This window comes from Runella sp. R0.1_18 (genome assembly GCF_057652155.1).
In genome coordinates this window covers 459666-517336 of record NZ_JBYFCK010000001.1, presented here as the reverse complement: position 1 = coordinate 517336, position 57671 = coordinate 459666, and the positions used below count along the sequence as shown (strand labels likewise).

General features: G+C 46.3%; 53 protein-coding genes (2 of these 53 cut by a window edge). 26 read left to right on the top strand and 27 right to left on the bottom strand.

All coding sequences use genetic code 11. The annotated features are described in order from the left end of the window. From eboC to AC23P2_RS02240, 3 genes are all read right to left on the bottom strand, one after another. On the bottom strand, positions 1-574 hold the 5' portion of the coding sequence (gene eboC, locus AC23P2_RS02250) for a UbiA-like protein EboC (RefSeq protein ID WP_487771682.1). The gene continues 302 nt to the left of window position 1, outside the view; only the first 574 of its 876 coding nucleotides appear in the window; its start codon is at positions 572-574; the stop codon falls past the left edge of the window. 121 nt (positions 575-695) lie between these two features. Further along, on the bottom strand, positions 696-1718 hold the full coding sequence (locus AC23P2_RS02245; protein WP_487771681.1) for a TatD family hydrolase: 1023 nt from the start codon (positions 1716-1718) through the stop codon (positions 696-698). Continuing rightward, the gene (locus tag AC23P2_RS02240) at positions 1702-2580 is read right to left on the bottom strand and encodes an EboA domain-containing protein (protein WP_487771680.1); all 879 of its coding nucleotides are present in this window, start codon (positions 2578-2580) and stop codon (positions 1702-1704) included. The genes AC23P2_RS02245 and AC23P2_RS02240 overlap by 17 nt, the downstream gene beginning before the upstream one ends. Positions 2581-2838: 258 nt before the next feature. Here AC23P2_RS02240 and moaC point away from each other — a divergent pair, with 258 nt between their 5' ends. Genes moaC through AC23P2_RS02225 form a run of 3 tightly spaced genes read left to right on the top strand, consistent with a single transcriptional unit; the run spans position 2839 to position 3927 of the window. Further along, entirely contained in the window at positions 2839-3309 is a 471-nt protein-coding gene (gene moaC, locus AC23P2_RS02235) for a cyclic pyranopterin monophosphate synthase MoaC (RefSeq protein WP_487771679.1), read from the top strand. Positions 3310-3353: 44 nt separating this feature from the next. Then, the gene (locus tag AC23P2_RS02230; RefSeq protein WP_487771678.1) at positions 3354-3590 is read left to right on the top strand and encodes a DUF433 domain-containing protein; all 237 of its coding nucleotides are present in this window, start codon (positions 3354-3356) and stop codon (positions 3588-3590) included. Beyond that, positions 3559-3927, top strand: a complete 369-nt coding sequence (locus tag AC23P2_RS02225) for a DUF5615 family PIN-like protein (protein WP_487771677.1) — start codon at positions 3559-3561, stop codon at positions 3925-3927. The genes AC23P2_RS02230 and AC23P2_RS02225 overlap by 32 nt, the downstream gene beginning before the upstream one ends. A 43-nt stretch (positions 3928-3970) precedes the next feature. Here the strand turns inward: AC23P2_RS02225 and AC23P2_RS02220 are convergent, their stop codons facing one another. The 7 genes from AC23P2_RS02220 to AC23P2_RS02190 form a co-directional block, all read right to left on the bottom strand. After that, the gene (locus AC23P2_RS02220; protein ID WP_487771676.1) at positions 3971-5170 is read right to left on the bottom strand and encodes a redoxin domain-containing protein; all 1200 of its coding nucleotides are present in this window, start codon (positions 5168-5170) and stop codon (positions 3971-3973) included. Between the two features lie 85 nt (positions 5171-5255). Next, positions 5256-6269, bottom strand: a complete 1014-nt coding sequence (locus AC23P2_RS02215) for a hypothetical protein (protein WP_487771675.1) — start codon at positions 6267-6269, stop codon at positions 5256-5258. 54 nt (positions 6270-6323) lie between these two features. Continuing rightward, complete coding sequence (locus AC23P2_RS02210) at positions 6324-7226, bottom strand: hypothetical protein (RefSeq protein WP_487771674.1); 903 nt, start codon at positions 7224-7226, stop codon at positions 6324-6326. Between the two features lie 137 nt (positions 7227-7363). Next, complete coding sequence (locus AC23P2_RS02205; protein WP_028523966.1) at positions 7364-7882, bottom strand: RNA polymerase sigma factor; 519 nt, start codon at positions 7880-7882, stop codon at positions 7364-7366. Between the two features lie 158 nt (positions 7883-8040). Next, positions 8041-8988 carry an N-acetylornithine carbamoyltransferase gene (locus tag AC23P2_RS02200; RefSeq protein WP_487771673.1) on the bottom strand — a complete coding sequence of 316 codons (948 nt, stop codon included), beginning with the start codon at positions 8986-8988 and terminating at the stop codon, positions 8041-8043. 333 nt (positions 8989-9321) lie between these two features. Continuing rightward, positions 9322-9903 (bottom strand): glutathione peroxidase, encoded by a 582-nt coding sequence (locus AC23P2_RS02195; RefSeq protein ID WP_487771672.1) that lies wholly within the window; start codon positions 9901-9903, stop codon positions 9322-9324. 110 nt (positions 9904-10013) lie between these two features. Next, complete coding sequence (locus tag AC23P2_RS02190; RefSeq protein WP_487771671.1) at positions 10014-10916, bottom strand: hypothetical protein; 903 nt, start codon at positions 10914-10916, stop codon at positions 10014-10016. A 115-nt stretch (positions 10917-11031) separates the two neighbouring features. On the opposite strand from AC23P2_RS02190, the gene AC23P2_RS02185 reads away from it, so the two are divergent. After that, positions 11032-12303, top strand: a complete 1272-nt coding sequence (locus AC23P2_RS02185) for a M16 family metallopeptidase (RefSeq protein WP_487771670.1) — start codon at positions 11032-11034, stop codon at positions 12301-12303. Positions 12304-12339: 36 nt separating this feature from the next. Continuing rightward, positions 12340-13194 carry an FKBP-type peptidyl-prolyl cis-trans isomerase gene (locus AC23P2_RS02180; RefSeq protein WP_487771669.1) on the top strand — a complete coding sequence of 285 codons (855 nt, stop codon included), beginning with the start codon at positions 12340-12342 and terminating at the stop codon, positions 13192-13194. A 44-nt stretch (positions 13195-13238) separates the two neighbouring features. On the opposite strand, the gene lhgO is transcribed toward AC23P2_RS02180, so the two are convergent. After that, entirely contained in the window at positions 13239-14435 is a 1197-nt protein-coding gene (lhgO, locus tag AC23P2_RS02175; protein ID WP_487771788.1) for an L-2-hydroxyglutarate oxidase, read from the bottom strand. A gap of 64 nt (positions 14436-14499) precedes the next feature. Here lhgO and AC23P2_RS02170 point away from each other — a divergent pair, with 64 nt between their 5' ends. Further along, positions 14500-15054, top strand: coding sequence for an acyltransferase (locus tag AC23P2_RS02170; protein ID WP_487771668.1), 555 nt, complete (start codon positions 14500-14502; stop codon positions 15052-15054). Between the two features lie 123 nt (positions 15055-15177). Further along, a complete protein-coding gene (locus tag AC23P2_RS02165; RefSeq protein WP_487771667.1) occupies positions 15178-17520 on the top strand; it encodes a glycosyl hydrolase family 28 protein in 2343 nt (780 codons plus the stop codon). A 108-nt stretch (positions 17521-17628) separates the two neighbouring features. Here the strand turns inward: AC23P2_RS02165 and AC23P2_RS02160 are convergent, their stop codons facing one another. The 4 genes from AC23P2_RS02160 to AC23P2_RS02145 all read right to left on the bottom strand — a co-directional run bounded on the left by AC23P2_RS02160 (position 17629) and on the right by AC23P2_RS02145 (position 23137). Further along, positions 17629-19155, bottom strand: a complete 1527-nt coding sequence (locus tag AC23P2_RS02160; RefSeq protein WP_487771666.1) for a M20/M25/M40 family metallo-hydrolase — start codon at positions 19153-19155, stop codon at positions 17629-17631. 47 nt (positions 19156-19202) lie between these two features. Beyond that, positions 19203-21176: a S9 family peptidase gene (locus AC23P2_RS02155; RefSeq protein WP_487771665.1), complete on the bottom strand. Its 1974-nt coding sequence runs from the start codon at positions 21174-21176 to the stop codon at positions 19203-19205. Positions 21177-21280: 104 nt separating this feature from the next. Continuing rightward, the gene (locus AC23P2_RS02150; RefSeq protein ID WP_487771664.1) at positions 21281-22510 is read right to left on the bottom strand and encodes a carboxypeptidase-like regulatory domain-containing protein; all 1230 of its coding nucleotides are present in this window, start codon (positions 22508-22510) and stop codon (positions 21281-21283) included. Positions 22511-22549: 39 nt separating this feature from the next. Further along, positions 22550-23137 (bottom strand): thymidine kinase, encoded by a 588-nt coding sequence (locus AC23P2_RS02145; protein ID WP_487771663.1) that lies wholly within the window; start codon positions 23135-23137, stop codon positions 22550-22552. A 93-nt stretch (positions 23138-23230) separates the two neighbouring features. On the opposite strand from AC23P2_RS02145, the gene AC23P2_RS02140 reads away from it, so the two are divergent. Both AC23P2_RS02140 and AC23P2_RS02135 read left to right on the top strand, forming a co-directional pair. Continuing rightward, positions 23231-24421 (top strand): hypothetical protein, encoded by a 1191-nt coding sequence (locus tag AC23P2_RS02140; protein ID WP_487771662.1) that lies wholly within the window; start codon positions 23231-23233, stop codon positions 24419-24421. A 64-nt stretch (positions 24422-24485) separates the two neighbouring features. Further along, positions 24486-25112, top strand: a complete 627-nt coding sequence (locus tag AC23P2_RS02135; protein ID WP_487771661.1) for an ABC transporter ATP-binding protein — start codon at positions 24486-24488, stop codon at positions 25110-25112. Between the two features lie 296 nt (positions 25113-25408). Here the strand turns inward: AC23P2_RS02135 and AC23P2_RS02130 are convergent, their stop codons facing one another. Beyond that, the gene (locus tag AC23P2_RS02130; RefSeq protein ID WP_487771660.1) at positions 25409-26446 is read right to left on the bottom strand and encodes a PorP/SprF family type IX secretion system membrane protein; all 1038 of its coding nucleotides are present in this window, start codon (positions 26444-26446) and stop codon (positions 25409-25411) included. A gap of 191 nt (positions 26447-26637) precedes the next feature. On the opposite strand from AC23P2_RS02130, the gene AC23P2_RS02125 reads away from it, so the two are divergent. From AC23P2_RS02125 to AC23P2_RS02100, 6 genes are all read left to right on the top strand, one after another. Beyond that, complete coding sequence (locus tag AC23P2_RS02125) at positions 26638-28740, top strand: outer membrane protein assembly factor BamB family protein (RefSeq protein ID WP_487771659.1); 2103 nt, start codon at positions 26638-26640, stop codon at positions 28738-28740. A gap of 34 nt (positions 28741-28774) precedes the next feature. Then, entirely contained in the window at positions 28775-30202 is a 1428-nt protein-coding gene (gene rpoN / locus AC23P2_RS02120; protein ID WP_487771658.1) for an RNA polymerase factor sigma-54, read from the top strand. A gap of 69 nt (positions 30203-30271) precedes the next feature. Next, on the top strand, positions 30272-30574 hold the full coding sequence (locus tag AC23P2_RS02115; RefSeq protein ID WP_487771657.1) for a Dabb family protein: 303 nt from the start codon (positions 30272-30274) through the stop codon (positions 30572-30574). Beyond that, a complete protein-coding gene (locus AC23P2_RS02110) occupies positions 30555-31445 on the top strand; it encodes an AraC family transcriptional regulator (RefSeq protein WP_487771656.1) in 891 nt (296 codons plus the stop codon). Before AC23P2_RS02115 ends, AC23P2_RS02110 begins: the two co-directional genes overlap by 20 nt. A gap of 113 nt (positions 31446-31558) precedes the next feature. Next, positions 31559-32518, top strand: coding sequence for a VOC family protein (locus AC23P2_RS02105; protein ID WP_487771655.1), 960 nt, complete (start codon positions 31559-31561; stop codon positions 32516-32518). Between the two features lie 161 nt (positions 32519-32679). Beyond that, positions 32680-33540 (top strand): inositol oxygenase family protein, encoded by an 861-nt coding sequence (locus AC23P2_RS02100; RefSeq protein WP_487771654.1) that lies wholly within the window; start codon positions 32680-32682, stop codon positions 33538-33540. Between the two features lie 49 nt (positions 33541-33589). On the opposite strand, the gene AC23P2_RS02095 is transcribed toward AC23P2_RS02100, so the two are convergent. Both AC23P2_RS02095 and AC23P2_RS02090 read right to left on the bottom strand, forming a co-directional pair. Next, the gene (locus AC23P2_RS02095) at positions 33590-35338 is read right to left on the bottom strand and encodes a hypothetical protein (protein ID WP_487771653.1); all 1749 of its coding nucleotides are present in this window, start codon (positions 35336-35338) and stop codon (positions 33590-33592) included. A gap of 57 nt (positions 35339-35395) precedes the next feature. After that, positions 35396-36352, bottom strand: coding sequence for a bifunctional helix-turn-helix transcriptional regulator/GNAT family N-acetyltransferase (locus AC23P2_RS02090; RefSeq protein ID WP_487771652.1), 957 nt, complete (start codon positions 36350-36352; stop codon positions 35396-35398). A gap of 210 nt (positions 36353-36562) precedes the next feature. Between AC23P2_RS02090 and AC23P2_RS02085 the strand changes: the two genes are divergently transcribed. The 3 genes from AC23P2_RS02085 to AC23P2_RS02075 all read left to right on the top strand — a co-directional run bounded on the left by AC23P2_RS02085 (position 36563) and on the right by AC23P2_RS02075 (position 39168). Continuing rightward, a complete protein-coding gene (locus AC23P2_RS02085; protein ID WP_487771651.1) occupies positions 36563-37540 on the top strand; it encodes a ring-cleaving dioxygenase in 978 nt (325 codons plus the stop codon). A 126-nt stretch (positions 37541-37666) separates the two neighbouring features. Continuing rightward, positions 37667-38293 carry an alpha/beta hydrolase gene (locus AC23P2_RS02080; protein ID WP_487771650.1) on the top strand — a complete coding sequence of 209 codons (627 nt, stop codon included), beginning with the start codon at positions 37667-37669 and terminating at the stop codon, positions 38291-38293. Next, complete coding sequence (locus AC23P2_RS02075) at positions 38290-39168, top strand: pirin family protein (protein ID WP_487771649.1); 879 nt, start codon at positions 38290-38292, stop codon at positions 39166-39168. The genes AC23P2_RS02080 and AC23P2_RS02075 overlap by 4 nt, the downstream gene beginning before the upstream one ends. A gap of 79 nt (positions 39169-39247) precedes the next feature. Here AC23P2_RS02075 and AC23P2_RS02070 read toward each other — a convergent pair whose 3' ends face one another. After that, positions 39248-40495, bottom strand: coding sequence for an RNA polymerase sigma factor (locus AC23P2_RS02070; RefSeq protein ID WP_487771648.1), 1248 nt, complete (start codon positions 40493-40495; stop codon positions 39248-39250). A gap of 7 nt (positions 40496-40502) precedes the next feature. Then, entirely contained in the window at positions 40503-40856 is a 354-nt protein-coding gene (locus AC23P2_RS02065; protein ID WP_487771647.1) for a YciI family protein, read from the bottom strand. A 292-nt stretch (positions 40857-41148) separates the two neighbouring features. On the opposite strand from AC23P2_RS02065, the gene AC23P2_RS02060 reads away from it, so the two are divergent. From AC23P2_RS02060 to AC23P2_RS02040, 5 genes are all read left to right on the top strand, one after another. Then, entirely contained in the window at positions 41149-41667 is a 519-nt protein-coding gene (locus tag AC23P2_RS02060) for a DUF1905 domain-containing protein (protein WP_487771646.1), read from the top strand. A gap of 75 nt (positions 41668-41742) precedes the next feature. Further along, complete coding sequence (locus tag AC23P2_RS02055; RefSeq protein WP_487771645.1) at positions 41743-42084, top strand: MmcQ/YjbR family DNA-binding protein; 342 nt, start codon at positions 41743-41745, stop codon at positions 42082-42084. 21 nt (positions 42085-42105) lie between these two features. Beyond that, positions 42106-42630, top strand: a complete 525-nt coding sequence (locus tag AC23P2_RS02050; RefSeq protein WP_487771644.1) for a dihydrofolate reductase family protein — start codon at positions 42106-42108, stop codon at positions 42628-42630. Between the two features lie 65 nt (positions 42631-42695). Continuing rightward, on the top strand, positions 42696-43886 hold the full coding sequence (locus tag AC23P2_RS02045; RefSeq protein ID WP_487771643.1) for a cytochrome-c peroxidase: 1191 nt from the start codon (positions 42696-42698) through the stop codon (positions 43884-43886). Positions 43887-43929: 43 nt separating this feature from the next. Then, on the top strand, positions 43930-45021 hold the full coding sequence (locus tag AC23P2_RS02040) for an acyltransferase family protein (RefSeq protein ID WP_487771642.1): 1092 nt from the start codon (positions 43930-43932) through the stop codon (positions 45019-45021). Positions 45022-45088: 67 nt separating this feature from the next. On the opposite strand, the gene AC23P2_RS02035 is transcribed toward AC23P2_RS02040, so the two are convergent. The 3 genes from AC23P2_RS02035 to AC23P2_RS02025 all read right to left on the bottom strand — a co-directional run bounded on the left by AC23P2_RS02035 (position 45089) and on the right by AC23P2_RS02025 (position 51227). After that, complete coding sequence (locus AC23P2_RS02035; protein ID WP_487771641.1) at positions 45089-48847, bottom strand: PVC-type heme-binding CxxCH protein; 3759 nt, start codon at positions 48845-48847, stop codon at positions 45089-45091. A 371-nt stretch (positions 48848-49218) separates the two neighbouring features. Continuing rightward, positions 49219-50340 carry a Gfo/Idh/MocA family protein gene (locus tag AC23P2_RS02030; protein WP_487771640.1) on the bottom strand — a complete coding sequence of 374 codons (1122 nt, stop codon included), beginning with the start codon at positions 50338-50340 and terminating at the stop codon, positions 49219-49221. A gap of 56 nt (positions 50341-50396) precedes the next feature. Further along, positions 50397-51227 carry a sugar phosphate isomerase/epimerase family protein gene (locus AC23P2_RS02025; RefSeq protein ID WP_487771639.1) on the bottom strand — a complete coding sequence of 277 codons (831 nt, stop codon included), beginning with the start codon at positions 51225-51227 and terminating at the stop codon, positions 50397-50399. A 187-nt stretch (positions 51228-51414) separates the two neighbouring features. On the opposite strand from AC23P2_RS02025, the gene AC23P2_RS02020 reads away from it, so the two are divergent. The 3 genes from AC23P2_RS02020 (at position 51415) to AC23P2_RS02010 (ending at position 54649) form a co-directional block, all read left to right on the top strand. Next, positions 51415-53325, top strand: coding sequence for an AAA domain-containing protein (locus AC23P2_RS02020; protein ID WP_487771638.1), 1911 nt, complete (start codon positions 51415-51417; stop codon positions 53323-53325). An 83-nt stretch (positions 53326-53408) separates the two neighbouring features. Next, the gene (locus tag AC23P2_RS02015; protein ID WP_487771637.1) at positions 53409-54284 is read left to right on the top strand and encodes an AraC family transcriptional regulator; all 876 of its coding nucleotides are present in this window, start codon (positions 53409-53411) and stop codon (positions 54282-54284) included. Between the two features lie 11 nt (positions 54285-54295). Next, a complete protein-coding gene (locus AC23P2_RS02010) occupies positions 54296-54649 on the top strand; it encodes a YraN family protein (RefSeq protein ID WP_487771636.1) in 354 nt (117 codons plus the stop codon). Here the strand turns inward: AC23P2_RS02010 and AC23P2_RS02005 are convergent. The 4 genes in view from AC23P2_RS02005 to AC23P2_RS01990 are tightly spaced (at most 56 nt apart) and all read right to left on the bottom strand, a layout consistent with a single transcriptional unit that may run on beyond the window. Continuing rightward, complete coding sequence (locus tag AC23P2_RS02005; protein ID WP_487771635.1) at positions 54643-55065, bottom strand: barstar family protein; 423 nt, start codon at positions 55063-55065, stop codon at positions 54643-54645. The genes AC23P2_RS02010 and AC23P2_RS02005 overlap by 7 nt on opposite strands. Positions 55066-55067: 2 nt before the next feature. Beyond that, positions 55068-55979 (bottom strand): hypothetical protein, encoded by a 912-nt coding sequence (locus tag AC23P2_RS02000; protein WP_487771634.1) that lies wholly within the window; start codon positions 55977-55979, stop codon positions 55068-55070. A 55-nt stretch (positions 55980-56034) separates the two neighbouring features. Then, on the bottom strand, positions 56035-57252 hold the full coding sequence (locus AC23P2_RS01995) for an NADP-dependent isocitrate dehydrogenase (RefSeq protein WP_487771633.1): 1218 nt from the start codon (positions 57250-57252) through the stop codon (positions 56035-56037). Positions 57253-57308: 56 nt separating this feature from the next. Continuing rightward, positions 57309-57671 carry the 3' portion of a hypothetical protein gene (locus AC23P2_RS01990; RefSeq protein ID WP_487771632.1) on the bottom strand. It continues 1026 nt past the right edge of the window, so only the last 363 of its 1389 coding nucleotides appear in the window; its start codon lies beyond the right edge, outside the window; it ends in the stop codon at positions 57309-57311.

The window sequence follows — 57671 nt, the reverse complement described above, 5'->3', positions numbered from 1 at the left end:
CGATGTACAACGACCGCCGTTTCCCCCCGTGAACTTCGTCTTGACTGATAAGTGTAATAGCGCCAATGTAAGCAATAGGTACCAACGCCACCCAGCCCCATTCCCACAAAGAGTTTTCGATGGCACTCATACCGAGCAGCAGATTTCCCCCGCGACAAATCCCCATGGTGAGCGGACCCCAAAAAGCGCTATGTTTGGCAAAACGGTCGTAAATAACGGCCAAAATGGCTACTGTAAAGGCAATTTCGGCGCTTAAAATGCTAAACTGTGCAGCTGCCAACACGCCTAAAAGGAGTAAACTAACCCCCAAAATGGCAGCGGCTTGCACTGATACTTTTCCGCTAGGGATGGGGCGTTCTGGCCGTTCGATGGCGTCGAGTTTGGCGTCAAAGACGTCATTCATGACTACCCCGCCTCCGTACAAGCCTATCGTGGCAGGAATGAGCCAGTAGGCACCGTTGGGAGCAGGTTCAAAAACGAACTGGACAATGGTCATCCCTGCCAAAATATCGGCGATTGCTGTTACAATGTTGGCAGGACGAGCGAGTTGAAAATAGGGTTTGAGTTTACTCACGTTAGGGCTATTTCAAAATGAGAAAGACAGACCTTCCAAGTTTTCAAAACTTAGAAGGTCTCTTAATTCGGCTTTCCAAGTTTGATTTTCTACGTATTCAAACTTGGAAAGTTTTCTGTGCTTACTTGATTAAAAGCGTATTTGTTTTTTTTGCGCCAGGTTCTTGGCCGCCGCGCAAAATGGTATTGCCATTAAATTTTTGACTTTGGTCGATGGTCAGGCCATTTTCAAAATCACTGACGTCGATTTGGCCACTTTTGGCAAAAGCGTCGATGGCGTTTTGGTATGTAACTAACCGAATGGCTTCGTCAGAAATACCGTTTAGCTTCATCAAAACGGCGGTTTTCGGAATCGCCAATGGGTCCGAAATCCCCCAGTCTGCCGCCGAGTTGACCATGATGCGTTCGGGACCGTACTGTTCCACGATTTTCACCATGCGCTCGTTGCTCATTTTGGTGAAAGGGTAAATCGTAAATGCCGCCCAAAAGCCTTGGTCGAGCACACTTTTGACGGTTTCTTCGTTGTTGTGGTCCACAATCACCCACGAGGGGTCGATGCCATGCTCCAATGCGATGGCCATGCTGCGCTCGGTTCCGCGTTTTTTATCGCGGTGCGGAGTGTGAATTTGGACGGGAAGTTTGGCTTTTTTTGCCAACTCCAACTGTAAACGGTAGTATTTTTCTTCGGCAGCGGTTTGGTCGTCAAACCCAATTTCTCCCACGCCTACTACCCCTTCTTTGTACAGGTACAAAGGTAAGATTTCCATCACTTGCTCGGCAAGCGGCTCGTTGTTGGCTTCGCGGGAGTTGAGCCCAATCGTACAGTAATGTTTTATCCCAAACTGAGACGAACGAAAACGCTCCCAACCCACAAGGCTACTAAAGTAATCTTTGAACGTTGAAAGCCCTGTTCGGGGTTGACCCACCCAAAAGGCAGGCTCAATAAGGGCAACAATACCCGCGTCGCGCATGGCTTCATAATCGTCGGTGGTTCGAGACACCATGTGGATGTGGGGGTCAAAAAAACGCATTCCTTCAATAAGGGAACGGTGCGACTCCCAGCTCAAATCGGTTTGGGCAACTACCTCCTCGGATTCTTCGAAGTGAGAAGGATTTTGTTCAAATTCTTTATGGTTTAGACACATAGGTATTAAGGTCAGAAAATTCAAGATTTGTCCACGTAATGTGGTGGGTGTTGACAACTTTTTCTAAATGTGGATAACTCGCTAATAATTGCAAAGCGGGTTCATAGTTGGAATGATAGCAAGCCAAAGCAGCCGCTTGTTGGTCGTATTCTGAACTTGACTCAAACAAGTGTTTCATGTCGTCGAGTAAGGTATCATTCAAAAAGCGCGTGGTCAAACGCCACACTTGAGGCGCTACCCATCGGCCTGCCGCCCAGCGCTCGTGGGCAAAATCGGAAAGCGTGAGGACGAGTTTTTCATTGCTTCGCTCTTCAAGCCCGTAAATGAGGTGAAGGGGTTTATCGTTGAAAATTCCCTTCAAAACCAACTGATTCCACGCCAATTCAGAAAAATGGTGATACGGGTACGGATTGCGCAGCGCAATGGCTTCATAGACCACGCCCATGTTGGAACGAACGGCGTCGGTAGCGCGGAAAAGCCACTGTTCGGGATAGGCCAACAGCGGCAATGCCGAATACAACGCCACCAACTCATTCATTTCGGCGGTGTCAAACAGCGTCTCAATGTGTCGGCAGTATTCTTCTTTGTTGGAAGCATCCAAACAACTCAACAACCAGACGCGGCTAAGTCGTACAAAACTCCAACCGTCCACTGAAAAGCCTTCAATTAGGTTGTCAAGCTCGGCGGCTTGTTCGGGACTAGGCTGGACGAAACGTTTGGACAAAACTCGTGGTGCAGCCACAAAAGCGGTCATCAACTCAAGCGGGTGAGCTACGCCCTGCTGTTCGAGCCATTCTGATTCGGCCGAAGTAAGGTGGGTCGTTAAAATTTCCCACAACAAGCTCTTTATTGGTTCATACATAGCATTCAATCGTTCTTCGTTCAAAGACCTATCACAAAGGTACAATGGTAGTCAATGGGCGGTGACAATACAATGATAAAAATTAGGAAATAGGTAGGGTTCTCTAGTTTTGAGATAACCACATAGTGAACATAGAAGTTTTCACAGTAGATAGCATAGGCTCCCAAACGAATGTAATCTATGTGTTAAAAACTATCGGTGCTATGTGGTAAAAAGAAGCATAAACCCCTTTATTTTGCATATAAAAACACAAAGGGAATGTCTCTTACTCATTTGAACGCCGACGGAAATCCCAGTATGGTCGATGTGTCGGAAAAAGCGGTGACCAAGCGCGTAGCCAAAGCAAGAAGTATTGTGGTATTGGGGGACGAAATGATGGATTTGCTCCAAAATGACGAAATTAATACCAAAAAGGGCCCTGTTTTCCAGACGGCGATTATTGCAGGCGTGATGGCGGCCAAAAAAACGGGTGAATTAATCCCGCTTTGTCATCCTTTGGGCCTCGAAAATTGTCAAGTAGAAATCAAGGTCAACGAAGCCCGCGAGGTCGTGATTGAATGCACCGCCAGCGTGACGGGAAAAACGGGCATTGAGATGGAAGCGTTGACTGGAGCAAGCGTAGCTGCGTTGACTATTTACGACATGTGCAAAGCCATGAGCCAGCATATTGTCATCAAAGAAACCCGCCTTATTGCCAAAACAGGCGGGAAGAAAGATTTTATTTTATAGCGTAAAAAATGTATTTTTGAGTTAATAGAACAACGTACATTACCATGACTCTGGAAGAAGCTATTGTGTCAGACCCTGAAATTTTGGGGGGGACACCCGTTTTTAGAGGCACTCGGGTTCCTGTTAAAAACTTATTTGATTATTTGAACAACGGAGATTCGTACCATGCTTTTTTGTCTGACTTTGATTATATCTCTGAAGAGCAAATACAGGCAGTTTTAGATTTTGCAAAACGTAATTTTACCTCCCATGATAGTTCTTCCTTTGCGAGTGCTGCTTGACGAAAATTTGCCAACTAAATTAAAATACCGTTTTGAATCAGAACTATTTGTAGTGACTACTATTCGTGATCAAAATTGGCTAGGAAAAAAGAATGGAGAGCTGCTGAAACTAATGTTAGAAAAGGGTTTTCAAGTACTTGTGACGAATGATAAAAGCATTCGATACCAGCAAAATACCTACGCGCTACCCCTTTTTATTCTCCAGCTAAATTTATTATCAAATAGATACGACGATATACTTCCACAAGTGCCAAGAATTCAACATGCACTTACCAAGATGTACCATAATATTGCTAATGAAGGACTTCCTACGACATTGAAAACCGTCGATTTATAAACAATGGACTGGTTTTTTGCCAGTCCATTGTTGTTAGTGGGGGTTATTTGTCTTTGATAACAAGCACTTGAATTTTTCTTTCGGTCTCAACAATTTGAAGACCAATTTTCTTCAATTCTTCATGAATCTGTTTGGGGTTTTCGTTGTACCAAGGAATGTCCAAGTCGTACAAGCTTCCCAAACCTGTTTCGTCGATGACGGGTTTATTAATCTGGCTTTCCAAAAAATCGGCGAGGGTGGAAATGCCCGAAGCCCGCATGGACAATCCTTTTCCACTGTAACTTGAAGAGGGCTGGGTTGCCGCTTTCGATTCGGTGAGTTTGACGTCAGTGTTTTTGATTCTTTGAAGAACTTTAACAGGACGCACCCTTTGCTCAATAGACGCTTGGTACCCAAAATAGATTTCCAACTGTTGCTTCATTATCTCAAACCGCTTGTCGCCGAGCTTTTCGGGTACGATCAAATCAAAGCAGACAATGTTTTGCTTATTGTCCCACGAAAACTTTGAAGGGTCAGCTACTTCCAGCGCCGTTCGGATGCCTGGCGGAAACTGGTGCGCGATTTCAAACAATGTTTTGGCCGAAACGTTGACCGCTACAATTCGTCGGCCTTCATAGGGACTTCCCCCGAGTGAATTCGAGAAAGAGGGAAAACCTTCTTTGAAAGGCGTCATGGTGAGCTGATACGTAAAGTCGCCATTGCCAGAAAGGGGCAAAGAAGGATCAAAATCAATGACATCTTTTTTCTCCTTTACACTTACTGCGTTGCCTGCAAGAATGTTTTTAATCAGCTCTTCTGACACTTCGGAGGAGGTAGTGATGGCTCGTACAGTCCCCGACTTATCAATGATTACTGTATGGGGAATGGTGCGATGCGGGAAATGTTGCGCCAGTTCTCTTTTTTCATCAATAACAACGGGAAGGGTTGTTTTGCGCTTTTCTAAAAAACGCTTTATTCGTGCTTCGGGGTCATCGGTAATGGTAATCACCTGAAGGTCATTGCGGAATTTGGCTTGAAGTTTTTCTAATTCTGGAAAAGATTGAATGCAAGGCCCGCACCAAGTTGCCCAAAAATCAAGGATGATAACTTTGCCATTGAAGTCGTTGAGGGTAGCCTTAGTTTTCTCAAAATTGACGATAGTACCAAAAGTAAGGTCGGGTGATTTTTTGCCGAGTAAGGATTCCGTTTGAGCAACTACGTTCAAAGAAACGGCCAGAAATACGAAGATGACTAAATGCTTCACGCGGTTTGATGGTATTATGTTAACAAGGTGGGATGGCTGTTTTAGCATTGAGGCTGGCCTTTTTGACCAGCCTCAGAAGTGTGTGCTATTTTTTCTTTCTCAAATAGACATTGCCCTGCGTAGTACGAAGCATGATTTTGGTTTGTGGTTCGTTTAATACGTATTTGGGAAACGACTTGTCGGAGTCAAGCCACGCATAGGATAAGCCATTGGTCGAGAGGATATTATTAGCATTCCATTCTTTGCCGTCCCATACATAGACGCTACTTGGGGCTGAGGCACTCGCCGCTGAGCCAGTAAAAGTCCTAGACTGCCCCCAGCCCGAAGAAGATGAATATCCGTTTACAGTCACGGTACGGTCAGCATCTCGTTGGGCAATCACGTCTTCCACGGCGCGTCTTTCGTTTACAGAACCTTCTGTTTTCTCAGTAGTGCTGTAAGATTTCAAATCAAGGTCAGTAAACATGTTACCATTGGCCGATGAAATACTGAACAAAACTTTGGCTTTATCAGGAACGGTTACGTCCACATCGTTGCCATACGTAACAATCGACGAAGGCTTATCGGGCATTTTATCGTTAAAAATTACCTTGATTTTTCCCTGTTGCGAATTGGCCACAATAGGTCCTGATACGTCAATCAGCTTAATGGCTTCGTAGTTGGTATTGATTTCGAGTGGGCCTTCCATACCCGATATACTCATACCATCCTCGTTGCAAGAGCACGAATGGCGTTTTTTGACCGTAATGCCCAATTCTTTTGGAACCCGAATTTTGTACATTGTTTTGCCTTTCATCACGGTGGTGATGGTTAGGGTATTGCCGTTGGCATTGACCGATAGTCCGATGTTGGTATTGTCAACGCCCGTGGCCGACAAAGGGCGGAGTCCTTCGGCGTCTTTGGGTACTGAGGGGACATCTTTGGCTTCGATGATGACTTCGTCGCCGTTGTAGCCTTCCATATCGAGTTGCTTGGCGTCGATGTTCATGACGAGGCTTTTGCCTGCGCCGCTAAATTTGGTCTTGAATACTTTGGCGTCTTGCGCTACTACGGTGGTTGCAACGACAAAAAGGGCTATGAAAAAAGAGGCTGTTTTCATGGGATTAAACATAAAAGGTTGAAATAAAATGTTGATAATAGGTTAATTGTCAGCTTACTCAGTTAGCATGGTAAGCTCATTTATACTGCTTTTGGCGAGTGCCCTTACCGATTCATCCACGTTGGTGTCTTTTTGTAATTTATCGAAGACAGGCAAACTTTCACGAACCCTCATGCGCACTAAGGTTTCGATTAAGGTTGTTTGTTCGGTAGGCTCACTGGTTTGGGTAAGCTGGCTAACCAGTACTTTTTTGACCTCGTCGGTAGGTTTAAACCGTTCCAACGTTTCGATGGTCGAGAGGCGAACGTTCAGACTTTCGTCGTCGCGCAAGGTGTTGATAAGTGCTTGAATAACGGCGGGTTTGGGGTCGTTGAGGGCGGCGGCATAGTTGATGCCTTTGAGGCGCTCAGAGGCCGAATGGTCTTTCAACAATCCCAAGATAACCAGCTCCTGCGTCATTTTCATTTCTTTCCGAAGCGACGCAATTTCTTGCATCATATTTGGATTAGATGACTTTGAAACGTTGGCCAACTCCATCGGAAGCTCGGTAGAAGTTTGGGGTTCTGTTTTTGTCTTTTGTGGAACCTCCGACGGCGTTTGTACGGCCACAGTGCGGTACTGAATTTCGACGGGGGCGGTTTGACGACCTACCCAAAAAGTAAGTCCCAGCCCTGCGACCACTGCCGCGTACCGTAGATAATTTTTCCACGGAGTGGGTTTAAAGGCAATAACCGTACGTTCGAGCATTTTTTCCCCTTGCAGGGCTTTGTAAAACGCATCGTCCATGCCTTTATCAGTATCGGCTTCGGTGCGTTGCAGTGCTTGCCAAACTGCTTGCAGCTCTTCTACTTCTTTTCGTAAAAGCGGGTCAACGGCCAAGCGTTGTTCAAACACAACCCGCTCGGCTTCTGGTAAAAGACCTAGCAAATAGTCGGTTATGATTTGTTCGTTTAGCATATCGTACTGCTGGATGCCCCAGTTTGGCGTTTTTATTTACAATTTTTTTGTTGTTTTTCGGGGTTTTGAGAAACCCCTTCTCAGGATTTGAGAATCCTGAGTCACTTGTGGCGCTGGATTCTCAAATCCAGCGTTTTTTACTGGTTACTGACATTCATGTATAGGTCTCGGAGCTTTTGCATGGCTCGGAAGACCCGCACTTTTACGTTTGGCACTGATAACCCCAGACTTTGGCCGATTTCCTCATAACTCATGTTTTGGAACCGACTCAGCAACAGCACTTCGCGGTATTGGTCAGGCAATTGGGCCAGTGCACGGTGCAAAAACTGATGTTGTTCTTCGGTTTCGTCGTAGCTATCGCCGATGTCTGCAATTTCATTTAGGTCTGTATGGGTTGGATTTTTTTTGAGGTAATCAAAAAAAACATTGCGCGCAATTTCCAAAATCCAAGTTCTGAACGATGCTCCTTCACGATAGGTATGCCGATAGCGTAGCATCCGTAAAAATACCTGTTGGGTAAGATCACGGGCGTTTTCGCGGTCGTTTTGGCGGTAGAGGAAGAAGTTAAGGAGCGATTTTTTGTAACGTTCGTACAAAATAGCCGCTTTGTCCAAATCTCCTTGACTCACCGCGTACATAGCCTGTTCGTCGGTCATGGGCTGCTTGGGTTTTCATGAAGAGATTACTATGGGAGGGGGCAAAGGTTACACTCAGATGGAAAAAATCTTGGAAATTTTTTAAGTGTAATGAAAAAAGCCTTCTGATGAATCTATTTCACCAAAAGGCTTTTGTTGTAATTTATTGATAGCTAACGCTACAGCGTTTCTAAAATCTGCTTCAACACCGCTTGCGCTGACCAAAGGCGGTTTCCTGCTTGCTCCACTACGATCGACTGCGGGCCGTCGATTACTTCGTCGGTTACTTTGACGTTGCGACGAACAGGCAAGCAGTGCATAAACTTACCGTTGTTGGTTAAGTCCATTTTCTGTTGCGTAATCATCCAAGAAGGGTCTTTGGTCAATACTCTGCCGTATTGCTCGTACGACGACCAGTTTTTGGCATAAATAAAATCAGCACCTTCAAATGCTTCGTCTTGGTTGTAGATAACCTTGGCGTTGTTTAAGTAGTCAGGATTTAGTTCGTAACCTTCGGGATGAGTGACTACAAACTCCACGTCGCGGCGGGTCATCCATTCGCAAAACGAGTTGGCTACTGCTTGCGGAAGTGCTTTGAAGTGAGGTGCCCACGTGAGCACCACTTTGGGGCGTGCGGTGGTTTTGTATTCTTCTATGGTAATGCAATCAGCCAAAGATTGTAGCGGGTGGCGCGTCGCTGATTCAAGGTTGACAATAGGAACTCCTGCGTATTTTTTGAACTGATTCATGACCAACTCTGCATAATCTTTCTCGCGGTCTTGCAGCCCTGCAAATGCCCGAACGGCCAAAATGTCGCAATATTTGCCCATCACGGCCGCAGCTTCTTTCACGTGTTCGGCATTTCCTCCGTCCATGATCACGCCTTCTTCCAATTCCAAGCCCCAGCTATCTTGTCCTACGGTCATCACCATGGTGTTCATGCCAAGGTTTTGAGCAGCGCGTTGCGTACTCAGACGGGTGCGAAGACTTTGGTTAAAAAACAGTAAACCAATGGTCTTGTTTTCGCCGAGGTGTTTGTGGGCAAAAGGTGATTTTTTAAGTTGAAGCCCCTCACTTACAAGGGCGTCAATGTTGGTTGCGTCGTGTACAGAAAGAAAGTGTTGCATTGTTAAAGAAATCGAATCGTCGATACGGTGGAGTTATAAAGAAACAAAATTTGAAAAATTGTTTTAATATCGCCCTCTTTTAAGATATATTTATAAAATAACGCTTTTTTAAAGTTAAATTGACTTTATTTTTGATGTAAAAAGTATATTATAACATTCATATCGGCGCATGGATTATTCATATCAGTGATGTGGGTTAGGAGTAACCCACGCCGAGGTTTCTCAAAACCTCGTTAACAAAAAACGGTTGAGCGCAACTACCTAAAGTAAGTTGCACTCAACCGTTGTAAAAGAAAAACGCGTAATTCGTTTATTCGTTCTTCGACATTCTTATTAGATGCCTACTGCTTTTTTGAATTCTTCGTCAGTTGGTTTAATTTTTGAGGCAAAGAAATGCGTCAATTTTCCATTTTCATCCACTACATATTTACAGAAATTCCACGTAGGAGCTTTGTCGTTCCAGCCATTGAGTGACTTGTTGGACAACCACTTGTAAAGAGGGTGTTGGTTTTCACCCACCACGTCAATTTTAGAGAACATTTGGAAAGTAACGCCGTAATTTTTCTTACAAAAAGTAGCGATTTCGTCGTTGCTGCCTGATTCTTGCGAACCAAAGTTGTTGGCAGGGAAACCCAACACAACCACCTTGTCGCCGTATTGCTCATGGAATTTTTGCCAGTCGGCATACTGCGGAGTATAACCACAGGCGGAAGCTACGTTAAGAAGGACAATTTTTTTGCCTTTGTACTTGCTCAAAGAGATTTCTTCTTTGCCCATGAGGGCCTTCATTTTGTAATCGTACACCGAAGAAGTAGGTTTAACGTTAGCACTGTTGGTCTGGATTTCTTTTTTGTTGGCAAAAATGCCCGATAAAAGCGATAATAGCATGAGAAACAAAGATTTAATCGTTGCCATTTTGTGAGTTTATGTTAATGGTTGCGCTTTAAAAACGAACTTCCAAGCTAGATTGTTCGTAAAACGAAATTAAAATGGATATTTTTTCAAAAGTTGCGTTTCATCAATTGTCAGAACACACTTATAATCTCTTGGTACGAAATCAAAAAAATGGCCAATACAGCAATGGCCAGACCTACTTTATTGAGCGGTTCGAGGGTTTCTTTGAACAAAAGCCACGCCATAAAAGCCGACGTTAGCATACTTAAAACGTTGTAAATCGGAAAAACAAAGGCGGCGCTGTTGCCAAAGTCGCTCAACGCACCGAGTAAAAAATAAAAAGACAGAAAGTTGGGAAAGCCCAAAATCAACCCTCCGACGACGCTTTGCCACTGTACCTTTTCCCCAAAAAACAGCACCCGAATCAGCAAATAACCGTTCCCGATCAGGATAGCGCCCGTGCAGGCAATGGCCGTAAAGAGCGATGATTCGCTGGGCTGGTAAAAAGTAGAGCTGGTATAATTGATAAGGGTATTGTTAGTACCGCTGGCAAAAAAGAGAATGACAGGTAAGAATAACACTGCCCCCGTTTTGACAGATTCGGCGTTGCTATTTTTTTTCAACGTACTCAAGGCCAGCGCCACAAGCGCGAGCAGCAAACCAAGGTAGTTGAGAAAGGTAAAATCCTTGTTGTTGTTTTTAAATACAAATAGTCCGAATAAGACAGGAATGACCAACGACATATTTCCTGCCAAAGAAGCCGCCGTGACGCCCACTTTGGTGGTGGTGATACCAATAAGGGCAAAAACCACTACAAACATCGCCCCCAGTGCCAGCGTAAGCAGTGTAGGGGTCGAAGTCCAGTCGGTAGAAAAATACTGCTGACGGTTGGGCATAAGCAGTAGCCCCATGAGCACACACGAATAATAATTGAAAAATACCGCGTGAAAAGGCTGTACTTTGTACTTGGGAAACGCTCGCATGATTAAGTACAATGACACCGTGAAGACAACAGCCAGTAGAAAGTTTAACATAATCGAATGGGGGTTGAACGGGGAACAAATTGTAGCGCGCTGCGATTTACTTAAAAATACCTATCAAACCAAAACAGTCTTTAATTTTACAATCCTCATTTGAACTCCAACCAATATGCAATTAGATAGAACTATACCGCCCGCTTTCCGTACCATTCAGACCGTACAGTTTCCGTCTCATCAGAGCGTTATGCTCGACAACGGTCAGCCGCTATTTGTGGCCAACGTGGGCGAGCAACCCGTCGTGAGAGTAGAAGTACTGTTTGAGGCAGGAACGTGGCATGAAGACGTCGATGGGGCGTCGTTTTTTGGAGTAAAAATGTTAACAGAGGGTACCCAAAAACGGACATCGGCTCAAATTAGCGGGCATTTTGACCAGATTGGGGCTTTTGTCGATTTGAGCCACACGCCCGACCGCGCCAATATCATGGTGTATGGCCTCACCAAACACCTCGGGGCAATTCTCGAAATGGTGGCAGAACTTATCCATGAGGCAACGTATCCCGAAAAGGAATTTAATGATTTGCGCAACATTAGCCTTCAAAATTTGCGCATCAACCTCGAAAAAAATGCCTATGTAGCCACAACGACCTTCAAAGAGCGTTTGTTTGGCGCGACGCACCCGTACGGAAAAAGCCAAAACGAAAAGTCAATAACAGCCCTTTCGGTAGCTGATTTACAAAATTTTTATACGAATCGCATCAAAGCGCGTCCTTTTCGCGTATTCCTTTCTGGACAGGTGGGAGATGCGGAGGTGGCTTTGGTCAACCAGTATTTGGGACAGCATTTGGTGGTTCCTTCGCCCGAAGTGAATAAGTCGCTGGAAATCGTTTCGCAAACCGAACCTTTGTGGGTCGAGAAAGCAGACGCCGTGCAGTCGTCGGTAAGGGTAGGTCGGATGTTGTTCAAACGCCAACACCCTGATTTTTACCGAATGATTGTGGCCAACGAAATTTTGGGTGGCTATTTTGGTTCGCGACTGATGCGTAACATTCGGGAAGAAAAAGGCTTTACCTACGGCATTTCGTCGAGCATCGTACCCATGCGCCAAGCGGGTTACTGGGCGATTGGCACCGATGTAAAAAAAGAATTTGCGCAAGCGACTTTGGATGAAATCCAAAAAGAAATTCACCGATTGCAGACCGAACTTGTCCCCGAAAATGAGCTTGAAACCGTGAAAAACTACCTAGCGGGAGAGTTTGCGGGGTCGCTCAATACCCCTTTTGAAATAGCTGATCGCGTTCGATTGATGGTGTTAGAAGGATTAGATGTTGAATTTTATTCCAACTATATTCAACGATTGCGCGTCGTTACGGCAGAGGATATTCAAAAAATAGCAAATCAGTACTGGCAGTGGGAAGATTTGCAACAAGTAATTGTAGGATAAAAAATAGAGTTGATACCAATCACTCTCAACAAACAAATGAAGAAGATTCACTTAGTAATCGCGGTGGTAGCCGCTTTGAGCATCGTTTCTTGTCAAACTATGCTCGAAAATGACGCACAAAAACAGTACGAACAGAACGAGTTGGACATTCAAAACTACATCTCTTCGAAACAACTCACGATGCAAAAAAGTACATCGGGTTTGTATTACAATATTTTGAAAACCAATCCCACAGGCCAAAAACCAAACGTAGGGGATGAGGTGTCGATTCACTATACATTGTTCAAAATGACAGGGGTGAAGTTTGACAGTACTGAGCGTGTTAAAAATGCTCCTTTTTCGTACATCTACGGCGTCAATCGCCTCATTCTTGGTATGGACGAAGGCATTGCGATGATGCGCCAAGGTGAGCAAGGGCTGTTTTTGATGAACCATACGCTTGCTTTTGGGAGCCAATCGGATGCGCTATTGCCTGCTTACTCGGCGGTGGGTGCAGATGTAGAAGTGGTAAAAGTACGTAATGAAGAACAACAAATGGATGATTACATTTCGTCAAAAAACCTGACAGTTACTGAAAAAACATCTTCTGGTTTACGGTTTTTCTTAACTACCACTACCACCAATGCCCAAGTGAAGTCAGGAGATGTGGTTTCGGTGAAATACACAGGAAAACTGTTGACTGACAAGCAGTTTGATACGGGAGAAATTTCGGTAAGAATAGGATCGGGCGGTGTAATCAAAGGTTTTGAAGAAGGAATTAGCAAGATGCGCCTAGGCGAAAAAGCCACCCTCATCTTCCCTTCATCATTAGGGTATGGTACCACTGGCTCGGGCTCAGTGATTCGCCCTTATGCTCCACTTCTTTTTGAAGTAGAGATTGTGAATAAGTAACAAACTGTGCGTGCGGTTGCTCTCAACCGCACGCACTTATAAAACTAAAACCGCTTCAAGGCCAGTTCTGCCACGGTTTGCCCAATTGAAAGCGACGAAGTCGCAGCGGGAGAAGGGGCATTGCAGACGTTGATGGCATTGGGGCGTTCGATGATGCTAAAATCGTCGAGCAGGCCACCGTCACGGTCGCAGGCTTGGGCGCGTACTCCCGCTTCGCCAGCTATCAAATCATCCTCCTTAATTTCGGGAATCAGTTCTTGCAAGGCTTTGGTAAAGGCTGCTTTAGAAAACGAGCGGTACATTTCTCCTAGGCCCGTTTGCCAATACTTAGCGGCTACTTTCTGAAAACCTGGCCACGTAAGCGTTTGCCAAAGTTCTTTGGCGTGAATGTCTAATTTCTTATACCCTTCGCGGCGGAAAGCCAACACCGCATTCGGTCCAGCTTCTACGCCACCGCCAATCATGCGCGTAAAGTGAACGCCCAAAAACGGAAAATTCGGGTCGGGCACGGGATAAATGAGGTTTTTGACCAAATACTGTTTTTCGGGTTTGATTTCGTAGTACTCTCCCCTGAACGGAATGATGCGCAAATGAATTGGGTCTTGCTGCGTAAACTGCGCTACTTTGTCGGAGTACAACCCCGCGCAGTTAATCACGAGTTTGGTTTGGTGATAACTCTGTTCCGTAATCACATTAGAGAATTTTTCCCCTTGCTGAATCCCCGTAACGCGTTGGCCAAAAATAATTTCTCCGCCTAATTCGCGTACCTTTTCGGCGTACTTTTCACAAACGGCCTTGTAATTGATAATCCCCGTTTGAGGGACAAAAAAGCCTTTAATGCCTTGTACGTGAGGCTCATATTCGCGCATTCCTGCGAGGTCAAGCATTTTGAAACCTGTCAAGCCATTTTGTTGACCACGTTCGTAAAGTCCGTCCAAAATCGGCACTTGCTCGGGGCGGGTAGCGACCACAATTTTGCCACAAAGGTCGTACGGAATGCCCTCTTGCTCGGCAAAATCAATCAGCATCTGATACCCCCGAATACAGTTGGTGGCTTTGAGGCTCCCAGGTTTATAGTACAAGCCAGAGTGAATCACCCCGCTGTTGTGGCCCGTTTGGTGTACGGCTACTTCGTTTTCCTTTTCAATCACCAATAACCGAGTTTTGGGACGCTGTTGCTTGAGTTTAAGCGCCGTTGCCAATCCAACGATACCGCCTCCTACTACAATGATGTCGTATATTTTTTCCAAGTGAGTATGCGTTTTGTGTGCTACAAAGTTAGGCGAATCTGCTTACATTTGACACATGAAGAAAACCATCGTTGCGCTCTATTCGGCTTTTTTAGCCTTCAAAGATTATCTCTTTCGAGAATGGGTCATGTCGATTCCCTTTCATGCCGTTCGGCGTTTTTTCATTCACCAAACCGTACGTAAATTAGGAAAAAAAGGCTTTGTGATGATGAAAGTGGAGTTTAGAAACGGCAAAAATATCGAAATCGGCGACGGCTGCTTTATCAATAAACATACGTTGTTGGATGGTCGAGGCGGACGATTGGTGATTGGAAATAATGTGGACATTGCCCAAGAAGCCAATATTTGGACGCTCTCGCACGACCCTCACGATGATTTTCACCGTGTTTGGGGCAAAGACGTCGTCATTGAAGATTATGCTTGGATTGCTTCTCGGGTGACCATCATGCCTGGAGTGCGGATAGGGCGGGGAGCGGTAGTGGCTGCGGGCAGTATTGTGACCAAAGATGTGCCACCGATGGCGATGGTGGCGGGTGTGCCTGCCAAAGTGGTGGGCGAACGAAAAAGCGGTTTGAAGTACAGATTAGATTGGGAGCCGTGGTTTAAGTAAAGAAATCAGGGCTTTTGGCAACGTTACCGATAACGTTTGCATAAAAAAATCCAATAATTAGGTTGTTTTGTACTACTCTATGGGCTAATCTCGTAGATAATTATTGCTATTCAAACCAACCCAATGAAATCACTACTGCGAATTTTTCTTCTCCTTTCTCTGACCGCTTTCCGCCCCGTTGATGACCAATTGACGATTTTTTTGTGCGGCGACTCGACCATGGCGGACAAACTTCCTGCTGATGCACCCGAGACGGGCTGGGGCATGGTGCTGCCGTCGTATTTCAACGAAGCCGTAAAAGTGCAAAACCACGCCGTGAATGGTCGCAGTACCAAAAGCTTTATCACTGAAGGGCGTTGGCAAAAAGTGATTTCTCAAGTAAAGAAAGGCGACTGGGTGTTTATTCAGTTTGGGCACAACGATCAGAAGGTAGCAGACACTACCCGCTCGGCACCTGCCCAAACCTTGTACCGCCAAAATTTGATTCGTTTTGTCAACGAGACCCGCGCCAAAGGTGGTAATCCGTTGCTTATTACGCCCGTGATGCGCCGTAAGTTTGATGAAAATGGGGCGTTTGTGGACCAACACGGCGAGTATCCGCAAGTGGTGAAAGAAGTGGCTAAAGAATTGAAAGTTCCTATCATTGACTTACACGCCAAAAGCCAAAAAACGATTGAAAAACATGGGGTAGAGGCGTCAAAACTATTGTTTCTCCACTACGGAGCGAATGTTTTTCCAAAGAACCCCAAAGGGCTGACTGACGATACGCACTTCTCAAAATACGGGGCGGCCGTCATGGCAAGCTTGGTGATGGAAGGGATTATGGAATTGCCGATTGACCTCAAAAGTTTTGTCAAAAAATCGGAGTTTACCAATAAATACACCTACGAACTTCCTAAATACGCGACACCTGCCTTTCGAAAAGATACGTTCAACATTGTGCGTTATGGTGCCAAAGCCGACGGTTACACGGTAAATACCAAGGCGATTCAGCAAGCAATTGACCTGTGCCACGCGGCAGGTGGAGGTACGGTATTGATTCCTGCGGGGCTGTGGGTAACGGGGCCGATTGTCATGAAAAGTAACGTAAACCTGCACCTAGCCAAAAATTCGTTGTTGCAGTACAGCCGCAACCACGACGATTACCCCATTGTGGTTACGACTTGGGAAGGCCAAGAATCGTACCGTTGCCAAGCGCCAATTTGGGGCGTGGACTTAACCAATATCGGTATCACGGGCGAGGGTGTGCTTGATGGCGGTGGCGACGTGTGGCGGGCCATCAAACGCGAAAAGCAAACGACTTCGCAGTGGGCGGCTTTGGTAAAATCGGGAGGGGTTGTGAGCGAAAAGGGAGATATGTGGTATCCGTCGGAGCAGTCGAAAAAAGGGAATAATACGCCAAACGCAGGCCGTATTTTGAACGGAGTACATCCGACTCAAGCAGAATTGGCGTCGTACAAAGACTTTTTACGTCCCAATATGGTGAGCCTCACGCGTTGCAAAAGTGTTTTAATTGAAGGAGTTACGTTTCAAAACTCTCCCGCGTGGACACTTCACCCGTTGTTGTGTGACCACATTAGCGTTCGCAACGTGAATGTGCGTAATTATTGGTACGCTCAAAACAGCGATGCCATTGATTTGGAGTCTTGCCGCAATGGAATTTTGGAAGGCTGTACCTTTGATACGGGCGACGATGGGATTACCATCAAGTCGGGCCGTGATGAACAAGGTCGTAAGCGGGGCGTACCTACCGAAAACTTCATCGTAAAAGATTGTAAAGTATATCACGCCCACGGTGGGTTTGTGATTGGCTCCGAAATGTCGGGCGGGGTACGCAATATGTTTGTTTCCAACTGTACATTTATGGGTTCAGACGTGGGGCTTCGTTTCAAAACGGCGCGCGGTCGGGGCGGAGTAGTCGAAGACATCTATGTCACTGACATCAACATGACCGAAATTCCAGGGGAAGCTGTCATTTTTGATATGTATTATGCAGCCAAAGACCCCGTAGCTTTGGTCGGCGAATCCAACGAGCTACCTGTCATCAAGGCTGAGCCGTTGAACGAAGGAACGCCGCAGTTCAAAAATTTTTACATCAAAAATATTGTGTGTAAAGGCGCTGAAACGGCCATTATGGTGCGCGGCTTGCCCGAGATGAGCATTAAAAATATCAACATTGAGAATGCTTACATCGAGGCAAATAAAGGCTTGGTCTGCGTAGAAGGGGAAAATATCAACCTCAAAAACGTGACGATGTTGACCAACGACGCGACCGTCATGCAAGTTCAAAACAGTAAAAACATCACGCTCGACGGAATCACGTACGGTAAAAATAAAGACGTGTTACTCAAAGTAATGGGCGATCGCTCCGACGCCATCAAACTTCTTCGCACCGATGCTTCCAATGCCAAAAAAGAAGTAGAATTAGGAGTAGGCGTGAAGAGTAAAGTCATAAGTAAAAAGTAATGTCGAGTGCAAAGTGCAGAATGTCGAATTTTTAGTGTCGAGGGTAGAGTGCAGAATGTCGAGTGGGTTTATTCGACATTCTGCACTCTACCTTCGACATTCCAAAAATTAGTTGACTTCTGGTTGGGTCAAAATAGCCATCCAAGTTTTAATCCCTTCTAAATAATTGCCGAGACGGAGGTTTTCGTTGGCGGCGTGCTGATTGTTGTCCGAGTTGACCATTGGCACGTGAATAGCGGGCAAGCTTAATTCCCGCAAAAAGGGTACAATCGGCACTGAGCCCCCCGTCATCCGAATCTTAATCGGGTCTTTGCCAAACGTACGAACAATGACTGCCGTGAGCCAACGATCGGGGTAAATTCCAAAATCGGTACGGAACGGTAACATCCGTGCTTCGCGTTCGAGTAACGTGACGATTTTAGGGTATTTTAAGCGTTCGGCATCGGTAGGTTTACGATCCAAAATAACATAGCCTTTGCCTTCAATGTGTTTTCGAACTAAACCAATCAAGCGCTCGGGGCTAGATTCGGGGACTAAACGGATATCAATTTCGGCCGTCGCTTCGTCGGGGACAATCGTGTTGGCTTTTTCTCCAATATTGGCAGAAACCAACCCACGGATGTTGAGCGAAGGATATTGCAAAGATTCTTGGTAGTTTGCTCCCACCTTGTCGGGTTGAGTAAATACCAATTTTTGACGAATCATTTCAGGGTCGTCAGGAACAGCCGCTAGGATTTTACGCGCACTCGCGTCAATCGTGATTCCGTCGTAATAGCCTGGAATCGTCACGCGCCCGTCGTCATCTTTCATTGAGGCCAGCAACTGCGCCATCCGAAGCGCAGGATTAGGGGCATAATTGCCGTAGTGACCGCTGTGTTGTGAGATTTTGGGGCCATAAGTAGTCAGTGTAATCGACGCAATTCCTCGGCAACCGTAGGTAAGGGTCGGTTCGTTCGACAAATGCCGCCCGCCGTCCATCACCATCAGGAAATCAGCGCCTAGTTTTCCCTTGTGTGTCTTGACCATTTCGGCCAAGTGCGGCGCTCCAATTTCCTCTTCGCTGTCCAAGATCACTTTGAGGTGGTAAGGCGACTGCACGTTTTCCTTCTGCATCATGTCCAACGCTGCCAACAACATCAAAATCGGGCCTTTGTCGTCCGAAACGGCACGGGCAAAAATTCGCCATTCGGGGTCATAGCCCGTCTGAAGGTTATCCCAAGAAATGGTTTCCCATTGGCCGTTGGCGCTTTTCTTCTTCAAAACGGGCTTGTACGGCGATTCCTGTTGCCATTTTTCTGGTTCAACGGGTTGCCCGTCAAAGTGCATGTAAAAGAGTAATGTTTTGAGCGGCCCAGGGGCGGGTTTGGCTGTTTTTTTTTCGGCAAAAAACACAGGATGCCCTCCTGTTGGCAGAAATTCGGTGGTAAATCCTTGTTTCTCAAACGCTTTTTTGAGCCAATCGAGGTTGGGTTGAATTTGTTCTTTGATGTGTGCATTGCTCGGCAAACTCATAAAATCGTAGAGGTTGCCGTAGTAGTTTTTAACGTGTTTTTGAACCGTCGTTTCGAGGTTGAGGGGCGCTTGAGCGAAGGCCGTCAAAGAAAAAAGAGAAAGGATAAAAAGGTATTTTTTCATAGGGCATTTAGGTTAGTAGCATACATGAACGGGTAGTTGGCAGTGAATTATCGAGCGGTATTTTCACCGAAAACCCATTGACCAAACCACGATAAATTTTCTTCCATGACCTGCCGCATTTGTTTGGGCTTGGTGATTCCGTGGCCAAAACCTTTATAAACCACCATTTTAACGGGGACGTTAAAGTCTTCCAACGCCAGACGGAGTTCATACGCATTGGCAATCGGAACGCGCCTATCTAGCTCGCCGTGTTGGATAAGTGTCGGTGTTTTGGCGGTTTTGATGTACGAAATGGGCGAGGTTTTTCGGTAAATTTCAGGGTCGCTCCAAGGTGTTCCTTTGAGGTATTGGCGGGTAAAAGGAGTGATGTCGGTATTTTGGTAATACGTTGCCCAGTTAGAAATCCCAGCCCCTACCGACGTTGCTTTAAATCGGTCGCTGAATGTAGTGATGAAGGCAGAAATATAACCTCCCTGACTCCAACCCATAGCGCCTACTTTATCTTTGTCCACCATACCTTTTCCAATCAAAAAATCAACGCCCGAGATAACATCGTCGTAGTCACCGACGCCCAAGTTGCGGACGTTGAGTGCCCTAAATGCCTTGCCGTAGCCCGCTGAGCCACGGTAGTTGGGGCGGAGAATAAGTGCCCCTTTGGCTGCAAACAATTCAATGGGGTAGTAGCGGTCGGCAGAAATGCTTGGGAGGTCGATGCCCGTAGGCCCGCCGTGAATCACCACCAACAAAGGGTATTTCTTGGTAGGGTCAAAATTGGCAGGTTTTATCAATACGCCTTCGATGATGGTTCCATCTTTTGATTTCCAACTGACGACTTCCCGAGTAGCGGTTTTGAACGGCTTCAATTGTTCACCCATCTGGGTAAGTGGTTTGGGGGCAAAGGCGCTAGTGGATGAAACAACGATTTCCGCGAGGCGATTGGGCAAAGTCAAAACGCAGGCAAGTTGTTGGAAGTCGTTGGAAAACGAAAATTGAGTGGCCAACGCATCCGCGGGTTGGGTGATTCTGGTGAATTTTTTCGTGCTGGGGTTGAGCAAAAACAAATGAGCGGTTGTTTTTTGAAGTCCGCTGAACCAAATCCCATTCGCAGACCATTTTAAAAGGCTGGCGTTCTCGTCAAAACTTTGGCTAACTACGACAGGAGTACCTCCTTTTTCGGGAACGATGGCAATGTAGCGATTGGCGTAGAAAAAGAATTCGTCTTCGTTGGTGGTGCTAAACGCGATTTGACTTCCGTCAGGCGACCACACTGGGTTGGAATCGGGGCCTTTGAGGGAAACAATTTTAACCAACGAGCTATCCGCCAACGTCAACACGTAAATATCCGACGTATGGGAATTGATTAAATCGGGGTTTTTGGCGGCATCAAACGCGATTTTTTTGCCATCGGGAGAAAATGAAAAACCACCCACTGAAAAGTTTGTGCCTTTGGTTAATGCTTTGGGTGTAGGAAGTTTGCTGAGGGTATCGGCAAACGGAAGCGTGTATAAATGCGTCATTTTGTAGTCTTCGTGGACTACCTCATAGTCGCTGTACTTTTCGACGCGTTCTTTGAAGGCTTTGGTATCGGGCGTCGTGGCTGAAAAAACAATGCTTTTGCCATCAGGAGCGAAATCAAAGGAGGATACGCCCGTCTCAAACTTCGTCAATGCTTTGGCTTCCCCTCCTTGCGGTCGAATCCAGTAAATTTGGCTTTTATCGTCGCGGGTAGAAAGAAAAGCCAGCACTTTTCCGTCGGGCGACCATACGGGGCTGCTGTTGGATTTTTTGGAGTTGGTCAGTTGAAACTTTTCGCCTGAGGCAACGTTGGCGAGCCAAATTTCGGTTTCGTAGGCGTTTTCGTCCCAGTTCGTTTCGGTGAGGACATAAGCTACCCATTTGCCGTCGGGAGAAAGTTGCGGGCTTCCGACGCTTTTCATCGAAAGAGATTGGGTAATGGTGGGTGCTTGGGCAAAGGCCCCGACCCAAAAAAGTACAAATAATGGTTGAAGAAGTGTTTTCATTGAAGTAAATGAAGGATTGCCCTTAAAGTTAGAAAATTTACTTTCAGGAACAATACACTGCGGGGTACTTGCCTCAAAACACTTTTCTGCAACTGCGATTTGTGCTATTTCCCTAAGCCGTTTACGATTTGTCGCATGGCTTCGGAGGGAATGACAAAGTTGAAGTTACCCCAAATCAGCTCGTCGTATTTCGGAACGGTTTGTTGGGTGAAGCTTTCGGTATCTATCAAAACATCCGTTTCAGGAATCCGCATACCATTGCTTTTTTGGATGTCCGTCGTAACAAATTGTAGCTTAATGGTACCTAATGTTTGGGTATTTTTTTGTTCAAATTGGGTATCCAATAACATTCGATAATCTTGCAAATACCATTTTCCGCCAAAAGGTTTGTAACTAATGCAGGTGTATAGGCGCTTGGCGTCGCGTTTGGTTTTGCCAAACATTTTGTCGGATGCACTGGTTTTCAGAACGTCTTTGACGCCTTCGGGGGTGAAGTCGTATTCGATGCGAACGATGGCCGTATCCGAAGAATTGATGTACATAATTCCGTTCCGTGCCGCTTTGATACCCGTGCTTACGGGGCGAAACAAAATCCGATACACTTGTTTGTCGAGGTACGTGGTAATGGTATCGTCGAGCTCATAGACGTAATCGTACAAATTTTTGCCGTCCAAGTATTCGGGGATAGAAATGTCAATGGAGTTGGTTACGATGCTGGCACCGTTTGGGAAAGCGTACCCTTCCATTACTTTCGAGCGATTTTGACTGGCAAAATTGCGCCCGCGAAGGGCTTTTACCTTCTGAGGAACCAAAATTTTGGGACGAGGGTCTTTTTCAGCTTGCAGTACCGCTTCGCGAATATCCACGTATTCGCCATTTTGTTGGAGCGATTCGCGGTAAAAACCCGTCAACAGGTAAGGATTCGGCGCGCTATTTTTCTTGATTTTACGCAAAGCTTCCGATACCCAATTTCGGGCTTCAAACGATTTGATGTACGAACTGTCCACCACCCGTAGTTGGGCAGGTTGAAGCTCAATGACTACGTCTTTTTGGTTGGATTGAAACGCCGAAGCTTTTTGTTGGAAAGGCTGGTAGCCAAAGACTGAAACCACCAAAAGCGAGTCGGATGCAATACGCGGGAAACGGTAGAAAAACTGCCCGTCTTCGTTGGTGAGTGTTCCTGTGCCTTTGCTCATCATGCCAATGTACGCATGAGAGATAGGTTTTTGGGATATTTTATCAATGATTTTACCCGAAAGCAATAAGTAACCTCCCTGGGCATAAAGCGCACACGACACCAGACAAAAGCACAACGTTGAAAGCAGACCTCGCATAAGTAGCGTTTTTTATTCGATATAAATTGCTAACAAGAATCAGGCCAAATCGCCCAAATGGTAGCATCTTCGGCAACGCGCCTCGTAAGAGTCGGTTTCACCCAATAAAATTTTATCTTGAGACGTTACCTTTCGGTAGGAATATTGTGCCACTGAGCCACAGGTGACGCAGATGGCATGGACTTTGGTAACATATTCTGCCACAGCCATTAAGAGTGGCATGGGGCCAAAAGGCTTGCCCGAAAAATCCATATCAAGACCCGCAACGATGACGCGCTTTCCGCTGCTGGCAAGTTTATTACAAACTTCGACTAGATTTTGGTCTAAAAATTGCGCTTCATCAATGCCGACTACGTCACAATCTCCTGCGAAGAGTAAAATTTCCTCAGAGGCATTGACGGGAGTCGAACGAATCGAATTTTCGTTGTGTGAGACAATGTCCTCGTCATGATAGCGTTTATCAATGGCGGGTTTAAAAATTTCAACTTTTTGACGCGCTATTTTAGCACGATTGAGACGGCGAATAAGCTCTTCGGTTTTGCCTGAGAACATCGAACCACAGACGACTTCTATCCAGCCAAGGCTTGTTTGTTTAGGTTGGGAATGATGATTGGGTTCAATAAACATACGGTAGGGTTGATGTTCTAGTAACTTATGAACTAAAATAATTCGGATAACTGATTTTCGCCGATTACCTTTACAAAACAAACAAATTTTAGGATGCTCCACAAGTTTAATCTCAGCGCACTCAACGACTATAGTCAGCGGTTTGCGCGGAAAGTATGCGATGATTTCTTTGCTCAGAATACCACGGCGTCGGGTCAGCAAATTCTGAATTTGACAGCGATTCCACAGATAAATCTGTTTGTTATCAGTAGTTTATACGAAAAATGGCGGGCCGATGCAGAGACCTTCCGTAGTCCTTATTTTGACTTTGAGCAGGGTGAGGTTAAAGAAGCGTTGAAGCAATTTATGAATGTTGTCTCGCGCAATATTTCGGTCAAGCGAGAAGCACTAGAGCCCATTTTATTGGAAGCAACCAAAAATACGTTGGTATTATTGATTGATCCCAACTCATATTTTAATGAGCTTTTTCGCGACCAAGCTAATTTTTCGGTGACGGCCGATTTGGTGCAGCAGCTTTGTAAGTACGTTCGGTTTAATAAATTTATTCCACAAGAGCTGGCCAAAGGAATGAAAGACCGTAGCTTCGTTTATGTGAATCAGGCGATCGAATGGTCGGAGCAAGCCTTACAAAAACACGCTGACGAACTGGATAATATTGAACAATGGGTAGGGCATTTTTCGGCAAAAGTACCATTAGACATCACCCATCTTGTCAAAAAAACAACGCGTGTAGAACCGCCAAAGGTAGTCGATGAACCCAACCGCTCTTTTTTTGATACCCTTGTTCCTGAACCTGAGCCAGAAGAAGAGTCCGAGCCTGAATATACTCCTGCGGCTATTCCTACGCCCGAGCCTATACCAGTAAAGCCAATTGAGCCTGTGCAGAAACAAGAGCCTGTGAGCTATACGCCGCCTGCTCCTGCGAACCCTACGCCCGCAACCCTTAATCAAGTGGTTGGCGGAAGTGAAAATGGGGTAAAAGAGTCACTTAATGACCGTTTGCGGGTAGAGCAATCGAGTATTTCGGATGTGTATCAAAAGCAAGCAATTACCAGCATTTCGCAGAGTATTCCGCTGAACCAGAAGTTTATGTTTATCCACCATTTGTTCAACGGAAGCAACAGTGCTTACGAAACGGCTATTTCGGAATTGGAACAAGCTCCTGATTACGATGCAGCCCGTTCGTTGATTACGTATAAATTTGCGTCGCAGTACCTTTGGGACATGACAGGGGATGTCGTTGGCGATTTGCTTGAAATCGTGAAACGTCGTTTTCGACAATAAAAGTGATACGAAAGATTTGATTCGGGAGAATAACCCTCCCGAATTTCCTAACTCATAAAAATCAATGATTTCTTGCCAGAACCTTACGTTTTCGTACAGTCCACAAAAACGATTTACGTTTCCAGACATAACTTGCGCTGACCGTGAAGCCCTGTTGATTTTGGGGCAGTCGGGCCGAGGGAAAACTACTTTGCTTCACTTAATGGCACTGTTGCTTCGTCCTGAAGGTGGGAGCGTTACGATTGGTGACAAAGACATCACTCCCTTGTCGGTAGCAGAAGCGGCAGCGGTTCGGGCGAGTCAAATCGGGATTGTCTATCAGAAACCCCACTTTGTGAGCTCGTTGAGCGTGTTGGAAAACGTGCTTTTACCCAATTATTTAGCCCAGAAATTTCAAGATAAAGACCGCGCCCGTGCGTTGGCCGAGCAACTGGGTTTTGCCGAGCACTTGTCCAAAAAAACGCACCAATTGAGCCAAGGCGAGCAGCAACGCGTGAGCATTGCACGTGCGTTGATGAACAATCCTGCGGTAATTTTGGCCGATGAGCCTACTTCCAGCTTGGACGATGACAACTGTGAGAAAGTAATCACGTTGCTCAAAAATCAATCGGAGCAAATTGGGGCTAGTTTGGTCGTTGTGACCCACGACCAACGCCTTAAAGATGCGTTTACCAATCAAGTAAAATTGTAAGAAGTAAAAGGGGCTATTTAAACGCAGTTGGAGAGCAATTGCTGGCGCAAAACTATCTTCACGTGCGCCTGTGCTAGTCTCGTAAAAGTAGCCTCAGCGAGGCTAAATCTTAGTAGAAAAAGAGGAGAAATCACAATCCCAAAGTCCCCTCGGGGCGGCCGACGCTCGGTGACATCTTTCACCGAGCGTTGGCTGCCCCGAGGGGGCTTTGTGGTGAATTTTGATTTAATGTGAGCGATTGCTCACAAACGCGCTTGGCGTGCAAGTGGTTACTCATAACCACGGTCAATTTTCTCTTAGAATTTAGGACAAGAAAGCTGCTTGTCTTTCTTCACGCGACGTTTACGGGGCGAAGGCTCGTAGTCGAAGGTGTAAGCAAGTGAGATTTCGTGTGAGCCGCCGCTGGGTAACCCCAACGAAGATACGGTAATGTCGTAACTGTAGCCGAACGAGAAGCGCTCGTGGCGATAGCCAACCAAGGCAATCAATGATTCACGATTTGAAATATTAGCTACGTACTTTTTAATGGGCAAGCCACGGTACCAAAGCCCAAGGACAATGGGTGAATAGGTGACATACACCCCCAAATCGAGCTGGTCGTATTTTCCTTGAAACTTATAATTGATGGCAGGCGAAATACTCATTTCGCGGTCTAATTCGTCGCCTAAGCCCGTATAACCCCCAAACGGAATGCGCAAACCCGCGTGTAAACTTCCTTTGAGGGGAAGACGCGTACCGTCAGCTACTTGAAAAAATCCTTGTTCGGGGCGGTTGATGTGGTGCGCTGCCACGCCTATCCAATACTTGTCGGAGTAAAGTAAAAGACCCGTTGAAAAACTTAAATAATGTGTTGAAGGTGAGCCGTTAAGTGCAATCGGGTCGGCGGTAGCATTTCCTGTAAAACCACGGTTGGTGTATTGGTCACCAAAAGTTAAATCGGATAAATTGGCGCGGCGATTTCCGTACGTACCTTGTAAGCCCATACGCAAGGCCGTGCTTTCATTGAAACGCAGCTGATACGAATATTGTCCAGAAACTTCAGAGCTACGAAGGCTTCCAGTTCCTTGAGAATCATTGACAAACATCAACCCAACCCCGCTGTTGACATTGGAAAAATAATGATCAACGGCAAAAGACGTAGTGACGTAGTTGGCCGACAATCCTGGCCATTGGTTACGGTAGTTCATCATGACACGAGGCGCCAAATCTCCTCCCGCAAAAGCAGGGTTAAGGTACAAGGGGTTCGCATAAAATTGCGAAAACTGAGGGTCTTGGGCATAGCCCACTCGCAAACAAAGTCCCAACAGGAAGGTGAAAGCTAATCGTCTCATCATAATACCAAACGCTACCGCAAACATTTTGCCAAAATAATCACTAAATCTCCGAGAATGTAACGGTTTTTTCTATTAAATGTTATTCAAGGATTCAAATCAACACATTTTTATTTGATTTTAAAGCAAAACAGGAGGAAAGAACAAAATACTGCGTCTTTAAAAGAAAAGACTAACTCTCATTTTTGTACTGCATGAAACGTTTACTTCCCGTTGCGCTTATCGCCCTCGCGGCTGCTCAGTTTCCTTGGGGAAATAAAATCCAAACTTCTTCGGAAGAGTGGCCAGAATACCTCGGCGGTCCTGAGCGTAATCACTATTCTACCCTTACGCAGATTACGCCCGAAAACGTGCAAAATTTAAAAGTCGCGTGGACGTACGCTACGCCTGACTCGGGACAAATGCAGGTAAATCCGATTGTGGTCAACGGCGTTTTGTACGGTGTAACGGCATCCGTGCAGGCGTTTGCCTTGGATGCCGCTACGGGAAAAGAAATCTGGCGATTTGGCGACCCGCTCAAAAACTGGGCGAGCACCAGCCGTGGTGTAGCGTATTGGCGGGAAGGAAACGACGAGCGGATTTTGCACACCATGGGGCCGTATTTGTACGCCATCGACGCAAAAACGGGCAAAGCTATTCCGTCTTTTGGAGAAAATGGTCGGGTGGATTTGCACACAGGATTACCCGAATCGGCCAAAGATAAATTTATGGTGTCGAACACACCTGGGACAATTTTTGAAGACCTGATTGTGATGCCCGTTCGGCTGTCGGAAGGGGCGGATGCCGCTCCTGGCGATATTCGGGCATTCAATGTCAAAACAGGAAAACTCGCTTGGACATTTCATACGATTCCTTATCCAGGCGAATACGGTTACGAAACCTTTCCCAAAAATGCCTATAAAAATACTGATGTAGGGGCGGCCAACAACTGGTCGGGGATGTCGGTCGATCGCAAGCGAGGCATTTTGTTTGTACCAACGGGCTCTGCAGCCTACGATTTTTACGCAGGGAATCGCAAAGGTAAAAACTTGTTTTCCAACTGCTTACTTGCCTTGGATGCACGTACAGGTAAGCGGTTGTGGCATTTCCAGACCATGCACCATGACGTCTGGGACCGAGATTTGCCCGCTCCGCCCAATTTGGTGACAGTTAAACAAAATGGCAAGAACATCGACGCCGTAGCCCAAGTGACGAAGCAAGGTTATGTGTTTGTGTTTGACCGCGTAACGGGAAAGTCGCTTTTCCCTATAAAAGAAGTACCTGCGCACAAATCGAATTTGGTGGGCGAACAAACGTGGCCAACCCAGCCCGTCCCGACCAAACCTGCACCATTTGCGCGCCAGTCGCCTACGGTGACGGAAAAAGAAATTAGCCCCTATGCCGAAAACCGCGACGAGCTAATTGCAAACGTGAAAAAATACAAGAATGCGCTCTTTGCCGCGCCTTCAAAAGAAGGAACGGTGATTTTTCCTGGCTTTGACGGTGGGGCTGAGTGGGGCGGGGCCGCCGTGGATCCAGAGGGCGTCATGTACGTCAATAGCAACGAAATGGCGTGGATTTTGACCATGAAAGACACCCCTAAGCAAGACGCGCTGGCGCATTTGCCACTGGGCGAACGTACCTATGCCACGCTTTGTACCTCTTGTCACGGGCCAGAGCGGAAGGGAAATGCCAAAAGCGGATACCCGTCGTTGGTGGATATTTCAACCAAACGCGACAAAGCCTTTGTGTCCAACATCATCACGTCGGGCAAAGGCATGATGCCAGGCTTTACAACCCTCAGTGCGGCCGACAAGCAGGCATTGGTGGCATTTTTGTTTGGTGAAGAGAAAAAAGAAGCCAGCGGTGGAGGTAGCTCCAAAATGCCGTACTTGCCTTATACAAGCACAGGATATAATAAGTTTTTGGACAGCAAAGGGCTCCCTGCTATCACGCCGCCTTGGGGAACGCTTAATGCCATTGACCTCAATACTGGGGAATACCGTTGGAAAATTCCTTTCGGCTATGAACCTTCGTTACTCGAAAAAGGAATAAAAAATACGGGGGTAGAAAATTACGGTGGCCCCGTGATTACGGCCAGTGGACTGCTGTTTATTGCCGCAACCAAAGATGGAATGTTTAGGGCATTTGACAAAAAAACAGGTAAATTGCTTTGGGAAACCAAACTCCCCGCAGCGGCCTTTGCAACGCCTGCAACCTATCAGGTCAATGGCAAACAGTACATTGTGATGGCCTGCGGAGGAACGAAACTTGGAACAAAAAAAGGTAATCAATACGTTGCTTTTACGTTACCATAATGTATAAGAATGTTTTGGTCACCAACAGCCAGCTATGTTAAATTTAGTTCAGACACAGAAACAATCGCTCAAAATATCCCCAGCGCAGATACAGTTGCTCAACTTTTTGCAACTCAATACCCTTGAGTTGGAGCAACATATCAAAAATGAGTTGGAGGAAAATCCTTTTTTGGACGAAGGGAATGAAGACTCGGCAGACGACGACTGGGATAATGCCGCCGAGGGGGGTGTCAATGACCGTGCTGATGACCGTACCCAAGATTATATGGACTGGGATGAATTTAGAGATGATGATGTGCCTGACTACAAAACACGGGTCAATAATTATTCCGATGACGATACAACTTATACCCCTGCCATAGTTGAAAATGTTTCTTGGCGACAAGAGTTAAAGGAACAGTTTCACTTGCTCTTGCTGACGGAGCGGCAACAGATTTTAGCCGATTTTTTGGTAGATTCCCTGACCGATGAAGGGTACTTAACTTATACCGCAGAGGCGTTGGCAGATGATGTCTCGTTTACGAGCGGAATTTACGTGGAAGTTACTGAAATGCTGGAGTTGATTGACCTGCTACGCCACATGGAGCCTGCGGGGTTAGGGGCGAAAAACCTGCAAGATTGTCTTTTGTTGCAGTTGGAGCGTCGGCAAGAACCAGATGCCACCTTGGCGCGCGAACTGGTCAAAAAACATTTTGATGACTTGGCAGGGCGGAGCTACGAAAAGCTAATGAAAGGACTCGGAATCAATGCCAACCAACTCAAAGAAGTCTTAGGACTCATTGCTACCCTGAATCCGCAACCCGTAACGACCAACAACCAAGCGGAGGTTTTGGGCGTCAAAGACAACATCGTGCCCGATTATGTGGTGATTGTCGATGGAGATTTGATAGAAGTAGAGCTGAACAATCGACGCATTCCGCCGCTGAAAATCAACAAATCATATACCCATGACTTGGGGAAATCAAGGGCGGCCAATACGTACGTTAATTCCAAAATAAACGCCGCCAACTGGCTGATTGATGCGATACAGCAGCGTCAAAATACGATGTTGAAGTCGATGCGTACCATTGTGAAATTGCAGGAAGACTATTTCCGAACGGGAGATGTACGGATGCTCAAACCGATGGTGCTTCGCGACGTGGCCGAACGGATTCAGATGGATGTTTCGACGATTTCGAGGGTGACGAGTGGTAAATATGCCCAAACGCCTTTCGGTGTGATTCACCTCAAAGACTTGTTTACGGAAGGAGTTAAAACTGATTCGGGCGAAGAAGTTTCCAATCGGCAGATTCAGTTGGTATTGGCGGAGTTGGTAGCACAAGAAGACAAACAAAACCCGCTCAATGACTTTCAGTTAGCTGAACTGCTGGCTGAAAAAGGCTATCCCGTGGCGCGCCGAACCGTGGCAAAATACCGCGAACAACTTGACATTCCGACGGCTTCGCTACGTCGAATGCTCTAAAGAAAGATTAAAAAAAGGTACTATGAGCCTTTTGGCTAACAATATAATCACTTATTAATCCCCAAACGCATGTTTGTTCATCACGTATTCTTTTTCTTAAACAACCCTGATAGTGTCGCTGACCGCGAAGCGCTTGTAGCAGGTTTGCAAACCTTGACGTCGATTGAAGGCGTAAAATTAGCTCACATTGGCAAAGTTGCCGACACACACCGTGGGGTTATCGACCGTTCGTATTCGGTGTCGTGGTTGATGCTTTTTGATACCAAGGAAGCGCAAGATGTCTATCAAGACCACCCTGTTCACCACAAATTTGTGGAAAACTGCGCGCATTTGTGGGAAAAGGTCATCGTGTATGATTCGGATGATGTCTGAGAAAGAACCCGTTCACATTCGGCAAGCGCACCTTTCGGTTCCGTTTGTGTATCGGACGATGCAGGAGGTCGAAGAACGGCGCAACCAAACGCCTGATTTGCCTCACCGCCACGATTACTTTACGGTATTGGTGGTGGAAGAAGCCGAAGGAACGCACCAAATTGATTTTACGAATTATCCGCTACGGCCCAACACCGTTTATTTTGTGTCGCCTGAGCAAATTCACCACGTGACCCTGACGCAACCCGCGCCGCGCGGTCACGTGGTGTTGTTTCGTCCCGATTTTCTTCAAAATTATAGCATTACTCCCGCGCAATTGTACGACATGGATTTGTTTTTCAATTGCGACGAATCGCGTCCCATCGAACTGACAACCGCCGAAATGCGTCAACTTCAACCGTTTCTATCGGCTATTGCCACTGAAGTTGCGGAGTCAAATCTCCAAAAATGGGAGGCCGTGGGAGCGTGGTTAAAACTGTTTTTAGTGCAGTGTAAACGTTTTAAAGCGGCCAACTATTTGCCCAATAAACCCCTCGATAAGCGTAAATCGGAAATTGTGAAGCAGTTTAAAAACGATGTGGAGCAGTTTTTTAAGCAATTTCACAAAGTGGGTGATTATGCCGACCGACAACTGCTCACGGCCAATCACCTCAACGACGTCATCAAAGCCGAAACGGGGACGTCGGCCAAGGATTTTATCCAAAACCGCTTGATACTAGAAGCAAAGCGCTTGGCGCGTTATTCCGAATTAAGTGCCAAAGAGATTGCGTATCAGCTTGGCTACGAAGATGTGGCGCATTTTAGTAAAGTCTTTAAGAAGGCTGAAAATGTGGCTTTTACCGAGTTTAGAACTACTATCTCGAAATCTTAGAACAAACCAACCTCCCGAAAGTTTTGAACTTTCGGGAGGTTTTGCCCGAAATTTTAGAACAAATCAACCTCCCAAAAATCCTGAAGCTTTCGGGAGGTTTTCCCAAATCTCTTATGAAAACGCAAGAATTACTCAAAGGACTTCACCATGTCACGGCCACCGTCAATGACGCGCAGGAAGATTACGATTTTTACACGAAAATCCTTGGACTTCGTTTGGTCAAAAAGACCGTCAATTTTGATAATAATTCGGTGTATCACTTTTACTACGCCGACCAAGTAGGTACGCCTGGTACCGTTTTTACCACTTTCCCGTACAAAGGCCAAGGCGTGCGGTCGGGTGAAGAAGGGACGGGTTTGATTATCGCCACCGCTTTTTCGGTGCCAAGTACGGCATTGGCATTTTGGTCGGAACGTTTGGCCGAAAATGGGTTTGTCGTAACGTCTTCACAGCGTTTTGGACAGGAAGTGCGTTGGTTTCGTGACCCGTCGGGCTTGCAGTTGGAACTCATTGCTGATGATTCTGATACCCGCAGCCCTTACGTCACGGAGGAAGTGTCGGCTGAGGTTGGGATTCGAGGGATTCACCACGTGACTTTGTGGGTGGCGGCGAGCGATTGGGACGTACTTCGCACGTTTTTGACTTCCGAAATGAACATGGCCGAAATCGGGCAAGAAGGCGAGCGTATTCGCTTGAAAGTCAACGAAGGAGGAGCGGGAAGTTGCCTTGAGATTGTTCGGGCAGCGGCGGATGCACCACGCGGCAAAAACGGCTTGGGCACAGTTCACCACGTGGCTTGGAAAGTAGAAACGTTTGAAGCGTTATTGGCTTTGCGTCATCGGTTGGTGGACGAACTCGGAATGCAAGTGACCGAAGTGCGCGACCGCAAATATTTTCGTTCGATTTACTTCCGCGTGCCTTCGCATCAGCTGTTTGAGGTGGCCACCATTCCGCCAGGATTTGCGGTGGATGAGTCGGAAGAAGAACTAGGTACGCACCTCATGCTGCCCGACGACAAAGAAGCAAACCGCGCGGCGATTGAGGCAGTTTTGCCCGTTATTCAAGGGGCGTAGCACGGTCTTCGGCAAGGCGCACATTTATTTTAAATAATTACAAACGTTTGCATTGAAAAATAACTGAGTGCCATTATTTTGTAGAAAAATTATATTTTATACTTGCAATGAAAGAACCCATCGGGGTGTAGTGTGCATCAAATATTCTTAACAACATAAAAATGGAAAATGTAAATCCAACACCGCTTCAAAGCCTGGAAGATTGGGAAGACGACGTACTCGAACGCTACCCAGAACCTGGCACAAAAGCCAAGGATGATTATCGCAACTATGAGGATTCTGAACGGGTAAATACCGTTAGAGAGTTCTATCGTTTGAACCACACCTATCAAACCTACGATTTTGTGGTGGAAAAAGAGCGCGAGTTTTTGGCGTTCAACAAACGCGAAATGTCCATTTGGGATGCCGTTGCGTTTTTGAACACCTTGGTGGACGATTCGGACCCAGATACTGATTTGGATCAGCTTCAACACTTGCTCCAAACGTCAGAAGCAATTCGCCAAGATGGCCATCCTGATTGGTTTGTTTTGACGGGCTTTTTGCACGATTTGGGTAAAGTACTTTGCCTTTTTGGTGAGCCACAATGGGCGGTGGTTGGTGATACTTTCCCTGTGGGTTGCAAACACTCGGATCGCATCGTTTATCCTGAGTTCTTTGATTTGAATCCTGATAGCAGAGACGAGCGTTTTAATACAAAATATGGTATTTATGAGCCAAACTGCGGTTTGGACAACGTAAAACTGAGCTGGGGACACGATGAGTATATCTACCAAATCATGAAAAATTACATTCCTGAAGAAGGATTGTACATGCTCCGTTATCACTCATTTTACTCGCAGCACCGCGAAGGCGCTTACGACCACTTGATGAGTAAGCACGACCACAAAATGTTTGAGTGGGTGAACAAATTTAATCCGTACGATTTGTACTCAAAAGTGCCTTATCCGCCAAACGTACAAGAGTTGAAACCTTACTACGAAGACTTGGTAGCCAAATATTTACCAAGTACTTTGAAGTTCTAATACAGGTATTTAAAGGCTGCTTTCGTGGGAAAGCAGCCTCTTTTTTTTATCAGTAAATTTCTAGTGTGTGTTGAAACGGGCAGAGGGCTGTTAAGAATACATAGCGGCCATTGGTGCGGAGTGTGCCAAAATGGGTACTGTACAACTCGCCCTCTAAGCCTCGGATGGATTCGTGTTTTTTGAGTCCAGGGCCAAACGTGATGGTGTCATTTCCTGCCGTGAATTGGCCATAGCCTTCGGGTAAAAAATGGTCGGAGGGGTTGGTGGACGAAGGGACGCAACGCGCTAACTCGCCCTGTTCTTGAAAACACAGTTCCACTACTACCCGCACGCCTTCTGGGCCGTTTACGGTCAAGTGGAGGAGTTGTTTTTGGCCTTTTTCTTCGTAAACAATTTCCGTTTGTAAGGTTTGGACGTTGCTAACGGGGCGGTGTTCAAAGTCCATTTTGTTCCAAAAACGGCCATCGGTACTTTGGGATAACTGATAATCGCCGTCGGCTTTTTTGTATTTATCGGGCAAAGGCTGGTAATAAGGTGCCTCAATCATTTGCCCAATTCGATATCCTTTCGCCGTTTTTTCAATTCCTTTTCCCCGAAAATAGCCTGTACTAAAAAAAGACGTGGAAAGACGAACGTGTTTTAGAATGGCTTGGCCTTTGCGATACGCAAAAAAATTGGGGTTGGTCGAGCGTCCCGAAGCCACTTGAATCGGCCAATCGGCACCTGCGAAGAGGTAGAGGCTTTCGTTGTTTTTGCGTTTGCGCAAGAGGGAAATCTCGTCAAATTTTTTCTCATAAACCAAAGGCAGAGAGCCGCTGGTAGGGGTTTTCTTCAACAGCGGATTTTCAAGCACATAGTAAAGCAAATCTTTCTCCACCGTTTCTTGAAAATTGGGCATTGTCTCAATAAACTGTACCATAGCGCCAAAAAGCGGGTCGTTTTGCTGAATGGCCATGTACCGATAGTGCACATAAAACTCGGTGATGAGGCGTAGCATAAAAGCATCTTGGCGGCGCGACTGTACCGTTACCATGTCGCCGTTGGGTTCCATGCAGTAATAAAGCCAAGTGAGGTTTTTCTTCACTTTTTCGAGTAGTTCGGTTTTGCCGCCGTAGTGCGCCATAAAAATCAGCGAGCGGTTGACCACCTCCGCGTACGTAACGCTTCGTTCAAGATAAACCCCATCTTTGTCCTGAAACACCACTTCTGAAAGCCATTCGTTTATCCGATTGACATACGCAGGAGTAGGAAACAAACTGTTGGCTTTGGCGAGGGCGGCACTTACCACCCAGCGGTGGTTGGGGGTATGAACTCCACCGACAACCAACTGAGCGCACGCTTTTTGAATAAAAGCTTGTAGGCGTCCAAAAATAGGCTGGAGCGAGGGTTCGTTTGTACTAATACGGGCCGCCGCACAAAGTGGGTCAATGATAAAAGCTGTATCGGGTGGCGATGAAAGGTTTCCAAAGTCGAGCGTACCGTCGGCTTTTTGCTCTTTCTCCAAAAAGGACATGATTTTTTCTATCATCCCCAGTACTTCTGATTGACGGAAATAACGTGAAGTAGGCTCGACGTACCCCGCCGATAAATTGGCCAAGTCAAATCCTAAACTGCGCCGAAGCTGTTTGATGGGTTGGCTTAAAACAAGCGCCAGTCGGGCTATTTCTTTTGCGTTGACTTCTACTATTTTTTTGTAAAAATCGCCTTCCGAGTCGTGCTTCAACAAAGGCGAATTTTGTAAAAAAGGGGCGACGCATCCCACCACGGAAAGTTGCTTGATAAAGGTCTTACGGTTCATGGAGCTTGTACGAGAATCTTGTATTGATTAAGTACAAAAGTGCCGAACGCAAAAATTTTACCCCAGCCACAACTCCATCGCGACGTCAGCGCGCGAATACGGTGAGCTGAAGTCTTTGACGGTTTTGAATCCTAATTTTTGGTACAGGTTGAGGGCGGGAAGCAGGCGCGAATTGGTTTCCAAGTACAAGCGCTTCAAGCCCATGCGGCGCGCTTCGTCAATGATGGATTGACCTAATAATTCGCCAATACCCAATCCTTTGGCATTGGTATCCACGCCCATTTTTGAGAGCTCCATGCAGTCGTCGGTCATGGGTTTGAGGGCTGAGGTTCCCACAATTTGCCCTTGATATTCGGCTAGGAGTACAATACCCCCTTTTTTGATGTAAAACTTTTCGGGATTTTCGAGCGATTCCATGTCCAAGGGCTCGACCTTAAAATAGCGCTCAATCCATTCGTAATTAATACGTTTAAACGCTTCGCGGTGCAGTTCGTTGGTTGGGTCGAAGGTCACAATCGTGACTTTATTGCGCTCGCGTTGTTTCAAGCGCGATTTGATGCGTTCGGGTAATGGTTTTTTCAAAATAACTTGTTCGTATTCCATCAACGACCGCAATACGTCAGTTTCGCATTCGTTTCGCACCTCATTCATCGTATCTTGTAAATCTTCCAGTAGTTCGTTCATGCGAAGGTTCATTTCTTGTCCCTTTTCGGTGAGCCGTACGAGCGTTTCGCGCTTATCGGTCGGGCCTTTTTGGGTTTCAAACAAGCCTGCTTTGGTCATTTCTTTGACCATCAAACTCACTCCCACGTGCGATTGACCGATGTATTCGGCGATTTTAGAAACCGTTTCGGCCTCGTTTTGCGCGACTGACAAAAAAACGGGAAACCATTTAACTTCCATTTCCATGCCGTACATCTGATACACTTGGGCCGATGCTTGTAGGCTCACTTCTCCGAGGCGGCGCATGTAGCTACCGAGTGCTACGTAGCCTAAAGTACGATAAAAATCCATGCGACTTTTGTGTTTAAATATTTACGTAATTAATTACGTAAATAAAATAAGTTATCAGAATAAACGCAAGCAGCGGGAAAAATTTTGAGAAAAAAATGGCTTCCTTGATTTTGACAACGTATTCCTGTGTTTCGCCATTGAACGGCGAGGGGTTTTGCATGACCTTTGTAGCATCAAAAACAACCCCAGTAACAATAAACAAACAAGAACATGGAAACGACACAATTAATAAAAGGAATACACCACGTGACAGCCATTGCCGCTGACCCTCAACAAAACGTTGATTTTTACGTAGGGCTTTTGGGATTACGTTTGGTGAAAAAAACGGTCAATTTTGACGCGCCCGACGTGTATCACTTTTACTACGGTGACGAAACGGGCAACGCAGGTAGCATTTTGACCTTCTTCCCGTTCGGAGCGGGGTCGCAGAAAGGCCGCCACGGAAAAGGCCAAGCCGCTACCACCGCGTTTTCAATTCCGACTGCTGCCCTCGATTATTGGTTGAAACGCTTTGACCAATATGGCATTCTTTATAAAGCACCTCAACAACGCTTCAACGAAGTGGTGGTGTATTTTGAAGACCCCGATGGTTTAGGTTTGGAGTTGATTGCCAACGATACAGATTTTCGCCAAGGATTTACCTACGGACATATTCCGCTTGAGTATTCGATTCGTGGATTTTGGGGCGTAGAACTTTGGGAAACCAGTTACGAACGCACCGAGGCTTTGTTAGCCAACTCGCTCAATTACGAGTTTATTGCGGAATCTGGCCCAAGACGTCGTTACGCGGCCAAAGGGAACGTAGGCGCAGGTCAGTACGTGGACATCGTTTGGGATAGCAACAATCGCTGGGGACTTGGCGGGGCAGGCACCGTTCACCACATTGCGTTCGATACCCCAACCGACGCTTCGCAGTTGGAAGTGAGAGAGGCTGTGATGTCGGCAGGTTTTATGCCTACCAACGTGCTTGACCGTCAGTACTTTCATTCGATTTATTTCCGCGAACCTGGTGGGGTATTGTTTGAAGTAGCTACCACGCCTCCAGGCTTTTTGTTGGACGAAGAAAAAGCTAAATTGGGTCAAGCCTTAAAACTTCCACCTTGGCAAGAACGCAACCGCGAGAAAATTGAGCAGTTGTTGCAACCTATTTCTATCGAAGCGGTTTATAAAAAATATGGGATTGAGTAACCTCACGGCATCGGCCGTCCGAACTAAATCCCTCTCCTTTCTGGAGAGGGACTTATTCTTTGTGAAAAAAACAATAAATAGCTTATCCTTCCCGAAAGGAGAGGGATTTTGAACAGATAAACAAAAATGCACAATATAAAAAATACGGTTTGGGCGGGTGTACCCCTTGACCAAGCCAAACGCGTACTCATTATGACCCACGGTCGGGGTGCAAGCGCTCAAAGTATTTTAAGCCTTGCCGCCGAATTGGCGGTCGATGGTTTTGCACTGGCTGCTCCCCAAGCGACGGGTAATACGTGGTATCCGTACAGTTTTTTGGCGCCCGAAGCCCAAAACGAACCTGGGTTGTCTTCAGGATTAGCTGTCTTGAAAGAGTTGCTTGATACGGTAAAAGCAGCGGGAATACCGTCCGAAAACGTATATTTCTTGGGTTTTTCGCAAGGAGCGTGTTTGACCTCGGAGTTTGTTGCCCGTCATGCACAGTCTTTTGGTGGCGTGTTTATTTTGAGCGGAGGCGTTATTGGTGACAGTGTAAAAACCGAACGTTATACGGGGAATTTTGCGGGAACACCGATTTTCTTGGGATGTTCGGACGTGGATGCGCACGTTCCCAAAGACCGTGTGCAATCGAGTAGTGAGGTGTTTAGAACATTAGGTGCGACAGTGGTGGAAAAAATCTACCCGAATGCTCCGCACAGTATTTTTCAAGATGAAATTGACCACATCAATCAAATTTTAAACCTAAAAAAATGAAAGCATTCAAAAGTATCGACTATACGTGGGCAGGCCGCCCGCAGCAAGTAGGCGACGGTTTTGTGGGACAAAGTATGATTCCTTCGCAGCGTTTCAGCGATTTTAGCCCGTTTTTGATGCTTGACCACCACGGGCCGATGCAGGTGAAACCGTCACCTGTACCCAAAGGAGTGGACGAACATCCCCACCGTGGCATTGAAACCGTAACGGTGGTGTTTGACGGGGCATTGCAGCACCGCGATTCAGCAGGAAACAAAGGCGTGATTTTTGCGGGCGACGTGCAGTGGATGTCGGCGGCTTCGGGGTTGGTCCATGAAGAAAAGCACGAAATTAATTTCTCGCGTCAAGGTGGCGTACTTGATTTCGTGCAGTTGTGGGTCAATCTGCCGCGCGCCCATAAAATGGAAAAGCCGCGTTATCAAGAACTCACTTCGGCACAAATCCCGACGGTACAGTTAAACGAACAGACACAGCTTCGGGTCATCTCGGGGGAAATCGCGGGGGTAAAAGGCCCTGCACTGACTTATTCGCCCGTTCTTTTGGTAGAGGTAATTGTGAAAGGAAACAGCGAATTTGAGCTTCAATTACCAGAAGGCTTTAACGTGGCTGTACACGTAGCGCGGGGAAGTGCGAGTTTCAATAACGAAAAACAACTTCCTGCGAAGAACATTGCCAAATTGAGTCAAAAAGGGGAGTGGGTAACGGTCACGGCACAGGGCGACGAAACGCGTTTGTTGATTTTAGGAGGCGAACCCATCAACGAACCGATTGTGAGTTATGGCCCGTTTGTGATGAATACTGAAGCCGAAATCAGGCAGACGTTGCAAGATTACCAATCGGGAAAAATGGGCTTTTTAGAGCCTGTGGACTACTAATGTGCGTCCGTGCGTCGGGGTATGAGTACCCCGTCACACGCGTGCGGAGGAGGTTGTGAGCAACCTCCCTCACAGCGACTCACAGCGCTTCTATCTTTTTCCAAATCAACTGCCATTCAGCTTTCGAGGTAGTGAGTTGGATGGCGGTTTCGTAATGGGCTTTGGCGGTGGATTTTTGGGAAAGTTGGGCGTAAAAATCCCCCAAGGCTACTTGGTAGTACTGGTTTTTGGCCAAACTTGTCAGGGGTAATAAGGCATCAATGCCGCGCTGTGGGCCATCGGCAAAACCAATGGCGATGGCTTTGTTAAACTGCACCATACTGCTAGGATTGATTTGTTCCAGCAACCGATACAAATACGTAATTGCCTGCCAATTGGTTTTTTCAAACGTCTCGGCGCGCGCGTGGTAGCTGGCAATGGCCGCTTCTAAGTGATACGAACTGATTTCGTCGCCGCGAGAGGCTTCATCAAGGTAATAGATGCCCTGTTGAATAAGCTGGGGATGCCATTTTTGGCGGTTTTGGTGCGCCAGTAGTACAATATTTCCTTCTTCATCTTGGCGCGCCTCAAAGCGAGAGGCTTGAAAATACATCAGTGACAACAAAGCTGCTGTTTTGGGTAAAGCCGTGTAACGATGTTGGTACAACAACGTCCCCAAACGCAGTGCTTCTTCGCACAGGTCTTTTCGGATGAGCAGGTCGGGTGATTGAGAAGTATAACCTTCGTTGAAAAGCAAGTAAATGGCCTTTAAAATAGCGTCCAAACGCGGTAAAAGCTCGTTTCCAGTAGGTACTTCCAAGTCAATGGGTGTACTACGGATTTTGTCTTTGACCCGATAAAGCCGTTTGTTGATGGTTTCGTCGTTCGATAAAAAAGCTTTGGCGATTTCGGGAATGCTCAGTCCACACAAAGTCCTTAAAATGAGCGTAATTTGAGCTTCAGGAGGTAAGCTGGGATGGCAGCACGCAAACATCATTCGAAGCTGACTGTCTTCGATTTCGTGTTCCAAAAAAAGCTGGTCGATGTGCTGTTGCATGGCTTGTTCCGATTGAAGTTGATGAGATAAATGCACACTGAGTTCGTCGTGCAGGCGTTCGCGACGAAGGCGGTCAAGCACCTTGTTTTTGGCCGTTGCGTACAACCAGCCCGTTGGGTTGTCGGGAATGCCGTGAACTTTCCAGTGTTGCATGGCTGCCAATAGGGTATCTTGCACGACATCGCGGGCGGTGTCGTAATTGGGAAAACCAAACAAACGAGTCAGGACGGCGAGCATCTTTCCCGACTCGTGCCGAAAAAGATGCTCCGCCAGTTGGTGAACCTCTGTCATTCAGAAATTACTCAAAGCTTTGGATTTGACGAATTTCTACGCGCCCTTCCGATTCATAAATAGGGCAGCCTTTCGACAACTCGACGGCCTCGTCGATGCTGTCGGCCGTAAGGAGCATAAAGCCCCCAATGATTTCTTTGCCTTCTGTAAATGGCCCGTCGGTAATGACGTGGCTAGAGCCTGAAACTGTTTTGCCCGTTGGATAAAGCGCTTCGGTAGCAATCATCTTGCCTTGGGCTGCAATGCCACCAATCCAGTTGTTCCACTTTTGGATTTCGGCTTGGATGTCTTCAGGAGAAAGATTAGCAAAAGCATCTTCCGCAGGGATAGCATTCCAGAATGAAAACATGTACTTGTTCATGGTCGTAATTGTGTTTTGGTGATACGAAATAATTGAATTTATACGAATGACGAACGGTCAGATGGAAACTGGACACAAGTGACAAAAAATTTTTATATATTTTTGAAAGTTGATTCACAATACTGACATAGGGTTGTCAGTAGAGGATACTAAATTTGTTGTGTCATCTCAGACTTGGCAAGTTTTCAAGGCGTCGATGTACAAACTTGCCGAGTCTAAGAGTAGAAATAGACTTGGCAAGTTTGTTTATCAATACGTTCAAAACTTGCTAAGTCTCGAAATACGAAAAACAATGGTTGCATTTACCGCAGAACTACGCAAGTTTGACAAAAAAGGAGAAAAAACGGGCTGGACGTATATAGAAATTTTGCCCGAAATAGCCCATGAGTTAAACCCAAACGTAAAAGCATCGTACCGAGTGAAGGGAAAGTTGGACGATTTTTCCATCAAACTCGTGGCCATGCTACCGATGGGCGACGGAGGGTTTATTATCCCAATCAATGCAGAGATGCGTCGTGGCTTGCGTAAAAAAGAAGGGGCGGTAGTACGCGTGCAACTAGAGATTGATACGGATGAATTGCCGCAATCGGCTGATTTATTGGCTTGCTTGGAAGACGAGCCCAAGGCGTTGGCGTATTTTAACAAACTGCCGCTTGGTCACCAAAACTATTACACAAAGTGGATAGAATCGGCAAAAACCATTGAGACAAAAACAAAACGGATTACGATGGCCGTGAGAGGAATGGCGATGGGTTTGGATTATGGACAAACCCTGCGTTATTTTCGCGACCACGAACTTTCGGGAAGTTAATAAACCGCGAAAGTAAACTTTCCGAAAGTTGAGAGCGCAGAAATTAACTTTCAGGAAGTGAAGTAAGTTGATAAAATGATAGATGTAGAAAAAGCGCATGAGGTGTTGGTCAATATGCCAAATGCGAAAGAAGAAGCGCACTTTGACAAACCTGCTTATAAAATCAAAGGGAAGATTTTTGCGACTTTCAATATTGAAAACAAATGGGTGACGCTGAAGTTTACCCCTGAACAGCAAACCATTTTTTGCGAAGATGATGCCTTTTATCCCGTGCCTAATAAATGGGGGCAGCTTGGATGGACACACGTGAGTTTGGATAAAGTAAGACTGACCGCTTTTGTAGAAGGAGTGAATACTTCTTATGAAAACATAGTAGCAATGAAAACAAAGAAACGAGTGGAAAAGCCCGCTCAGTAAAGCAGTAAAAACCCTAACGATATGAGGAAAGTTATTTTAGGTCTTGCCATGAGTTTGGATGGGTATATCGAAGGCCCCAACGGAGAGTACGATTGGTGCTTTACGGACCAAGACTATGGACTGAATGAATTTTTTAAACGGATTGATGCGGTGTTTGTGGGTCGTAAAACTTACCAAATGGCGTTGACCAACGAAGGCGAAACCGCTTGGATGCCTAAATTAACCGAATACGTGTTCTCGAATACGTTGCCTGACTTCAAACTCGAACGCAAAAAACTCATCAAAGGCGATATTGAACGGCAAGTACGTACCATTAAATCGCTGCCTGGAAAAGATATCTGGCTTTTTGGCGGAGCAGAACTGGCCAGTAGCCTTATGAACTTGGGATTGGTGGACGAGGTTTGGCTTTCCATTCATCCCATTGTATTGGGCGCTGGAAAACCGCTATTTAAAGAGTTGAAAGAACGTAAATGGTTGACCCTCGTCGATTCTAAAGTATATGAAAGTGGCTTAGTGTCGCTTCGTTATAAAATGAGCTGGGACTAATTTCAATCTATTAGGTTTGACGTAGGTCATACCTTTCTAAAGATAGAAATAGTAGTTTTGCTCAAATGATACTACGACAACTTTGGAAAGGCTTGCTGCTGGGGCTTTGGGCAATAGTCCTAAGCTGTGCAACGCATGACCAAACGCAAACCAGTACTCAAAAAAAGGAGGTACCCGACGATAGTACGCGGCTGGCGGCTTTGCCTACGCGTGTGCCTACCCCTGCCGATAATCCCACCACACCCGAAAAAGTTGCTTTGGGGCGATTACTGTTTTTTGACCCCATTTTGTCGGGGCACAAAGATGTGGCTTGTGCGACCTGTCATCAGCCTGAATTTGGCTTTGCCGAAAGTTTGGAAATTTCTATTGGGGTTAATGGCCACGGAATGGGAAGCAAACGCGCTTTTCGGACGCCTAACGACATTCCTTTTGTTAAGCGAAATTCGCAAACGGTTCTTAACGCCGCCTTCAACGGCATTCGCGAAAATGGTCGTGTAGAGGCGAGTAGCGCGCCCATGTTTTGGGACTTGCGGGCAAAAGGTTTGGAAGCGCAAGCGCTCGAACCCATTAAATCATTGGAAGAAATGCGGGGACATCGTTATACCAAAGAAGTAGCGTTGGATAGTGTAATTAAACGCCTCCTCGCCAATGCTGAATATCGTTTGTTGTTCCAAAAAGCGTTTGGTTCTAAAGATTCCATCACAAATCGTACCCTCGGACAAGCGATTGCGGCTTACGAACGAACGCTCGTTGGGGGCAATTCTCGCTTTGACCAATACATGCGCGGCGACAATACCGCACTTTCTATCAACGAACGCGACGGGATGCAAGCGTTTCTAAAATCGGGCTGTGCAAAATGCCACAATGGCCCGATGTTATCGGATTTTCAACTTCACACATTAGGCGTTCCTGACAACGAAAAGCTTCCCGAAACGGATGCAGGAGTGGACAATCGTTACCGTTTTAGAACGCCCACTTTACGAAACTTACGCTACACCGCTCCTTACATGCACAGTGGAAAACTCCGTACGCTCGAACACGTTTTGGAGTTTTATGAGGATTTGTCAGGAGACAAAATCCGTAACCCCAAAGTGAGCAAAGCACAGCTTGACCCGTTGCTAAATTCATTGAAAGTTAGCTTTAAAGATATCTCAAACATCGTAGAATTTCTGAATACTCTCAACGACGAAGGGTTTGATCGTAGCACTCCCAAACGCGTACCAAGCGGGCTAAAAGTGGCTGGGAATCTCAACTGAAACGGCTATCTTGCGTAGGTAAAATCCTTCATTGACCAACCCTATGCAAAACCGATTACTCTCGTTAGACGTGTTTCGCGGCCTGACCGTGGCTGCCATGATTTTGGTAAATAACCCAGGCGATTGGGGGCACGTCTATCCTCCTTTGCTCCATGCCCACTGGAACGGCTGCACGCCCACCGACCTTGTGTTTCCTTTCTTTTTGTTCATTGTTGGCGTTTCTATTGCATTTGCGATGGGGAAAAACCCGCCTACGGTACTGAAAATTGCAAGACGAAGCGCGACGCTGTTTGGGTTGGGACTTTTTTTGAGCTTGTATCCAAAGTTTAATTTTGAAACGGTTCGAATTCCTGGGGTGCTCCAACGCATTGCTATTGTGTATTTTGTTTGTTCGCTTCTCTATATAAAAACAACCCGAAAGACCCAAATTGGGTTGTTGGCGGTGGTGCTTCTGGCTTATTATGTGCTGATGACCTTCGTTCCTGTCCCTGGAGTTGGCTATGCGAATTTAGAACCTGAAACCAACTTGGGCGCTTGGGTAGATCGGACTATTTTGGGTACCAATCACTTGTGGAAAGCGGCAAAAGTGTGGGATCCTGAAGGCATCTTTAGCACCATTCCAGCCGTTGGGACTGGGCTGCTAGGGGTATTGACGGGGCAATGGCTACGTACCGAGAAGCCTGTGGCGGAGCGAATTGCGTGGTTGTTTGCTGCGGGGAATGGACTGGTGGTGGCAGGACTCATAGCGGACTTGTTTTTCCCAATCAACAAATCGTTGTGGACGAGTTCGTACGTATTGTACGCGGGAGGCTGGGCCATGGTGGGCTTGGCGCTGTGCTATTGGCTCATTGACGTTCAAGGGTATCGTAAGTGGACGACGCCTGTGGTTGCTTTTGGTGTGAATGCCATCACAGTTTTTTTCTTATCGGGGATTATTCCTCGGACGTTGGCACTGATAAAAATAGATACCCCCGACGGGCCGATAAGTTCGCAGTTATGGATGCAGAAAAACTTGATAGGGGTTTGGTTTGCTAACGAATACAACGCTTCTTTGGCAGGAGCACTTACTTTCTTAGCCATCTGGTTTGTGATTTTGTACGTGATGTACAAGAAGGGAATTATTATAAAAGTGTAAATAAAAAGCCCTTCCAAGTTTCAAAAACTTGGAAGGGCTAGCTAGTCTATTTACAGATAATAGCGCTCTACTTCGTGGTAGGCTTTGTTTCCTCTTTCACTACTTTCATTACGCCGTTCATGATGCGCCAGTGACCTGGGAAGGTACAGATGTACGGATAATTTCCTGGTTCGGTAGGAGCTGTAAACGTGAGGCGATACGACTGGTCAGGGTTGACCAAAGGTGTAAAGGCTACTACCTGAGGCAAGTTTGGAATGTAATTTTTTTCCACTGCATCTTTTTGCGTAATCATCTTATCGGCGGCATTTCCGACAATGTCCATCGCTTTAGGCTTCACAATCACGAGGTTGTGCTGCATGGCGTCAGGGTTGTCAAAAACCAATTCGACAGGCTTACCTGCGATAACCGTAAATTCTTTTAAGTCAAACTTCATCGCCTCTTTCACCGACTTGATTTTGATAACTTGCAAATTAGGGTCAACAGGTACAAGCGCATTAGCCCCAAACGATTCGACGATACCCGTAAATTTACCTTTCAAATCTTCAGGAATACCGTCTTTGGCACTAACAAGCAATAACTTATTCGCATCGCTGGTGGTTACTTTACGGCGTGGGTTCCAGCCGTTAACGATTCCTTTCAATACCGCATAGCGCGCATCATCGTCCAACGTATTTGCTTTGGTAATCAACTCCAAGAGCGACTCAGGACTGAGCGACGTAGAAGAAGCGTAGCTACGGGCAGCACGCTCAAGGGCAAAGTCTGAAAGTTTTGCTGGGCGTTTAATGTCAAATGTTTTGCTCAATGAGTTGTTTTTAACATCATCTTCCTCGGGAATGGCATTGTCGCCGTCGATGGTAGCACTGATGCGTAACTTACCCGCTTGCTCGGCTGTAAAGCCCATACGACCTACCCACGGACCGTTGTTGCTTTCCACCAACTGAATGGTTTCGCCCGCACCGATGCCATTTTTAAGTTGGTAACTTACGTAGTTGATTTTAAGCCCTAATCCTTCGATGGCTATTTTTACAACAGGAACCGTTCCTTTTGGAATCGCTACGCCTTTGTTGGTGATTTCAATGGTAATACTTGCCGACTCGCGCACCGATGGCACCGAAGGGTTGATGGTGATGTTGGTAATAGCTAAATCAGGCTTGGTAGCTCCAGCAGCAGATGACTGCGTACTCGTTCCGTGATTCATAGCGTGGTGGTCATGATTCATGGCCGCTTTTGGTTCGCTGCTCTTTGTTTCGGTACGTTGACCTACGGTACGTTTGGTAAGGTAAGCCTGCATCAATTTTCCACCGTGCGCATTTAAAATGACCGAGAAAGCATCGGGTAACCAACGGTCATCGGCCTCGTTTGAACTTTCAAAACGGGCTAAAACGGCCTTCTCAACGTCAGCAGTAAGTGGAGTTTCGGTGAATTTTAACAACGTATTCAATACAACCAACGGCTCCGAGTCATTGAGGGAATTGCTGCTCAACAACGCCTGTGCTGTTGCGTTGGTTGAAGGCAATACTTGTACGGCATTTTTACGCACCGCAGCGCTTGGGTGTTTGAGCGCGCCTACAACTGCTTTGAGAACATTTTCGTCAGAGATAGCGCCCAAGCCTTGCAACGCCCAAAGGGCATGGATAGCGGCTGGATTTAAACCAACTTCGTCCACCGACGGGTCATTTACTAAAGCGATGAGCTGAGGAACAACATCTTTGTTGCCACGCTCTACCAACATACGCTGGGCATGGTTACGCCAAAACATATTAGTGTTTTTGAGCGCTGCCACTAGTTCTTGTGGGCGCTCTTTACTGAGTGCCATCGGCGTATAAGCAGGGGCTTCTTTGTAGCCCACGCGGTAGATACGTCCGTGCGTAAAATCACGAAGATCGGTTTCGTAAGCATTTCCTTTTCCGTTGCCAAACCCTTGCGGCGTTGGGTTGTGTTGAATGATGAAGCTGTACCAGTCAGCTACCCAAACAGCACCATCAGGACCAACTTCGGCAAATACGGGTGAAAACCATTCGTCGGCACCTGCCATGAGGTTGAAGGCTTCTTTGTCTTCGTAATCAGTTCCACGTTTAACGAGCTGGTTTTGGTGTAAAACGTGGCCTGTTGGCTCGGCTACGAAGGCAATTTGATTCCAATATTTTTTAGGGAATGACCGTGCGGTATAAAAATTGTGCCCAGCAGCGGCCGTAAATCCACCAAATACGTCCACTTGACGGATACGCGGCGTGATAGGCTTCATGTCTTTGTGGGTGTCGGTGCCACGGCTGCCATTGTCGCGGCCCATGCCGAGGCTTCCCGTAAAGTAGCGGTGAGGAATGGCCATGTACCAGCCGTGCGAGTTGTTGGCAGTTGACCCAAATACGTCACCTGCTTCGTTGAAGCCCATGCCCCAAGTATTATTGGAAGTACTGGTCACCCATTCTATTTTCGACCCATCGGGTTTGAAGCGGAAAAGCGCTTGGCCAAATTTGAGGGTATCGGCGTTTTCTTTCAACTTTCCTTCAAAACCTGAATAACCGACACAGCCCCAAATCCAATTGTCGAAACCGTAGTGCAAGTTGCTAGGGCCTGCGTGGGTATCGCCCGTACCGAAGCCTGAGAATAAGATTTTTCTTTCATCCGCTTTATCGTCGCCGTCAGTATCTTTCAAGAAAACCATGTGCGGAGCTTGGCTTACGATAAGCCCTCCGTTGGCAAACACCATCCCCGTTGGAATACTCAACCCTTCTGCAAAACGGGTAAATTTATCTGCTTTTCCATCCTTGTCGGTGTCTTCACAAATCAGGATATAGTCCGTACCACCCGTATCTTTTCTATCGTTGGGGTAATCTTTGGTAATAAGCACATACAAGCGTCCGCGCTCGTCCCAACTCATCGCGATGGGGTGCATCACATTGGGCTCTGAGGCAAACAAATCCAACGTAAAATCAGCAGGAACTTGAATGTGCTTCATCGATTCCTGGGGCGAAACAGGGTTTTGCTGGAGTTGTGGCCCTGGGCGTTTTTCGTAGTTAGGAAGTTTTGATTCTTTGTACGTAAACGGAAGTGGATCAAGGGCTGCCAAATCTTTTACGGCTTGGTCGCCTACGGCCCAACGGATTCCTTTTTCCAACAAGGTCATAAATTCGGGCTGGCTCCACGTACGGTCGTCGTGGCCATACGCCGTGTAGAAAATGCGGCCTTTGCCGTGCGTACGAACCCACGTATAAGGCTCGGTTTTGGTGTTGGGTTTGTCTTTGTATTGGTCGGGCTGAATTTCACGCTCAGTCAACACGAGGTTGTCGGGCTGCAACTTGGTATGAAGGTAGGTTTCGTCCAACGTTTTGAACATTTTAGATCCCATGATGGCAGGATGGTTGGGATTGGTCCAAACGGGGCGAATCGTATCCCACGTATGGCGCCAAAATTGCCCCCCCATGATTTTCACCAACTCGTCCGAATTGCGGAAGCAATACGAGGCGCAGTGAACAGGGATAAAGCCTTTTCCGCTGGCGATGTAGTCCACCAACGCGCGTTCTTGGGGTTTGCTGATGGTATCCCAGTTGGCGTACAAAAGTACCCCGTCGTACTTGGCAAGGTTGGTCGCGTTTAGGTCGTTTAGGTCATCAGAATAGGTAAAGTTGATACCCTTTGCCCCTAATGCCGACATGATAGACGGCACGCGCTCAATAGGGCGGTGGTGTCCGTTGTCACCCAAAAACAGGATTTCAATGCGGCGAGGCTTGGTCGCTTGTTGGGTTTGGGTCGTTTGTGTTGTCTTTTGCGTAGCACATTGCCACAACAAAATTGCTGACAAAACAATGGTTAGGAAACGTTTCATTGTATGGTTAAATGATTATTTGTTACTGAAAAAATCAAATGGGTATTCGCTTCGATATGCTACAAACGTTTTGCCTCTCCGAGGCTTTTTTGATGTTTTTGAGAATGTTTTTTCTACAAATGTTTTGCCTACAAACGTTTTGCCTCTCCGAGGCTTTTTGATGTTTTTGTAATTGTTCTTTCTACAAATGTTTTGCCTACAAACGTTTTGCCTCTCCGAGGCTTTTTGATGTTTTTGTGATTGTTTTTTCTACAAACGTTTTGCCTCTCCGAGGCTATTTGGTTTTTCGTTATTACTTTTTGTTTCTATAAATGTTTCGCCGCGCCACCAAACCGCGGCGCGGCGAAATAGTTTTTGCACTTAGAGATAGTTTATGCGTTAAAGAAATCAGGCAATTGCAAAAGTTTACCCCCTTGCATAGCCGATTCGTGCGCAAGAATACCCACCGACGTCCAGTTGGCCGACTGTGCAGCATTCGGGAACGGTTCGCGGTCTTCCACCAAAGCCATCAAAAACTCATGCACCAAGTGTGGGTGTGAACCACCGTGTCCTGCGCCCTGGGTAAACGAAAGGTGGGTGTTTTCGGCAATGTCATAAACCCCTTTGGTAGTAAAATCTTGGATTTCGGCAGGCAAAAGGTGCGCATAGTCAGGCGTTGCTACTCGCTCTGGAATTTCGTGCTCTTCTTTTTTCGCCGTGTGAATCACCGCTTCTTCTCCTTCGATGAGTGGCCATTCAAATGATTTTTTAGAACCATACACCTCGAAACTTTCGCGGTATTGGCGTGCTACGTCAAACAACGAACGATAGACGTACGCACTCAAGTCGCTGTCTTTGAACTTGATGTGTGCCGACTCGACCGCGAAAGGCGAGTTGTGAATTTTGGCTAACTCTTCGCGGATGGTCCCCGAGCCAAAACACGATACGTACTCAGCTTCCAATTTAAGCAAACCTGCTACAGGACCTACGCAGTGTGTAGCGTAGTGCATTGGAGGTAACCCAGGCCAGTAGTCAGGCCAGCCGTCCATGTCTTGCTGGTGCGATGCCTTCAAGAACTGAACTTTCCCAAGTTCGCCTTTTTCGTACAATTCTTTGACAAACAAAAACTCGCGGGCATAGACCACGGTTTCCATCATCATGTATTTTTTGCCCGTTTCTTTGACGGTTTTGACAATCTCCATGCACTCTTCCACGCTAGTAGCCATCGGAACGGTACAGGCAACGTGCTTGCCAGCGCGAAGGGCTTTCAAGCTTTGCTCTGCGTGATTAGGAATAGGGGAGTTGATGTGAACAGCGTCGATATTGGGGTCTTTGAGCAGTTCGTCATAGTCAGAATAACGTACATCGATGCCGAATGCGTCACCAATGGCGTTGAGCTTCTCGACGTTACGTTGACAAATCGCATACATATTGGCGTTTGGGTGTCGCTGATAAATTGGAATAAACTCCGCCCCGAAGCCAAGACCTACAATGGCAATATTGATTTTTTTCATGGAAAAATGGTTGATTGGGTGTTGTTAAAATTAAACAACAGTGTGAATATGAGTCGTTAAACTAGAACCGAGTTTTTTATAAAAGCCAAGCCATCACGCATTAATTGTTCCTCAGAATCAAACATTTTGCGCCAAATATTAGCCGCAGGCAGTTTGGGACTGAAGGCTTCGATACTCAACCAGCCGTCGTAGTTAATGTCTTTAATGGCTTGAAAAACGCCTTGCCAGTCAACGTTGCCTTTGCCTGGCGTACTACGGTCGTTTTCCGAAAGTTGAATAAACGCAATACGGTCGCCTGCTTTACGAATAGCGTCGCCTATGTTCTTTTCTTCGATGTTGGCATGGAAGGTGTCAAACATAATCTTGCAATTAGGGTGGTTGATTTCATCCACAAATCGACTTAGCTCATCTTCGCAACTGGTCAGGTACAGCTCAAAGCGATTGAGGTACTCTAAGCCAAGTAGAATGCCCTGTTGTTGGGCATAATCGGCTAACTTCTGGATTCCTTCTACGCCCCATTTCCATTCGTCGGCAGTGGCAGGTTGTCCTGTGAAGACACCCAAGGCGGAGTGATAAGGCCCCATAAGCTTGCTCGCTCCAAGAACAGCTCCGCAGTCAACGACTCGCTTTAGGTTTTCGAGGGCATAGGCACGAATGGCAGGGTCGGAACTGATCAGGTTTTCAGACGGCCCACAGAAGGTATCACACTCGCGGTGCAAACCCAGTTCGTCCAATTTCTTACGCCATCCATGCCAAGCGTCAGGGTTGGTATTGAAAATGGGGACTTCCACCCCTTCAAATCCGATTTCCCGAATCAACTCTAAGGTCGGGAAGAGGCTCTCGTCGATTTGAGTGCCCCAAAGCAGCAAATTCATACTGTATTTCATAGTGCAATTTTATGGAGAAATAGTACTAAAAACCTATTGTTTGTTTGCAGGTTTTGACTGTATTTTGATTGAAAAGTTTTGTTGTGAATAAATTTTGGTTAAAAAAATGTTATTGCAAACAAGGCTAAGCAAAATGCAACCTGTTTCTAAAAGGCAAGGTTTTGGAGAATATAGCCTACTTTTGTGTATGAATTATTTCAAAAATTTACAGGAATTACTGAAAGTAGAGCGTGAAGAGGATTTACGCCAATACCAACGATTGACCGAACAAGCTTCGGTGGCTGAGCGCCGTGCCAATGGACTCACGTGGTATCCCGTGGCGATACGTGGTTCGGAAATGAGTAGAGGTGATTATTTGACGGTTGAACTTGAGCGCACAACGCACCAAGATATTTCTCACCAGTTCCGTTTTGGGATTCCTGCGGTTTTCTTTGGTAACCACGATCCTAAAAATGACCGCGTAGAAGGCACGATTGCGCACCAAAGTGGAAATCGGTTGAGAATAACTCTCAAAACCGACGAATTGCCCGACTGGACTCGTGACGGCAAGCTGGGTGTGGAAGTGCTTTTTGATGATAATAGTTACGAAGAAATGCAATCAGCGCTCAAGCAAGCCATGGCCGTAGCAGAAGGGGCAGCCACTCCCACCAGAGAACTTGTACAGGTGTTGGCAGGAAATAAAACCCCAACATTTAAAGAAAATGAGCCCGAAATAACGCTTCCACGCCTCAATGAATCGCAGCAACGCGCCGTGAATACTATTCTAAAAGCCAACGAACTAGCGATTGTTCATGGGCCTCCAGGAACAGGGAAAACGACTACGTTGGTGCAAGCAATCAAAGCGTTGGTTCGCCGTGATAATCAGAAAATATTGGTGGTAGCACCAAGCAATACGGCGGTGGATTTATTGAGTGAAAAGCTTCATTTAGAGGGTGTTAATGTCTTGCGCGTTGGAAATCCTGCCCGCGTTACCGAACGCCTCATGTCGTTGACGCTCGATGGTAAAATGGCAGACCATCCCCAAATGAAAGAAGCAAAGCGCCTCAAAAAACAGGCGCAGGAGTTTAAAAACATGGCGCATAAGTACAAGCGAAGTTTTGGGAAATCGGAACGTGACCAACGGAAGCTGCTTTTTGAAGAGGCCCACAAAATCATGAAAGAAGTAGGAAACACGGAGCAGTACATCATTGATGATTTGATGACCAAAACGCAAGTGGTGACGGCTACGTTGGTAGGTTCTAATCATTATACGGTACGGTCGGGGCGGTATCAGACGGTGGTGATTGATGAAGCGGGGCAAGCCCTTGAACCTGCCTGCTGGATTCCGCTGCTGAAAGCTGAAAAGGTGGTATTGGCGGGTGACCATTGCCAACTTCCTCCAACTATTAAATCAGAGACGGCGGCAAAAAGTGGTTTAAGTAAGACATTGCTCGAAAAATGCGTAGAGCTGCATCCGCAAGCCGTGACGTTGCTCGAAGAACAATACCGCATGAATGAGCAAATCATGGGTTATTCTTCGCAAGTGTTTTATAAAAATCTGTTAAAAGCCCACGCATCGGTGGCCAAACGACGCCTTTTTGCGGAAGATAAACCCTTGCTTTTTATTGATACCGCTGGCTGTGGTTTCGACGAAAAGATAGAAGGTACGAGCGCGACTAACCCCGAAGAAGCGGGTCTTTTGCTCAAGCACCTCAGCCAGTTTATGGCCGAATGGGCTTCCAAAACCAAAACGCCCAACGAAGTGCCAAGTGTGGCCATTATTTCGCCGTATAAACAGCAAATTCAAGTCCTCAGCGGCCAACTGACGCAGGTTCCTGATTTGCAATCTTTTCTACCAGCTATTGCCGTAAATACCGTAGATAGTTTTCAAGGACAAGAACGGGATATTGTCTATATCAGCATGACCAGAAGCAATGCCGAAGGAGTGATCGGTTTCTTGTCAGACATCCGACGGATGAACGTAGCAATGACCCGAGCCCGCAAAAAATTGGTTATCGTGGGTGACAGTGCTACCTTGGCGCAGTTTCCATTTTACGCAGATTTTATCGCTTATGCCGAGTCGATAGACGCCTATCAAAGTGCTTGGGAATGGATGTAGTAAGATGCTTTTAACTGTATTTTAACCAAAATAGGAACGTATTTCTTCTATTTTTGTTAAATAATAGCTAACCCACACGCAAGATGAGAATACCTTTACGTAAAGAGCTAAGCGTGCCTACGTCTTCGTTTATGGCACTTGAGCTGGTCGAAGCTCATTTTGACCCAAATTGGCACTTTCATCCACACTACCAGATTTTTACGGTACTAGAAGGTGAAGGAACTCGATTTATTGGGGACGATATACGGCATTTTGAAGCAGGTGATACTGTATTTTTGGGGCCTAATGTCCCGCACCTTTGGCGTAGCGACCGAGCGTATTTTGAGGGAAATTCAGGACTGAAAACGCACGGTGTTGTGGTGTATTTTACGGAAGATTTTTTGGGAGAAACGTTTTTCCAAAAACCAGAAATGCACTTGCTCCGACAATTATTGCAGAAGAGTTACCGAGGGCTTGATATTGTCGGAGGTGCGCGTGAGTACGTACGTCAGAGTTTAAATCAACTGTCGAAAACTGATGGTTTTGAGGCAATTCTCCAACTTTTGACCATGCTGAATTACTTGTCGCATTCTACCGAAACTACCTACATCACGAGCGTGGGGTACGTCAATACCCACAAAGTTTCGGAAACGGAGCGAATGCAGAAGGTGCACGAATACGTGATGAAACACTTCAAAGAAGAACTCCGCCTCAACGAAGTAGCAGCACTCACCAATATGACCGAAGCGGCTTTTTGTCGCTATTTTAAAAGCCGTACCAACAAAACGTTTTCGGACTTTGTGAGCGAGATTCGCGTGGGCTATGCGTGTAAGTTGTTGATTGAAGAAAAATTTTCGGTGACCCAAATCTGTTACGAAAGTGGGTTCAACACCGTCTCAAACTTCAACAGACAATTTAAAAACCTTACTGGGAAATCGCCCTTGCAGTACCAAAAAGAGTACAGACGCGCGGGCGGCTAACGCACACGCTCATGGCAGAACATTTGGACACGGGAAAACAAGGCGAAGACAAAGCAGCTGAATTTTTGGCCGAAAAAGGCTACGAGATTATTGTCAGAAACCACCGCTACCGCCACGCGGAAATCGACATTATCGCCAAAAAGAATAAAATTTTGGTGTTTGTAGAAGTTAAAACCCGTACCAATCTCAGCTACGGAATGCCCGAGGAGTTTGTGGATGCCACCAAGCGCCGACTCATTATGAAGGCAGCGGAAAACTACATTTTTGACCGCGATTGGCACGGTGACATTCGCTTCGACGTCGTTTCAGTCGTTATCAATCCAAGCGCCGTTCAGATTCACCACATCGAAGATGCGTTTTATTGAGCCACGTAAGCGATGCCTTCCTCGTCGAGCAATGAAGCAATGCGTTCGCTGGTTTGAAAAACAATTTTGACGTTTTTAGGCTCCATTTCATCGTCCACCCATTTCCAGTCTTCTGCGGTGGCATCAAGCAGATTGAGGAGTTCAAATATTTTCTTGGGTTTTTCCTGCGCTAAAAAGCCGTCTGAGTTTTTGACAAAAATGGCCACGTCCGATGCAGAAATCCATTCCAAATCGTTCAAAAATTCGTCGAGCGATTCCAAATCATGTTCAAAATCTTCGGGGAAGCCAAGGCCCTTTTCGATGGCTTGGTAAAAAGAAGTGAGGGTTGGGGTTTTTGCCCCGTCAATAATAGCTACGCGATAGGCTGAAAAACTACTGCCGAGCATAGGCGTGGATAGAAGAATAAAATTGGCCATGATTAAGATTGTTTGGCTTTAGTTCGTCCTTTTTGAAGGAGTTCAATGCGTTTGTTACGATAGGTTTGGTCGGCAATATCCCGCAAAATATTGAGCGAATCCGCCGTATTTCTCGACGATACCCCACCATAAATCACCCCGTCAATCGACCGCAGGGCTTCGGCCAATTGTTCGTCGGGCAGGTTGTCCATAATCTCCTTGGTGGTGTAAGTCACGTAAGGTTTACGTTCGAGGCGTTGCAAGTAAATTTTCCAGAGCACCACCACTTTTTCGGCATTTTCGATGCCTTTGGGGCCGTTGATATCGCGGGTAAGGCGGGTAAAACTTCGTTTAAACTCTCGGTTTCTCAAAAACATTTGGTACAACTCCCATTGGCGGGTCAGGGCTTCCCCAAAGAGCAAATAAACGCCCGTTCCAATCAAACTAATGAGTAATCCTATGAGCACCAAATACGGGTAGTTGGTTTGGCTTTTTAACGCCACAACCAATGTATCAGCCTGTAAGTGAAGCGAATCGGAGACATTTCCTTGGATGAGTTCACGCAATTTAATAGCGTCCACATCAGAATAAATGGCTGTACAATCGCGGCCTTCTTTTACCCAAACTGGCACCGAAAGCGATTGGTTTTTGACGAGTTCAAACGAAAGAAGCGTATAGACCGCGCTGTCCAAGCTTCCTTTGGTGTTGGTTTCGGTCGGGAAATAGTCGAGCTTGATGACCTCAAAGGGGCGGAAAGCAGTGCTGGTATCGGGAAAAAAAACCTCAACCCGAGGTGAATGTCGAAAACTTAGTGCGTACTTAAAAGGCTTTCCTACCTCAATGCTATCGGTCAAAAAGTGGCCGTTGGGGCGTTGTTGAGGATAAACGGTAGAAAGCGAGCAAAAGAAGAAAAGAAGTAAAACGAGGCGACGCACTGGTAGAAAAAGAAATTCCCCTCTCCCAGTACTGAGAGAGGGGAAGAAGAACAATTTATTTTGCTATTTTAGCCTGCAAGTTGGCGTCAATAGCATCCAAAAACTCTTCAGTATAGAGGTAGTGCTCTCCGTGGTTTACTTTGTTACCGTAGATACACACTGCCAAATCTTTTGTCATTTTTCCGCTTTCAACTGTCTCGATACACACAGTTTCGAGTGCGTTACAGAAATCAACAAGTGGTTGGTTTCCGTCTAATTTACCGCGGAACGCCAAACCACGCGTCCATGCAAAGATAGAAGCGATTGGGTTGGTTGAAGTGCGGTTTCCTTTTTGGTGCTCGCGGTAGTGGCGAGTTACTGTTCCGTGAGCGGCTTCAGCTTCCATCACTTGGCCATCTGGCGTCAAAAGAACTGAAGTCATTAAGCCCAATGAACCAAAACCTTGCGCAACGGTATCCGACTGAACGTCTCCGTCGTAGTTTTTACATGCCCACACGAAGTTACCGTTCCATTTCAAAGCCGACGCCACCATGTCATCAATCAGACGGTGTTCGTAGTGAACGCCTTTGTCTTTGAATTCGGTTTCGTAGATTTCTTGGAAAATATCTTTGAAACGGCCGTCGTATTTCTTCAAAATGGTGTTTTTTGTCGAAAGATACACAGGCCATCCTTTTTGCAAACCTACTTGGAGACAAGCACGGGCAAATCCACGGATTGATTCGTCGGTATTGTACATGGCCATGGCTACACCATCGCTTTTGAAGTTGTAAACTTCGTGTTCGATAACCGTTCCGTCTTCACCTTCAAACTTGATAGTCAATTTCCCTTTGCCTTTGGTAACAAAGTCAGTAGCGCGGTATTGATCACCAAATGCGTGACGTCCAACGATGATTGGCGCATCCCAGTTGGTTACTAAACGAGGTACATTTTGGCAAACGATTGGCTCACGGAATACAGTACCATCCAAGATGTTACGGATAGTTCCATTAGGTGACTTCCACATTTGTTTCAAACCGAACTCTTCTACGCGTTGCTCGTCAGGAGTAATCGTAGCACATTTGATACCAACACCATATTGACGAATGGCATTTGCGGCGTCAACCGTTACTTGATCATTAGTTTCGTCACGGTATTCGATGCCAAGGTCGTAGTATTTAATATCAACGTCTAAGTATGGCAGGATAAGTTTATCTTTGATAAAACGCCAGATGATTCGGGTCATTTCATCGCCGTCAAGTTCGACGACAGGGTTAGCCACTTTTATTTTTTCCATGTGCGCAACTTAAAATTGGGGGATGATGAGTTAAACAAAGATGCAAATATAACCAACTATGTTGAGTAACCCTTACGCATTTGCCACCAATTTATGGTGATTATCAATAATGCAGGAGCGGCGTTGAACAAAACAAACTGTGACAGTACCGTCAGACTAAGCACTAAGGTGGCCGCAAAAAGCGTAGAAAGGTAGAAATAAGCTGCCGCAAGGGGAGGATTAGTGAAACGGTACTTTTGAAAAAGACGGTCGAGCCAGCGATAAATAATGCCAATTAGAAAATGTCCGATGGCTACAAATAACAGCCCGCCGTTGAGGTACAGTTCGCCTGCCACGGGAATGACTTTGTCTTGTGCTTGAAGGTTATTTATGAGGGAGTTGTATAAAAAAGGGCCACTTTCTTCGCGAAATGCTTTGCC

Bases quoted from the DNA above. Each gene is read 5' to 3' on its own strand.
- AC23P2_RS02085 (WP_487771651.1), top strand. From the start codon at position 36,563: ATGGAAACGACACAATTAATAAAAGGAATACACCACGTGACAGCCATT.
- AC23P2_RS02240 (WP_487771680.1), bottom strand. From the start codon at position 2,580: ATGTATGAACCAATAAAGAGCTTGTTGTGGGAAATTTTAACGACCCAC.
- AC23P2_RS02210 (WP_487771674.1), bottom strand. From the start codon at position 7,226: ATGCTAAACGAACAAATCATAACCGACTATTTGCTAGGTCTTTTACCA.
- AC23P2_RS02115 (WP_487771657.1), top strand. From the start codon at position 30,272: ATGTTTGTTCATCACGTATTCTTTTTCTTAAACAACCCTGATAGTGTC.
- AC23P2_RS02230 (WP_487771678.1), top strand. From the start codon at position 3,354: ATGACTCTGGAAGAAGCTATTGTGTCAGACCCTGAAATTTTGGGGGGG.
- AC23P2_RS02170 (WP_487771668.1), top strand. From the start codon at position 14,500: ATGAAGAAAACCATCGTTGCGCTCTATTCGGCTTTTTTAGCCTTCAAA.
- AC23P2_RS02075 (WP_487771649.1), top strand. From the start codon at position 38,290: ATGAAAGCATTCAAAAGTATCGACTATACGTGGGCAGGCCGCCCGCAG.
- AC23P2_RS02005 (WP_487771635.1), bottom strand. From the start codon at position 55,065: ATGGCCAATTTTATTCTTCTATCCACGCCTATGCTCGGCAGTAGTTTT.
- AC23P2_RS02195 (WP_487771672.1), bottom strand. From the start codon at position 9,903: ATGGCAACGATTAAATCTTTGTTTCTCATGCTATTATCGCTTTTATCG.
- AC23P2_RS01995 (WP_487771633.1), bottom strand. From the start codon at position 57,252: ATGGAAAAAATAAAAGTGGCTAACCCTGTCGTCGAACTTGACGGCGAT.
- AC23P2_RS02060 (WP_487771646.1), top strand. From the start codon at position 41,149: ATGGTTGCATTTACCGCAGAACTACGCAAGTTTGACAAAAAAGGAGAA.
- AC23P2_RS02070 (WP_487771648.1), bottom strand. From the start codon at position 40,495: ATGACAGAGGTTCACCAACTGGCGGAGCATCTTTTTCGGCACGAGTCG.
- AC23P2_RS02125 (WP_487771659.1), top strand. From the start codon at position 26,638: ATGAAACGTTTACTTCCCGTTGCGCTTATCGCCCTCGCGGCTGCTCAG.
- AC23P2_RS02110 (WP_487771656.1), top strand. From the start codon at position 30,555: ATGATTCGGATGATGTCTGAGAAAGAACCCGTTCACATTCGGCAAGCG.
- AC23P2_RS02165 (WP_487771667.1), top strand. From the start codon at position 15,178: ATGAAATCACTACTGCGAATTTTTCTTCTCCTTTCTCTGACCGCTTTC.
- AC23P2_RS02090 (WP_487771652.1), bottom strand. From the start codon at position 36,352: ATGGATTTTTATCGTACTTTAGGCTACGTAGCACTCGGTAGCTACATG.
- moaC (WP_487771679.1), top strand. From the start codon at position 2,839: ATGTCTCTTACTCATTTGAACGCCGACGGAAATCCCAGTATGGTCGAT.
- AC23P2_RS02010 (WP_487771636.1), top strand. From the start codon at position 54,296: ATGGCAGAACATTTGGACACGGGAAAACAAGGCGAAGACAAAGCAGCT.
- AC23P2_RS02155 (WP_487771665.1), bottom strand. From the start codon at position 21,176: ATGAAAACACTTCTTCAACCATTATTTGTACTTTTTTGGGTCGGGGCC.
- AC23P2_RS02245 (WP_487771681.1), bottom strand. From the start codon at position 1,718: ATGTGTCTAAACCATAAAGAATTTGAACAAAATCCTTCTCACTTCGAA.
- AC23P2_RS02180 (WP_487771669.1), top strand. From the start codon at position 12,340: ATGAAGAAGATTCACTTAGTAATCGCGGTGGTAGCCGCTTTGAGCATC.
- AC23P2_RS02095 (WP_487771653.1), bottom strand. From the start codon at position 35,338: ATGAACCGTAAGACCTTTATCAAGCAACTTTCCGTGGTGGGATGCGTC.
- AC23P2_RS02150 (WP_487771664.1), bottom strand. From the start codon at position 22,510: ATGCGAGGTCTGCTTTCAACGTTGTGCTTTTGTCTGGTGTCGTGTGCG.
- AC23P2_RS02225 (WP_487771677.1), top strand. From the start codon at position 3,559: ATGATAGTTCTTCCTTTGCGAGTGCTGCTTGACGAAAATTTGCCAACT.
- rpoN (WP_487771658.1), top strand. From the start codon at position 28,775: ATGTTAAATTTAGTTCAGACACAGAAACAATCGCTCAAAATATCCCCA.
- AC23P2_RS02050 (WP_487771644.1), top strand. From the start codon at position 42,106: ATGAGGAAAGTTATTTTAGGTCTTGCCATGAGTTTGGATGGGTATATC.
- AC23P2_RS02185 (WP_487771670.1), top strand. From the start codon at position 11,032: ATGCAATTAGATAGAACTATACCGCCCGCTTTCCGTACCATTCAGACC.
- AC23P2_RS02065 (WP_487771647.1), bottom strand. From the start codon at position 40,856: ATGAACAAGTACATGTTTTCATTCTGGAATGCTATCCCTGCGGAAGAT.
- AC23P2_RS02035 (WP_487771641.1), bottom strand. From the start codon at position 48,847: ATGAAACGTTTCCTAACCATTGTTTTGTCAGCAATTTTGTTGTGGCAA.
- AC23P2_RS02145 (WP_487771663.1), bottom strand. From the start codon at position 23,137: ATGTTTATTGAACCCAATCATCATTCCCAACCTAAACAAACAAGCCTT.
- AC23P2_RS02020 (WP_487771638.1), top strand. From the start codon at position 51,415: ATGAATTATTTCAAAAATTTACAGGAATTACTGAAAGTAGAGCGTGAA.
- AC23P2_RS02025 (WP_487771639.1), bottom strand. From the start codon at position 51,227: ATGAAATACAGTATGAATTTGCTGCTTTGGGGCACTCAAATCGACGAG.
- AC23P2_RS02030 (WP_487771640.1), bottom strand. From the start codon at position 50,340: ATGAAAAAAATCAATATTGCCATTGTAGGTCTTGGCTTCGGGGCGGAG.
- AC23P2_RS02055 (WP_487771645.1), top strand. From the start codon at position 41,743: ATGATAGATGTAGAAAAAGCGCATGAGGTGTTGGTCAATATGCCAAAT.
- AC23P2_RS02205 (WP_028523966.1), bottom strand. From the start codon at position 7,882: ATGACCGACGAACAGGCTATGTACGCGGTGAGTCAAGGAGATTTGGAC.
- AC23P2_RS02015 (WP_487771637.1), top strand. From the start codon at position 53,409: ATGAGAATACCTTTACGTAAAGAGCTAAGCGTGCCTACGTCTTCGTTT.
- AC23P2_RS02135 (WP_487771661.1), top strand. From the start codon at position 24,486: ATGATTTCTTGCCAGAACCTTACGTTTTCGTACAGTCCACAAAAACGA.
- AC23P2_RS02215 (WP_487771675.1), bottom strand. From the start codon at position 6,269: ATGAAAACAGCCTCTTTTTTCATAGCCCTTTTTGTCGTTGCAACCACC.
- AC23P2_RS02130 (WP_487771660.1), bottom strand. From the start codon at position 26,446: ATGATGAGACGATTAGCTTTCACCTTCCTGTTGGGACTTTGTTTGCGA.
- AC23P2_RS02105 (WP_487771655.1), top strand. From the start codon at position 31,559: ATGAAAACGCAAGAATTACTCAAAGGACTTCACCATGTCACGGCCACC.
- AC23P2_RS02080 (WP_487771650.1), top strand. From the start codon at position 37,667: ATGCACAATATAAAAAATACGGTTTGGGCGGGTGTACCCCTTGACCAA.
- AC23P2_RS02040 (WP_487771642.1), top strand. From the start codon at position 43,930: ATGCAAAACCGATTACTCTCGTTAGACGTGTTTCGCGGCCTGACCGTG.
- AC23P2_RS02200 (WP_487771673.1), bottom strand. From the start codon at position 8,988: ATGCAACACTTTCTTTCTGTACACGACGCAACCAACATTGACGCCCTT.
- AC23P2_RS02160 (WP_487771666.1), bottom strand. From the start codon at position 19,155: ATGAAAAAATACCTTTTTATCCTTTCTCTTTTTTCTTTGACGGCCTTC.
- AC23P2_RS02100 (WP_487771654.1), top strand. From the start codon at position 32,680: ATGGAAAATGTAAATCCAACACCGCTTCAAAGCCTGGAAGATTGGGAA.
- AC23P2_RS02190 (WP_487771671.1), bottom strand. From the start codon at position 10,916: ATGTTAAACTTTCTACTGGCTGTTGTCTTCACGGTGTCATTGTACTTA.
- AC23P2_RS02140 (WP_487771662.1), top strand. From the start codon at position 23,231: ATGCTCCACAAGTTTAATCTCAGCGCACTCAACGACTATAGTCAGCGG.
- AC23P2_RS02045 (WP_487771643.1), top strand. From the start codon at position 42,696: ATGATACTACGACAACTTTGGAAAGGCTTGCTGCTGGGGCTTTGGGCA.